This window comes from Nocardioides sp. WG-D5, from assembly GCF_054031175.1.
The window spans coordinates 1,778,248-1,835,918 of record NZ_CM132928.1 but is presented as its reverse complement, the minus strand read 5'-3'; the positions used below and the strand labels follow the sequence as shown (position 1 = coordinate 1,835,918).

At 68.9% G+C, this 57,671-nt stretch carries 51 protein-coding genes (2 of these 51 only partly in view); 37 read left to right on the top strand and 14 right to left on the bottom strand.

Annotated features, from left to right (window positions below; all coding sequences use genetic code 11):
- From ACWZJV_RS08865 to ACWZJV_RS08855, 3 genes are all read right to left on the bottom strand, one after another.
- Nucleotides 1–602, bottom strand: partial view of an ABC transporter permease subunit gene (locus ACWZJV_RS08865; RefSeq protein WP_457181180.1) — the 5' portion only. The gene continues 175 nt to the left of window position 1, outside the view; only the first 602 of its 777 coding nucleotides appear in the window; the start codon lies at nucleotides 600–602; the stop codon falls past the left edge of the window.
- Nucleotides 602–1,324: an ABC transporter ATP-binding protein gene (locus ACWZJV_RS08860; RefSeq protein ID WP_457181179.1), complete on the bottom strand. Its 723-nt coding sequence runs from the start codon at nucleotides 1,322–1,324 to the stop codon at nucleotides 602–604. Before ACWZJV_RS08860 ends, ACWZJV_RS08865 begins: the two co-directional genes overlap by 1 nt.
- Nucleotides 1,325–1,423: 99 nt before the next feature.
- Complete coding sequence (locus tag ACWZJV_RS08855; RefSeq protein ID WP_457181178.1) at nucleotides 1,424–2,785, bottom strand: LCP family protein; 1,362 nt, start codon at nucleotides 2,783–2,785, stop codon at nucleotides 1,424–1,426.
- 113 nt (nucleotides 2,786–2,898) lie between these two features.
- Here ACWZJV_RS08855 and ACWZJV_RS08850 point away from each other — a divergent pair, with 113 nt between their 5' ends.
- The 8 genes from ACWZJV_RS08850 (at nucleotide 2,899) to ACWZJV_RS08815 (ending at nucleotide 13,530) form a co-directional block, all read left to right on the top strand.
- Nucleotides 2,899–4,413 (top strand): LCP family glycopolymer transferase, encoded by a 1,515-nt coding sequence (locus tag ACWZJV_RS08850; protein ID WP_457181177.1) that lies wholly within the window; start codon nucleotides 2,899–2,901, stop codon nucleotides 4,411–4,413.
- A gap of 92 nt (nucleotides 4,414–4,505) precedes the next feature.
- Nucleotides 4,506–5,441: a glycosyltransferase family 2 protein gene (locus ACWZJV_RS08845; RefSeq protein ID WP_457181176.1), complete on the top strand. Its 936-nt coding sequence runs from the start codon at nucleotides 4,506–4,508 to the stop codon at nucleotides 5,439–5,441.
- Entirely contained in the window at nucleotides 5,438–6,343 is a 906-nt protein-coding gene (locus ACWZJV_RS08840; RefSeq protein ID WP_008361223.1) for a glycosyltransferase, read from the top strand. Before ACWZJV_RS08845 ends, ACWZJV_RS08840 begins: the two co-directional genes overlap by 4 nt.
- Nucleotides 6,344–6,380: 37 nt before the next feature.
- Nucleotides 6,381–7,574 (top strand): UDP-galactopyranose mutase, encoded by a 1,194-nt coding sequence (gene glf, locus ACWZJV_RS08835; RefSeq protein WP_008361225.1) that lies wholly within the window; start codon nucleotides 6,381–6,383, stop codon nucleotides 7,572–7,574.
- Nucleotides 7,571–9,586, top strand: a complete 2,016-nt coding sequence (locus ACWZJV_RS08830; RefSeq protein ID WP_457181175.1) for a glycosyltransferase — start codon at nucleotides 7,571–7,573, stop codon at nucleotides 9,584–9,586. Before glf ends, ACWZJV_RS08830 begins: the two co-directional genes overlap by 4 nt.
- Nucleotides 9,570–10,469: an ABC transporter permease gene (locus ACWZJV_RS08825; RefSeq protein WP_008361229.1), complete on the top strand. Its 900-nt coding sequence runs from the start codon at nucleotides 9,570–9,572 to the stop codon at nucleotides 10,467–10,469. Before ACWZJV_RS08830 ends, ACWZJV_RS08825 begins: the two co-directional genes overlap by 17 nt.
- Nucleotides 10,466–11,263 carry an ABC transporter ATP-binding protein gene (locus ACWZJV_RS08820; protein WP_196872895.1) on the top strand — a complete coding sequence of 266 codons (798 nt, stop codon included), beginning with the start codon at nucleotides 10,466–10,468 and terminating at the stop codon, nucleotides 11,261–11,263. The genes ACWZJV_RS08825 and ACWZJV_RS08820 overlap by 4 nt, the downstream gene beginning before the upstream one ends.
- 182 nt (nucleotides 11,264–11,445) lie before the next feature.
- Nucleotides 11,446–13,530: an N-acetylmuramoyl-L-alanine amidase gene (locus ACWZJV_RS08815; protein WP_457181174.1), complete on the top strand. Its 2,085-nt coding sequence runs from the start codon at nucleotides 11,446–11,448 to the stop codon at nucleotides 13,528–13,530.
- A 512-nt stretch (nucleotides 13,531–14,042) separates the two neighbouring features.
- Here ACWZJV_RS08815 and ACWZJV_RS08810 read toward each other — a convergent pair.
- Nucleotides 14,043–14,750: a TIGR03089 family protein gene (locus ACWZJV_RS08810; protein WP_196872897.1), complete on the bottom strand. Its 708-nt coding sequence runs from the start codon at nucleotides 14,748–14,750 to the stop codon at nucleotides 14,043–14,045.
- 106 nt (nucleotides 14,751–14,856) lie between these two features.
- Here ACWZJV_RS08810 and ACWZJV_RS08805 point away from each other — a divergent pair, with 106 nt between their 5' ends.
- Entirely contained in the window at nucleotides 14,857–15,933 is a 1,077-nt protein-coding gene (locus ACWZJV_RS08805; protein ID WP_457181173.1) for a mannose-1-phosphate guanylyltransferase, read from the top strand.
- Between the two features lie 73 nt (nucleotides 15,934–16,006).
- Here the strand turns inward: ACWZJV_RS08805 and ACWZJV_RS08800 are convergent, their stop codons facing one another.
- From ACWZJV_RS08800 to cofD, 3 genes are read right to left on the bottom strand one after another with little or no spacing between them, the layout of a single operon-like run.
- Entirely contained in the window at nucleotides 16,007–16,789 is a 783-nt protein-coding gene (locus ACWZJV_RS08800) for a DUF3105 domain-containing protein (protein WP_008361235.1), read from the bottom strand.
- Between the two features lie 41 nt (nucleotides 16,790–16,830).
- Nucleotides 16,831–17,808: a coenzyme F420-0:L-glutamate ligase gene (gene cofE / locus ACWZJV_RS08795; protein ID WP_457181172.1), complete on the bottom strand. Its 978-nt coding sequence runs from the start codon at nucleotides 17,806–17,808 to the stop codon at nucleotides 16,831–16,833.
- Nucleotides 17,805–18,818: a 2-phospho-L-lactate transferase gene (cofD, locus tag ACWZJV_RS08790; RefSeq protein WP_457181171.1), complete on the bottom strand. Its 1,014-nt coding sequence runs from the start codon at nucleotides 18,816–18,818 to the stop codon at nucleotides 17,805–17,807. Before cofD ends, cofE begins: the two co-directional genes overlap by 4 nt.
- A 351-nt stretch (nucleotides 18,819–19,169) precedes the next feature.
- Between cofD and ACWZJV_RS08785 the strand changes: the two genes are divergently transcribed.
- The 3 genes from ACWZJV_RS08785 to ACWZJV_RS08775 all read left to right on the top strand — a co-directional run bounded on the left by ACWZJV_RS08785 (nucleotide 19,170) and on the right by ACWZJV_RS08775 (nucleotide 24,333).
- Entirely contained in the window at nucleotides 19,170–19,424 is a 255-nt protein-coding gene (locus tag ACWZJV_RS08785; RefSeq protein ID WP_008361238.1) for a WhiB family transcriptional regulator, read from the top strand.
- Nucleotides 19,425–19,573: 149 nt separating this feature from the next.
- Complete coding sequence (locus tag ACWZJV_RS08780; RefSeq protein ID WP_196872899.1) at nucleotides 19,574–22,480, top strand: glycosyltransferase family 2 protein; 2,907 nt, start codon at nucleotides 19,574–19,576, stop codon at nucleotides 22,478–22,480.
- A complete protein-coding gene (locus tag ACWZJV_RS08775; RefSeq protein WP_457181170.1) occupies nucleotides 22,477–24,333 on the top strand; it encodes a DUF5719 family protein in 1,857 nt (618 codons plus the stop codon). Before ACWZJV_RS08780 ends, ACWZJV_RS08775 begins: the two co-directional genes overlap by 4 nt.
- 661 nt (nucleotides 24,334–24,994) lie before the next feature.
- On the opposite strand, the gene ACWZJV_RS08770 is transcribed toward ACWZJV_RS08775, so the two are convergent.
- The gene (locus ACWZJV_RS08770) at nucleotides 24,995–25,366 is read right to left on the bottom strand and encodes a metallopeptidase family protein (protein ID WP_457181169.1); all 372 of its coding nucleotides are present in this window, start codon (nucleotides 25,364–25,366) and stop codon (nucleotides 24,995–24,997) included.
- A gap of 43 nt (nucleotides 25,367–25,409) precedes the next feature.
- Between ACWZJV_RS08770 and ACWZJV_RS08765 the strand changes: the two genes are divergently transcribed.
- The 19 genes from ACWZJV_RS08765 to secA all read left to right on the top strand — a co-directional run bounded on the left by ACWZJV_RS08765 (nucleotide 25,410) and on the right by secA (nucleotide 46,975).
- Nucleotides 25,410–25,862 (top strand): DUF3499 domain-containing protein, encoded by a 453-nt coding sequence (locus ACWZJV_RS08765; protein ID WP_457181168.1) that lies wholly within the window; start codon nucleotides 25,410–25,412, stop codon nucleotides 25,860–25,862.
- Between the two features lie 19 nt (nucleotides 25,863–25,881).
- Entirely contained in the window at nucleotides 25,882–27,270 is a 1,389-nt protein-coding gene (locus tag ACWZJV_RS08760) for a phosphomannomutase/phosphoglucomutase (RefSeq protein WP_457181167.1), read from the top strand.
- Nucleotides 27,267–27,455 carry a Trm112 family protein gene (locus ACWZJV_RS08755; RefSeq protein WP_045552122.1) on the top strand — a complete coding sequence of 63 codons (189 nt, stop codon included), beginning with the start codon at nucleotides 27,267–27,269 and terminating at the stop codon, nucleotides 27,453–27,455. The genes ACWZJV_RS08760 and ACWZJV_RS08755 overlap by 4 nt, the downstream gene beginning before the upstream one ends.
- Before the next feature lie 5 nt (nucleotides 27,456–27,460).
- A complete protein-coding gene (locus tag ACWZJV_RS08750) occupies nucleotides 27,461–28,492 on the top strand; it encodes an SIS domain-containing protein (RefSeq protein WP_457181166.1) in 1,032 nt (343 codons plus the stop codon).
- Between the two features lie 177 nt (nucleotides 28,493–28,669).
- The gene (locus ACWZJV_RS08745) at nucleotides 28,670–29,482 is read left to right on the top strand and encodes a substrate-binding periplasmic protein (protein WP_008364108.1); all 813 of its coding nucleotides are present in this window, start codon (nucleotides 28,670–28,672) and stop codon (nucleotides 29,480–29,482) included.
- A 255-nt stretch (nucleotides 29,483–29,737) separates the two neighbouring features.
- Nucleotides 29,738–30,556, top strand: coding sequence for a substrate-binding periplasmic protein (locus ACWZJV_RS08740; RefSeq protein WP_008364110.1), 819 nt, complete (start codon nucleotides 29,738–29,740; stop codon nucleotides 30,554–30,556).
- Between the two features lie 120 nt (nucleotides 30,557–30,676).
- Nucleotides 30,677–31,495, top strand: a complete 819-nt coding sequence (locus ACWZJV_RS08735) for a substrate-binding periplasmic protein (protein ID WP_008364112.1) — start codon at nucleotides 30,677–30,679, stop codon at nucleotides 31,493–31,495.
- Between the two features lie 107 nt (nucleotides 31,496–31,602).
- Nucleotides 31,603–32,562 (top strand): DUF808 domain-containing protein, encoded by a 960-nt coding sequence (locus ACWZJV_RS08730; RefSeq protein ID WP_008364113.1) that lies wholly within the window; start codon nucleotides 31,603–31,605, stop codon nucleotides 32,560–32,562.
- An 89-nt stretch (nucleotides 32,563–32,651) separates the two neighbouring features.
- Nucleotides 32,652–33,848 (top strand): MFS transporter, encoded by a 1,197-nt coding sequence (locus tag ACWZJV_RS08725; RefSeq protein ID WP_008364115.1) that lies wholly within the window; start codon nucleotides 32,652–32,654, stop codon nucleotides 33,846–33,848.
- Between the two features lie 82 nt (nucleotides 33,849–33,930).
- Entirely contained in the window at nucleotides 33,931–35,370 is a 1,440-nt protein-coding gene (ahcY, locus tag ACWZJV_RS08720) for an adenosylhomocysteinase (protein WP_008364118.1), read from the top strand.
- A gap of 113 nt (nucleotides 35,371–35,483) precedes the next feature.
- Entirely contained in the window at nucleotides 35,484–36,191 is a 708-nt protein-coding gene (mtrA, locus tag ACWZJV_RS08715) for an MtrAB system response regulator MtrA (protein WP_457181165.1), read from the top strand.
- A complete protein-coding gene (gene mtrB / locus ACWZJV_RS08710; protein WP_008364122.1) occupies nucleotides 36,188–37,804 on the top strand; it encodes an MtrAB system histidine kinase MtrB in 1,617 nt (538 codons plus the stop codon). The genes mtrA and mtrB overlap by 4 nt, the downstream gene beginning before the upstream one ends.
- Complete coding sequence (locus ACWZJV_RS08705) at nucleotides 37,801–39,519, top strand: LpqB family beta-propeller domain-containing protein (RefSeq protein ID WP_457181164.1); 1,719 nt, start codon at nucleotides 37,801–37,803, stop codon at nucleotides 39,517–39,519. The genes mtrB and ACWZJV_RS08705 overlap by 4 nt, the downstream gene beginning before the upstream one ends.
- A gap of 72 nt (nucleotides 39,520–39,591) precedes the next feature.
- Nucleotides 39,592–40,338 (top strand): ComF family protein, encoded by a 747-nt coding sequence (locus tag ACWZJV_RS08700; protein WP_457181163.1) that lies wholly within the window; start codon nucleotides 39,592–39,594, stop codon nucleotides 40,336–40,338.
- Nucleotides 40,339–40,729: 391 nt separating this feature from the next.
- On the top strand, nucleotides 40,730–41,371 hold the full coding sequence (gene hpf / locus ACWZJV_RS08695) for a ribosome hibernation-promoting factor, HPF/YfiA family (RefSeq protein WP_008364127.1): 642 nt from the start codon (nucleotides 40,730–40,732) through the stop codon (nucleotides 41,369–41,371).
- A 102-nt stretch (nucleotides 41,372–41,473) separates the two neighbouring features.
- Nucleotides 41,474–42,154: a response regulator gene (locus ACWZJV_RS08690; RefSeq protein ID WP_040757484.1), complete on the top strand. Its 681-nt coding sequence runs from the start codon at nucleotides 41,474–41,476 to the stop codon at nucleotides 42,152–42,154.
- Nucleotides 42,155–42,261: 107 nt separating this feature from the next.
- A complete protein-coding gene (locus tag ACWZJV_RS08685; protein WP_457181162.1) occupies nucleotides 42,262–42,732 on the top strand; it encodes a hemerythrin domain-containing protein in 471 nt (156 codons plus the stop codon).
- 67 nt (nucleotides 42,733–42,799) lie between these two features.
- Nucleotides 42,800–44,011 (top strand): winged helix-turn-helix domain-containing protein, encoded by a 1,212-nt coding sequence (locus tag ACWZJV_RS08680; RefSeq protein WP_008364130.1) that lies wholly within the window; start codon nucleotides 42,800–42,802, stop codon nucleotides 44,009–44,011.
- A 66-nt stretch (nucleotides 44,012–44,077) separates the two neighbouring features.
- Nucleotides 44,078–46,975 (top strand): preprotein translocase subunit SecA, encoded by a 2,898-nt coding sequence (gene secA, locus ACWZJV_RS08675; RefSeq protein ID WP_457181160.1) that lies wholly within the window; start codon nucleotides 44,078–44,080, stop codon nucleotides 46,973–46,975.
- 82 nt (nucleotides 46,976–47,057) lie between these two features.
- Here secA and ACWZJV_RS08670 read toward each other — a convergent pair whose 3' ends face one another.
- The 5 genes from ACWZJV_RS08670 to ACWZJV_RS08650 form a co-directional block, all read right to left on the bottom strand.
- Nucleotides 47,058–47,549 (bottom strand): Rv3235 family protein, encoded by a 492-nt coding sequence (locus ACWZJV_RS08670; protein WP_457181159.1) that lies wholly within the window; start codon nucleotides 47,547–47,549, stop codon nucleotides 47,058–47,060.
- 196 nt (nucleotides 47,550–47,745) lie between these two features.
- Nucleotides 47,746–48,075: a sec-independent translocase gene (locus ACWZJV_RS08665; RefSeq protein ID WP_008364136.1), complete on the bottom strand. Its 330-nt coding sequence runs from the start codon at nucleotides 48,073–48,075 to the stop codon at nucleotides 47,746–47,748.
- 17 nt (nucleotides 48,076–48,092) lie between these two features.
- Nucleotides 48,093–49,238 (bottom strand): Mrp/NBP35 family ATP-binding protein, encoded by a 1,146-nt coding sequence (locus ACWZJV_RS08660; protein WP_008364138.1) that lies wholly within the window; start codon nucleotides 49,236–49,238, stop codon nucleotides 48,093–48,095.
- 11 nt (nucleotides 49,239–49,249) lie between these two features.
- On the bottom strand, nucleotides 49,250–49,798 hold the full coding sequence (locus ACWZJV_RS08655; protein WP_008364145.1) for a DUF1003 domain-containing protein: 549 nt from the start codon (nucleotides 49,796–49,798) through the stop codon (nucleotides 49,250–49,252).
- Nucleotides 49,791–51,119: a magnesium transporter MgtE N-terminal domain-containing protein gene (locus ACWZJV_RS08650; RefSeq protein WP_008364147.1), complete on the bottom strand. Its 1,329-nt coding sequence runs from the start codon at nucleotides 51,117–51,119 to the stop codon at nucleotides 49,791–49,793. Before ACWZJV_RS08650 ends, ACWZJV_RS08655 begins: the two co-directional genes overlap by 8 nt.
- Nucleotides 51,120–51,309: 190 nt before the next feature.
- Between ACWZJV_RS08650 and ACWZJV_RS08645 the strand changes: the two genes are divergently transcribed.
- Nucleotides 51,310–52,707: an endonuclease/exonuclease/phosphatase family protein gene (locus ACWZJV_RS08645; protein ID WP_008364149.1), complete on the top strand. Its 1,398-nt coding sequence runs from the start codon at nucleotides 51,310–51,312 to the stop codon at nucleotides 52,705–52,707.
- Between the two features lie 135 nt (nucleotides 52,708–52,842).
- Nucleotides 52,843–54,036, top strand: a complete 1,194-nt coding sequence (locus ACWZJV_RS08640) for an acyl-CoA dehydrogenase family protein (RefSeq protein WP_008364151.1) — start codon at nucleotides 52,843–52,845, stop codon at nucleotides 54,034–54,036.
- 88 nt (nucleotides 54,037–54,124) lie between these two features.
- On the opposite strand, the gene ACWZJV_RS08635 is transcribed toward ACWZJV_RS08640, so the two are convergent.
- Entirely contained in the window at nucleotides 54,125–54,502 is a 378-nt protein-coding gene (locus ACWZJV_RS08635; protein WP_008364153.1) for a MerR family transcriptional regulator, read from the bottom strand.
- Nucleotides 54,503–54,605: 103 nt separating this feature from the next.
- Between ACWZJV_RS08635 and ACWZJV_RS08630 the strand changes: the two genes are divergently transcribed.
- From ACWZJV_RS08630 to ACWZJV_RS08615, 4 genes are all read left to right on the top strand, one after another.
- Nucleotides 54,606–55,700 (top strand): alkene reductase, encoded by a 1,095-nt coding sequence (locus ACWZJV_RS08630; RefSeq protein ID WP_457181158.1) that lies wholly within the window; start codon nucleotides 54,606–54,608, stop codon nucleotides 55,698–55,700.
- A 176-nt stretch (nucleotides 55,701–55,876) separates the two neighbouring features.
- On the top strand, nucleotides 55,877–56,047 hold the full coding sequence (locus ACWZJV_RS08625; RefSeq protein ID WP_008364156.1) for a DUF5302 domain-containing protein: 171 nt from the start codon (nucleotides 55,877–55,879) through the stop codon (nucleotides 56,045–56,047).
- 89 nt (nucleotides 56,048–56,136) lie between these two features.
- Nucleotides 56,137–57,255 (top strand): hypothetical protein, encoded by a 1,119-nt coding sequence (locus tag ACWZJV_RS08620; RefSeq protein ID WP_457181157.1) that lies wholly within the window; start codon nucleotides 56,137–56,139, stop codon nucleotides 57,253–57,255.
- 26 nt (nucleotides 57,256–57,281) lie between these two features.
- On the top strand, nucleotides 57,282–57,671 hold the start of the coding sequence (locus ACWZJV_RS08615; protein WP_457181156.1) for a glycosyltransferase family 2 protein. The gene runs 546 nt beyond the window's last position; only the first 390 of its 936 coding nucleotides appear in the window; it begins with the start codon at nucleotides 57,282–57,284; its stop codon lies off the right edge, out of view.

The following is a 57,671-nucleotide window of genomic DNA, read 5'->3' as shown; positions in this document are numbered from 1 at the left end:
GACACCTCGGTCATCAGGTCCATCCCGCTCATCATCAGCACCATCGGCAGGAGGAAGAGCACCAGGAAGGCCACGACGAGCGCGCCCGCCGTGCTGCGCAGTGCCACCGCCAGCCCGATGGCGAGGGCGACGACCACGCCCAGGTAGACGCTGACCTTCCCCGCCACCGTGGCCACCGCGGAGGCGTCGAAGACGCCGTAGTCACCCGCCGTCAGGTAGCCGAAGGTCGCGCCCAGGAGCGCGAGGAACGCGCCGGCGACCAGGGCGACCACCTCGACCACGACGAGCTTCGCGACCAGCACCCGGCCGCGCCGGGGCTCGCACTGCAGCGTCGTACGCATGCTGCCGGAGGCGTATTCCGAGGTCACCGTCAACAGGGCCAGCGCGATCAGCGCGAACTGGGTGAACAGCAGCCCCGCGGTGGCGACGTCCTCGACGTGGAGAAGCTGATCCGCGTAGGACATGTCCCGGTTGGGCTCGGCCGCGTCGAGGCCCAGCGGGACCGCGTAGAGCGCCATCAGCGCGGCGGCCCCGATCAGACACCACCAGGTCGAGCGGACCGACCAGAGCTTGGTCCATTCGGACGAGATCGCAGCAAGCATCAGGCCACCTCCCCGGCGTACTCGACGCTTCCCGCGGTCAGCCGGAAGTAGGCCTCTTCCAGCGAGGAGTGCCCGGCGAGGAACGAGGCCATCGAGGCGTCCGCAAGCAGGCGCCCGCGGCCGAGCACGACCAGGTGGTCGGCGGTCTGCTGCATCTCGCTCATCAGGTGGCTGGAGACGAGGACCGTACGCCCCTCCGCGGCGAGCGACCTCAGCAGCTTCCGGATCCACAGCACGCCGTCGGGATCGAGCCCGTTGACCGGCTCGTCGAAGAGCATCACCCGCGGGTCGCCGAGCAGCACGCCGGCGATCCCGAGCCGCTGGCTCATCCCGAGCGAGAGGCTGCCCGCCCGCCGCCGGGCGACGCCTGCCAGGCCGACCCGCTCGAGCACCTCGTCGACCCGGGCCACCGGGATCGAGTTGCTCCGCGCCATCGCCACCATATGCGTACGCACCCGGCGGCCGGGGTGCACCGCCTTGGCGTCCAGCAGCGCACCGACCTCGCGCAGCGGGCGCCGCAGCGAGGCGTAGGGGTGGCCGTCGATCGTGGCCGTCCCCGACGTCGGCCGGTCCAGGCCGAGGATCATCCGCATCGTGGTGGACTTCCCGGCGCCGTTGGGGCCGAGGAAGCCGGTGACCCGGCCGGGCTGTATCCGCAGGGTGAGATCGTCGACCGCGGTGGTCGCGCCGTATCTCTTGGTCAGGTGGTCCAGAGTGATCATGCCTCGAACCTAGGGACGTACGCGGCCGGGGACAGTGGACGAAAAGCAGCCGTCCCTACCGACGAAAGTCAGTAGGGACGGCTGCGGATGGTCCGAGGCTCAGCCGGTGACGCTCTTCGGGAGGCCTGTGGGAGTGCAGATGTCCGCGGGGATGTCGTCCACGGTGTCCTCCTTGATGTGGCCGAACATCGTCAGCGCGTCCTCCTTGCGCCAGTTGACCGCGAAGTCCTTGATCGGGACGCCGCAGGTCATCGCCGAGCCGCCGGCGAGCGCCTTGAACGCCCACAGGAACTTCGCGCCGCCGATGACGCTCATGCCTTCGCCGACCTTGAGGCCTTCGGCACCCTTGCCCATCTCGGCGAGCTTGAAAGGGTTGAGCAGCGTGCCCGGGTTGGTCGCCTTCTTGCCGATCGCCGAGATGACCTCGGTCTGGTTGACGCCGCGCGCCAGGTCGCCGGTGCTCTCGACGTGACGTGAGCGGGCGTAGGCGAGCGCGGTGGCGCCGTTGGCCTCCTGGCAACCCTTCTCGATGTCCAGGCCGGCCAGCGGATCCTTCATGTCGCTCTTGGGACAGATCTCGATGCCGCCGACGCCGTCGACCAGGCGGGCGAGGCCGCCCATGCCGATCTCGACATAGCCGTCGATGCGTACGCCGGTGTTCTGCTCGATCGTCTGGACCAGCAGCTCAGGGCCGCCGTAGGCGAAGGCCGCGTTGATCTTGGTCGTGCCGTGCCCGGGGATCGGCACGAGCGAGTCGCGGGGGAGCGTCACCACGATTGTCTTGCCGGCTCCGGTGTGCAGCAGCTTGATGGTGTCGGTGCGGCTGCCAGCGGCATCGCCGGTGTGCAGCTTCTTCTTCTCCTCGGCGGTCAGGCCCTCCCGCGAGTCGCTGGCGACGACGAGGTAGGTCGTGCCGGGCTGGTCCGCCGGCCGCTCGCCCGCGGTGGGCTCGTAAGGGACCTTGTCGACCTTGTTCCAGGCGCTGATGCCGATCCAGGCGACGGCGCCGACCAGGATCAGCACCGGGATCATCACGATGGCCACGAACTTGCGGAACGGGTGGCGCTTCTTGGGCCTCGGCTGACGGCCCCCGCGACCGCCGCCGTAGCCATCGCCGTAGCCATCGCCCGGCCCGCCATAGCCCCCGTTGCCGCCGTACTCGCTCGGCTGGCTCCAGCCCTGGTTGTAGCCCTGGTTGTAGCCGCCCTGGCCATAGCCCTGGTTGCCGTAGCCGCCCTGCCCAGGGGTGGGCGCGATCTCGCCCGGCTGGGGCAGCGGCCGGTCGTAGCCGCCACGAGGCGGCGCCGGGGGCGGCGAGCCGGCCTGAGGCCGACGGACGGTGGGCATGACGTTGGTCGGCTCCGGACCCGAGTTCTGAGCAGGCTGGCCACCGCCGTACGCCCAGCCGTACTGCTGCGACCGGGGATCGTTCGGGTTGCCAGGGTTGCGGGGGTTTGGCATGGGCTCAAACGTACCGTGCCCGACGACTAGAGTTGGTCGGCGCGTCGCGTCACTCTGTTACCTGTGTGACTAGTGATACTGGCGGTGCAAACTCATCACCCGAGGGACCCGAGATGGCTGACCAGAACTACCGGCCGCAGCGTACGGCCGCCGAGCGCGCCTCCCGCGTGCGGTTCCGCCGCGCGATGGCGCTGCTGCTGATCACGCTGCTCCTGCCGGGGTCGGCCCAGCTCGTCGCCGGCAACCGCCGGGTCGGCCGGATCGCGATCTGGACCGTCATCGGTCTCGCGATCACCGCCGGGCTGGTCTTCGGGATCTCCCTGCTCTGGCACGGCCTGATCTTCCAGCTCGGCACCAGGCCCTGGCTGCTCGGCCTCTTCCGGATCGGGCTCATCGCCGGTGCGATCGCCTGGGCCGCCCTCTTCATCGACGCCTGGCGGCTGGGCCGCCCGCTCGAGCTCGACCTCAAGCAGCGCCGGATCGTGGTCGCGATCAGCAGCGCGCTGGCCTTCTCCGTGGCCGCGACCCTGTTCTTCGGCGCCCACCTGGTCGGCGTCCACAAGGGCATGGTCGAGGCGATCTTCGCCGGCGCGGAGGCCGCCGAGGCCCACAACGGCCGTTTCAACGTGCTGCTCGCCGGAGCCGACTCCGACGGCGGGAAGACCCGCTGGGGCCTGCGGCCCGACTCGCTGACGGTCGCCTCGATCGACGCGGTCACCGGACGTACCGTCCTCATCGGCCTGCCCCGGAACATGCAGAACTTCACCTTCGACGACGGCTCCCCGATGGACAAGGAGTTCCCGCGCGGCTTCGACTGCGACGGCTGCTACCTCAACGGCGTGAGCACCTGGGCAGGGGAGCACAAGGAGCTCTACAAGGGTGAGAAGGACCCCGGCATGGCCGCCACCGTCGACGCCGTCGAGGGCATCACCGACCTGCAGATCAGCTACTACGCGATCGTCGACCTCAACGGCTTCCAGGAGATCGTCGACGCCATCGGGGGCGTCACCCTGAAGGTGCGCCAGCCGATCCCGGTCGGCATCCCCTCCGACAGCTTCTACACCCACATCCAGCCCGGCACGAGGAAGCTCGACGGCTGGGAGACCCTCTGGTACGCCCGGGCCCGCCACGATTCCGACGACTACTCCCGGATGGCCCGCCAGAAGTGCGTCCTGAACGCGATCCTGCAGCAGACCAGCCCGGCCGACGTCGTACGCCACTACCAGGACGTCGCGAAGGCGACCGGCTCCACGATCACCACCTCGGTCCCGCCGAGCGAGATCGAGCGGTTCTCGGCGCTGGCGCTCAAGGCGAAGTCGCAGAAGATCTCGACGCTCTCTCTGGTGCCGCCGCTGGTCAACACCGCCGACCCGGACATGTCCGACATCCACGCCGAGGTGCGCAAGGCGGTGAAGAAGGCGACCCCGAAGATGGAGGAGGCCCTCAAACAGCAGAGCGCCTCGCCCAGCACCGGCGACGACGGCGAGACCAAGGCGCCCGCCCCCAAGAACAAGACGAAGGCCTCCGGCGACTCCGACAAGGGCGGCCCCGTGACCGGCGGTTCGCTGGGTTCGCGCAACAAGGGCTACCAGGCCAACGAGACCGACGACCTCGCCTCGGCGTGCTGAGCGTGCCACGCGTGTTGAACAACGCGTTAACGGGGCGTCACGGCGACTCGCTGATTCCCGGGATACCCCGCGGTCGCGGCTAGTCTGGATCCGTGCCAGGGAGCAATCGCGTCGCCGCCGTCGTGGTGACCTTCAACCGTCTCGAGCTGCTGCAGCGACTGCTGGAGCGGCTCGACGTGGTCGACGGGATCGACGAGGTGATCGTCATCGACAACGCCTCCACCGACGGTACGTCGCAGTGGCTCGCCGAGCTCGACGGTGCCGAGGAGCCCGGTCAGCGCCAGGTCCCGGTGGTCGCGCGCACGCTGCAGCGCAACAGCGGCGGCGCCGGCGGCTTCCACGACGGCCTGGAGCTGGCGATCGAGCGCGGCGCCGACCTGGTCTGGCTGATGGACGACGACGGCCTGCCCGACCCCGACTGCCTGGCCCTCCTCCTCAAGCAGACCGACCTGGACTTCTGGGGGCCGCTCGTCGTCGACGAGGGCGACCCCGGACGCCTGGTCTTCCCGATCCGGCTCCCCGGCCGCTCCAAGGTCGTGCACCAGCTCGCCGACGTCGAGGCCGCGGCCACCGACGGCCTGATCAAGGGCATCGTGATCCCGTTCAACGGGGTCCTGGTCACCCGCGACCTGGTGGAGCGGATCGGCTACCCCCGGGCGGAGTACTTCATCTGGGGAGACGACCACGAATACCGCCTCCGGGCCGAGCAGGCGGGGGCCCGGATCGCGACCGTCGTCGGCGCTCAGGTGCGCCACCCGGCCGTCGGTGATCTCGGCACTCCGATGGCGTGGGGGAGGGCGACGTACAACCACACGCCCAGCGATCTGAAGCACTACTGCATGGCGCGCAACAACCTGCTCAACCTGCGCGACTACCGAGGGTGGCCCTTCGCTTTGGCTTTCGTGGCCAAGACTCTATGGTTCTACCTGCTCACCAAGCCGCAGCCGAAGCGGATCCGGCTCTCTGCGCAGGCTTGGTGGGCGGCTATCCGGGGGGACTTCAGTGGACACGAGAGGTTCCTTCGTTGAGCACCACCCGTGAGACGGTCGCGATCGTCGTCGTCACCTACAACCGCGCCGACATGCTGCGTGGGCTGCTCGACGGGCTCACCAAGCTCGACCAGCCCGCCGACGCCGTGATCGTCGTCAACAACGCTTCCACGGACCACACCGCGCAGGTCCTCGCCGAGGCGGTCACGCCCAACCTCCAGGTCATCGACAGCCCGGAGAACCTCGGTGGCGCCGGTGGGTTCCACCTCGGCACCAAGGCCGCGGTCGAGCAGGGCTGGGACCGGCTCTACCTGATCGACGACGACGTCGTCCCGGCCCACGACTGCCTCGAGGTGCTGCTCGCCCAGGACGAGGACTGCCTCTTCTCGGTGCGCGAGGACCGCAACGGCAACCTGATCGAGCTGGCCGCGCTGAAGTTCGACCTGCGCAACCCGCTCGCGATCAAGCCCAAGACCGCCGCGGTGATGGACACCTACCCGACCCGCGACGCCATGCCCGAGCGTGTCCCGGTGGAGAACGTCGCCTTCGAGGGCTTCATGATCCGCCGCACCGTCCTGGAGGAGATCGGCCTCCCGGACCCGACCTACTTCATCTTCTACGACGACGTGGACCTCGCGATCCGCGCCCGCCGCGCCGGCCGCACCATTTGGGCCGTACGCGACGCGGTGCTCGTGCGTCAGCTCGACTTCAGCCAGCAGCACGACCTGGCCGGCTGGAAGGGCTTCTACATGTACCGCAACCTCTTCGTCGTCCACCTCCGCTACGGCGAGAACGTCCTCGTACGTCTCAAGCCCTGGCTCATCACCGCGGCTGTGGTCCTCCTCAGCCCGCTGCGAGGCGGCAAGCACGAAGCCGTCAACGTGATCAAGGCCCTGCGCGCCGCGCGGGGTATGCGAACCGTCCCGACCACCTCCTCCTGACCGACCCCTTACCCACAGAGACCTAGACTGAGCGATCGTGTCCTCCCCTGAAACCACTCCTGACCTCGTCGTCGTCGGCTCCGGCCTCTTCGGCCTGACCATCGCCGAGCGCGCCGCCTCCGAGCTGGACAAGAAGGTGCTCATCATCGAGCGCCGCCCCCACATCGGTGGCAACGCCTACTCCGAGTTCGACGAGGAGACCGGCATCGAGGTGCACAAGTACGGCACCCACCTCTTCCACACCTCCAACGAGAAGGTGTGGGACTACGTGCGGAAGTTCACCGACTTCACCGACTACAAGCACAAGGTCTTCGGCAAGTACAAGGGACAGGTCTACTCCCTGCCGATGAACCTCGCGCTGATCAACCAGTTCTTCGGGAAGTCGCACACGCCCGACGAGGCGCGCGCGCTGATCGCCGAGCAGGCCAGCGAGTTCAAGACCGAGGAGGCCCAGAACCTCGAGGAGAAGGCGATCTCGCTGATCGGCCGCCCGCTCTACGAGGCGTTCATCAAGGGCTACACCGCCAAGCAGTGGGAGAAGGACCCCAAGGAGCTGTCGCCGGACATCATCACGCGCCTCCCGGTCCGCTACACCTTCGACAACCGCTACTTCAACGACAAGTACGAGGGTCTGCCGGTCGACGGCTACACCGCGTGGCTCGAGCGGATGGCCGACCACCCGAACATCACGGTCCTGCTCGACACCGACTTCTTCACGGTCGTCGACGACTACAAGGGCAAGGTCCCGATCGTCTACACCGGCCCGGTCGACGAGTACTTCGACTTCTCCGCCGGCAAGCTGTCGTGGCGCACCGTGGACCTCGAGTCCGAGATCCTCGACGTCGACGACTACCAGGGCACCGGCGTGGTCAACGCCAACGACCCCGAGGTCCCGTTCACCCGTGAGCTGGAGTTCAAGCACCTCCACCCCGAGCGTGCCGACCGCTACAAGCCGGGCAAGACCATCGTCGTGAAGGAGTACAGCCGCTTCGCCCAGGAGGGCGACGAGCCGTACTACCCGATCAACACCGCCGACAACCGCGAGAAGATCCTGGTCTACCGCGACCTGGCCAAGAAGGAGCCGATGGTGCTCTTCGGTGGCCGCCTCGGCACCTACAAGTACCTGGACATGCACATGGCGATCGCGTCCGCGCTCACCATGTTCGAGAACAAGCTCCGTCCCCACTTCGAGGACGGCACCCCGCTCACCTCCGGAGGCGTTGACGAATGAGCGTGACCCGACTGCTCCAGCGGCAGATCCTGCCGCTGGACCGTGACTCCGACGTACTCCCGCTCTACGTCGACAACCAGGCCGCCATCCTCGACGCCGACAAGTACGAGGTCGGCTCCGACAAGACGGCCCAGGCGCTCAACAACGCCCAGATCCGCCAGTCGATCAACGACGGGACCCAGATCCACCCCGACCAGATCGAGTCGCGTACGGCGCTGCGGATCCTGAAGAGCGAGCGGCTTTCGCTCGGCACCTACTTCAACGCGTTCCCGGCCAGCTACTGGCGCCGGCACACCGTGGTCGACGACGTGAAGCTGACCGTCGCGCTCCAGGGCCGCGGCGCGAGCGTCATCGTCTACAAGTCGATGGCCAACGGCCGCTCCCAGCGCGTCGACGCCGCCGACACCGGCACCAACCCCGAGGGCACCTTCACCTTCGACCTGCCGCTGAAGCCGTTCGTCGACGGCGGCTGGTACTGGTACGACGTCGTCGCCTCCGACGAGGACGCCGTCATCACCTCGGCCGAGTGGACCGCGGAGGTCCCCGACGACCGTGCCGAGCACGGCACCGTCGACATCTGCGTCACCACGATGAACAAGCCCGACTTCTGCGCCAAGCTGCTCGCGCAGATGGGTGAGGACGAGGCGCTGCGCCCCTACCTCGACACCGTCTTCGTGATGGAGCAGGGCACCAAGAAGGTCGTCGACGACGTCGAGTTCCCGGCGGCCGAGAAGGCTCTGGGCGACCTGCTGCACATCATCGAGCAGGGCAACCTGGGCGGCTCCGGCGGCTACGCGCGCGGGCAGCTCGAGTCGGTGCGCAAGGGCACCGCGACGTACGCCCTGATGATGGACGACGACGTCGTCTGCGAGCCCGAGGGCATCATCCGCGCGATCACCTTCGGTGACCTCGCCAAGCGGCCGACCATCGTCGGCGGCCACATGTTCTCGCTCTACGCCAAGTCCCGCCTGCACTCCTACGGCGAGATCGTCCAGCCGTGGCGGTTCTGGTGGCAGTCGGCTCCCGGCGTCTACGGCGACTGGGACTTCGGCGCCCGCAACCTGCGCTCGACCCGCTGGCTGCACAAGCGCGTCGACGTGGACTTCAACGGCTGGTTCATGTGCCTGATCCCGCGCAAGGTGATCGAGGAGATCGGGCTCTCGCTGCCGGTCTTCATCAAGTGGGACGACTCCGAGTACGGCCTGCGCGCCAAGGCGGCCGGCTTCCCGACCGTCTCGTTCCCGGGTGCGGCCGTGTGGCACGTCCCGTGGACCGACAAGAACGACGCGCTCGACTGGCAGTCCTACTTCCACCAGCGCAACCGCTTCGTCGCCGCGCTGCTGCACTCGATCTACGACGACGGCGGCCGGATGGTCACCGAGTCGTTCTCCCACCAGGTCAAGCACCTGGTCTCGATGCAGTACTCGACGGTCCTGCTGCGCCACCAGGCGCTGCTCGACGTGCTCGCCGGCCCCGAGAAGCTCCACGAGACCCTCGCGACCCAGCTTCCGGCCGTACGCGAGATGGTCAAGGACTTCCCGGACGCGCAGCTCAAGGCCGACCGTGACGAGTTCCCGCCGGTGCGCCGCCACAAGCCGCCGCGCAAGGGCAAGGACGACACCGACGTGCCGACCAACCGCGAGGTCAAGCTGGCCGCGCTCAAGGCACCGATCCGGCAGCTGATGAAGCCGCGCAAGCTCTCCACGGAGTTCCCCGAGGCCGAGCTCGCCGCGATGGACAACCAGTGGTACCGGATCACCAAGTACGACAGCGCCATCGTGTCGATGAACGACCAGCAGGGTGCTGCCTTCTACCGCCGCGACAAGAAGCTCTTCAACCAGATGCTGCGCGACACCATCAAGGTGCACCGCCAGCTCAAGCGTCGCTGGCCCAAGCTGGCCGAGGAGTACCGCTCCAAGCTGAGCGAGTTCACCTCGCCGGAGGCGTGGGAGAAGACCTTCGAGCCGTGGATGGTCGCTGAGGAGAAGGGGACCGATGGCAACCGGAGTTGATGAACGTCCCGTACGCATCGTCGACGCGCCGCTGGCACCGCCGGCGGAGAACCTCGGGCTGCTCTCGGTCTTCAAGCGCCGCTACCTGCTCAAGCTGCTCGTGCAGCGGGAGATCAGCGGTCGCTACTCCAACTCGATCCTGGGCGTCTTCTGGTCCTACATCAACCCGCTGACGCAGTTCTGCGTCTACTGGCTGTTCATGGGCAAGATCATGGGCGCGGACAAGGGGATGGACAACTACCCGGTCCACCTGTTCGCCGGGCTCGTCATCGTCCACTTCTTCACCGAGACCTTCGGTGCGGGGACCCGGTCCCTGCTCGGCAACAAGGGTCTGCTGAAGAAGATGGCGATGCCGAAGGAGATGTTCCCGGTCGCCTCGATGCTGGTCTCGCTCTACCACCTCGTGCCGGCGTCGATCATCCTGGTGATCGTCTGCCTGCTCGGTGGGTGGACGCCGACCTGGACGATGATTCCGGCGTTCCTGCTGGCGCTCGGGATCGTGATGGCGCTGGGCACGGCGCTGGCGCTGGTCTTCAGCCTGGCCAACGTCTTCTTCCGTGACTTCGGCAGCGCGGTCAACATCCTGACCAACTACATCCGCTTCGGCGTACCGATGATGTATCCGTTCTCGATGATCGAGGCCTTCCTCGGGGACAGGTCCTGGATCTACCTGCTCAACCCGATCGCGGATGCGGTGCTGCTCTTCCAGCAGGCCTTCTGGGTCGGGGCGACCCCGAATCCCGAGGCGACCGCTGTCAAGCACCTGCCCGAGAACCTATGGCTGTTCGGGCTCGGGGCGTTCGGCGCCTCGCTGGTCCTGCTGGTGATCGCCCAGGTGATCTTCAGCAAGTACGAGAACAAGATTCCGGAGCGTCTGACATGAGCGCCGACTCGATCGTGGTGGACGGGGTGACGAAGAACTTCACGCTCCGCTACCACCGCAGCATCAAGGACATCACCGTCGCGAAGATGAAGGGACGGGCCGTCTCCAACACCTTCAAGGCGCTGGACGACGTCACCTTCACGATCAAGCAGGGCGAGTCGGTCGGTCTCATGGGGCTCAACGGCTCCGGCAAGTCGACGCTGCTCAAGCTGATCAGCGGCGTGATGCGCCCCGACGAGGGTGTCGTGAAGACGCGTGGCCAGATCGCCGGCCTGATCGCGACCGGTGCGGGCTTCCACCCGCAGCTGTCCGGTCGGGAGAACATCTTCCTCAACGCGGCGATCTACGGGCTCTCCGCCGAGGAGACCGCCGAGATCTACGACGATGTGGTGAGGTTCGCCGAGCTCGGCGACCACCTCAACTCGCCGGTCGGCAACTACTCCTCGGGGCAGTACTCCCGGCTGGGGTTCTCCGTCGCCGTCCACATCGACTCCGACATCTTCCTCGCCGACGAGGTTCTCGCCGTCGGTGACAAGCCCTTCAAGAAGAAGTGCATGGAGAAGATGGAGGAGATCCGCGACAGCGGCCGCACCGTGGTCTACGTCAGCCACGCCGCCGGCTCGGTCAAGCGGATGTGCGACCGGGTCATCTGCCTGGAGAAGGGCCGCCTGGTCTTCGACGGCGACGTCGACGAGGGCATCGAGTACCTCCACTACGGTGAGGACGACGCCAAAGGGTCGGCCAAGCTGAAGCAGCTCGAGGCCGCCGACAGCGCTCTCGGCGCGGAGGTCTGAGCCCAGCTCGGTCCGTGAGCCCGCGGGGAATTACAGATATGTAGTTCCCCGCGGGCTCTTCCGTCCCCTGTTGCTGATGTGAAAGATGTTCCCTGGTGTTACGGAACCAGGGGGATCCACGCATGTTTTCGCAGGCCGGACAAGACGAGTCGAACGACACTCAGCGTGCTCGGTCCCGCTACGTGGCCTCGACCCAGCAGCTGCTCGTGCTCGGGGTCGTCCTGGCCGCGCTGGTCCCGGCGAGCACCGTCGTCGACCTGAAGGTGGTCCGTCCCGGCGAGGTGCCGGTCTCGGACAGCCAGGTCGCCGTGCCGTCCGCGGCCGAGGTGCCCGCGGAGCCGGTCGACGCCCACCTCGAGGAGATCTCGCTGACCGCGCCCCTGGCCCAGGGCCGCGCGTCCGGGCGCGGTGTGACGGGCCGGCTCACCGGGGAGGCCCGGAGAGCCGCTTCCGCGGGCGATGCGGTGACCGTCACCAGCCTCCCGCAGCCCGTCAACGGCTTCGGCACGGTCGGGCTCACCTGGGCGCCCGGCGCGGTCGTCCCGGAGGAGGCGGTCGCGGCGGACGTACGCACGCTGGTGGACGGGACGTGGAGCGACTGGCAGGCGTTGGACGTCCACGTCGACGACCACGCTCCTGACCCGACGTCAGCCGAGGCCTCCGGGGCGCGACCGGGCACGATGGAGGCGATCGTCGGCGAGGTCGAGCAGGTGCAGGCGCGGCTGCGGCTGACCGGCGCCGAGGTGCCCGCCGACCTCCGGCTGGCGGTGATCACCCCCGGCGAGGCGAACTCGACGCGCAGCGAGTCGCCCGAGATCGAGACCGGGGCCGACGACGCGCCGGAGCAGGCGGAGGAAGCCGAGGGCGCGGAGAGCGTCGAGAGCGCCGAGGAGGGCGAGGCGACGCTGTCGGCGGCCGCGTACACGCCCAAGCCCAGCATCTACAGCCGTCGCCAGTGGGGCGCCGACGAGAGCGTGCGCGAGGCCGGCCCGCCGGACTACCACGAGGTGCGCGGCGGGTTCGTGCATCACACCGTCAACACCAACTCCTACACCCGGGACCAGGTGCCGGGGATCATCCGGAGCATCTACACCTTCCACGTGCAGAGCCGCGGCTGGCGCGACATCGGCTACAACTTCCTGGTCGACAAGTTCGGCCGGATCTGGGAGGGCCGCTACGGCGGTGTCGACCGCCCCGTCGTGGGCGCCCACACGTCGGGCTACAACAGCTACAGCTTCGGCGCCTCCGCGATCGGCAACTTCGACGACGTCGCGCCCCCGAGCGCGCTGGTGAACGCCTTCGGCACGCTCTTCGCGTGGAAGCTCTCGCTGCACGGCGTACGCGGCAACAAGGGCTCCACCAGGATCGGCGACCGCACCTTCGCGCACGCGATCATGGGCCATCGCGACGCCGGCTCCACCGCGTGCCCCGGCCGCTACCTCTACGCCCAGCTGAGCACGATCCGCTCGCAGGCGGGCTCGAAGCAGGCCGGGTGGGCGGCGCGGGAGCTGCAGTCGCAGATCAGCGGCCGCGGCTACCCCGACCTGGTCGCCCGGCGGGCCTCCGACAAGCGGATCGTCGTGATCCGCACCGACGGCAACGCCCGGTTCGGTACGCCGCGGGCGACCAACCTGGCCGGCGGCAGCTCGGCCACACTCATGAATGCCGGTGACTGGGACCGCGACGGCGACGGCGACATCCTGATCCGCCACACCGACGGCACCATCCGGCTCTACCGGGGCAACGGCACCGAGACCTTCGCCACCGGCGTCATCATCGGGCGCAACTTCGAGTCGCTCGCGGTCATCGACGTGGTCAGCGACATCACCGGCGACGGCTGGCCCGACCTCCTGGGCAAGCACCCCACCGGTGAGATCCGGGTCTGGCCCGGGCACGGCACCGGTGCGTTGCGTCCCTCCTACCGGATGCGCAGCGCGGTCAACGGTTCGACCCAGGTCATCGGAGCCGGCCGCTTCTACGCCGACGACGGCTCGCCCGAGGCGATCTTCAAGGTCTCGGACAAGCTGCTGGTCTTCCGCACCAACGGTCCCGGTGGCCTGACCACCTACTCCGACCCGGGCATCGACACGAGCGCCTTCGACTTCATCCTCGCGACCAAGGACCTGCGCGGCGCCTCGACCGGTGGGGACCTGCTGCTGCGCCGCAGGTCCGACGGGATGTGGTTCGCCTATGAGCACGACCAGAGCGGTGGCTGGGACCGGAAGTCGCGGATGGGCGTCATGCGGGGCTACGACCAGTTCGGATAGCCGTCCGAACCCGCGCGTCACGAATTTTCGTTATCGCGGTAATTCCGAGGATTCATGGACAGGGTCCGTGAAGTATGCCTAACGTGTTTTTCGGCGAGTTTGCGACAGGGGGACGCAACGCGCTTCTCTGCCGGTCACCGGCTCGCATTTCTAGGGTTTCTCGGGAACTTGGAAAGGAGTCTGTTCATGTCTGATCCCGGCATCATCCAGGAGATCATCCAGGCGGTCATCGACTTCCTGAACAGCCTGTGACCCGCCCATGACGCCTCGCGGCGCGGCGGGCGGCGCCTTCGATCGACTACGGACTCCCAGGACAGCCCACCCCTTCCTCGGGTCCGTAGGGCGCCGCACCACCGTGTTTTGTCGGGCGCCCTGTCGGCGCCGGCCCGGATTACGAATCCAAGGCTGGCGCCGATTCATCGTCTATCGGTAGAACCTGAATTCAGCGGACGATATCTCGGTGAGGAACGGGTTTTATCCGGCGGCGATATCCGTGCGGAATGGAGACATCGTCACGAGCGGTCCGGGAATTGCGTTGCGCGCTCGCTCGAGGCGAGAGCCGCCAGGCGCTCCTCGGTCGCGTTGGTGACCAGCACCAGCGAGCCGCCTCCGACCAGCAGGGCGGCCAGGAGCTCGGTGCCGGCCGGTGAGGCCGACGGGACGGTGGAGAGCAGCCGTCCGGTGTTCCCCTCGGCCCCGAACAGCTCGGCGTGGCTCGTCTCGACGCCGGCCCACGAGGTGGCCGCGTCGTCCGCGGTCGGCGGGTCCCACGGAGTGAAGGCGTCCGGCTGCCCCCAGACCTCGATGCCGACGTCGTGCACGCCCGGGGGGAGCGGGTCGGCGAAACGTACGCCGAACGGCAGCAGGGAGCACGCCAGCGTCGGCCGCTTCCCGGCGCCGTCCGCCCAGGCCGACAGGGTCTCGGGACCGCAGACGACGGCATCGGGACTGTCCGAGTCGGTCACCACGAGGCCGGTGTTCCAGGCGGCGCCGAGGAACACCGCGGCCAGCCAGTGGGTGGGCAGGTCGATGCGGATGCTGTCGCCGCGCTCGAGGCCGTGCTCGTCGAGGAGCAGGCCGGAGGCCTTGGCCACCCAGTTGGCGTACGTCGCCGTCGACAGCTCCTGGCGCTCGCCGCTGGCCTCGTCGTAGAAGGTCACCAACGGACCGCCGGGGTTGGTCCGCAGGGCTCGGGCGAGGGTCTCGGGAAAGCTGGTCACGTCGAAACTCTAAGGTGTGCGGCATGAGCGAGCGCCAGCGAGCGACCAGTGGGTCCATCATGCCGCCACTTCCGTATTCTTCGACGTGCCCTACGGAGGTGGCGGCATGACGTTCTGGGCAGTGATCCCCGCCGGCGGCGCAGGCACCCGGCTGTGGCCGCTCTCGCGCTCCTCGGAGCCGAAGTTCCTGCGCGACCTGACCGGCCACGGACGTACGCTCCTGCAGGAGACCTACGACCGTCTCGAGCCGGTCTGCGACGGCATCATGGTGGTGACCGGCGCGGTCCACGAGCGGGCGGTGTGCGAGCAGCTGCCGGAGGTGCCGCACGACGCGATCCTGGCCGAGCCGAGCGGGCGCGACTCGATGGCCGCGATCGGCCTGGCCGCGGCCTTCCTGGAGCGACGCGACCCGGACGCGGTGATGGGCTCCTTCGCCGCCGATCACGTGATCCGCAACGTCGACAACTTCCACGAGACCGTACGCAGCGCCGCGGCGGTCGCCGCGGACGGCTGGCTGGTGACGATCGGCATCTCGCCGACCTTCGCCTCGACCGCGTTCGGCTACATCGCCGAGGGCAAGCCGCTGGACGGCCACCACGGTGCCTACCTGGTCGACGAGTTCGTCGAGAAGCCGTCGGCCGAGGTCGCGGCCGGCTATCTCGCGACCGGCCGCTACCGGTGGAACGCCGGGATGTTCGTGGTCCGCCCCACGGTCCTCCTCGAGCTGCTCGCGGAGTCGGACCCGGGCTTCACCGAACGGCTGCGGGCGATCGCCGCCGAACCGTCCCGGCTCGAGGAGCTGTGGGAGACGCTGCCGAAGATCGCCGTCGACCACGCCGTCGCCGAGCCGGCCGCCGCGGCCGGCAAGGTGGCCACCGTGCCCGCCGACCTCGGCTGGGACGACATCGGCGACTTCGACTCGCTCGCGACGCTGCTCCAGGCCGCCACCACCGCCTCGCCCGAGGGCCCCACGATCCTCGGCGACGACACCCTCGTCCACGCCCTCGACTCCACCGGTCTGGTCGTTCCCCACTCCGGCCGCATGATCGCCCTCATCGGCCTCGAGGACATCGTCGTCGTCGACACCGACGACGCCGTCCTGGTCACCACCCGCGCCCACGCCCAGCAGGTCAAGAAGATCGTCGCGGCCCTCAAGGACTCCGACCGCACCGACCTCACCTGAGTCTGCCCCGGGAACGAGAGACGGCCGCCTCCCCGAAGGGAGACGGCCGTTTCGTACGTCCTGAGGGACCAGGTCACATGGCCTGGGCCTCGGGGCTGGAGGTGTAGGGGTACTTCCGCATGAAGTCCTTGATCGCCTCGCCCGAGACGCTCTCGCAGTACTGGAAGACACCCTTCTGGGTGGACGCCTCGGTCGGGTTGGCCGGGTCGGCGGACCAGTGGGTGAGGGCGATGTGGGTGCCCGAGGGGAACTCGGTCTTCTTGTCGCCGGCGACCGCGGTCTCCTTGGCGTCGGCAGCGGTCCAGGGGGCCGCGATGAACTTGTAGCGGAAGTTGGAGGTGCCGGCGAACTTGTCACCGATCGCCCGGAGCGTGTTCAGCTCGTCCTCGGAGACGGTGTCGTCGTACCACACGATCGTGTAGCCGTGCTCGAGGTTGTGCACCAGCGCCTCGAGCTCGGGACGGTCGGCCGCGGTGTAGAACTTGCGCGACATGTCGGCCGGGGCGACGTTGGCCTCGTTCCAGTGCGGGCCGAACGCCGGGGGAGCGGTCGTGTAGGTCTGCTGGGTGCCGGTGGCGATGTGGTTCTGGTTGCCGTCGGCGGCCATCTCGGTGACCTTCTGGCACCCGGCGGCCTTCGCGCTCTTCCCGATGTCCTGCAGTGCGACGTCGTCGTACTTGCTGGTCTTGAAGAAGTCCGTGATCGGGCCCCACGCGGCGGCACCCACGATCACCAGGGCGATGACGACGCAGACACCGACGATCGCCGCACCACGGACGCGCTCTGCGCGGCCCTGCTTCTTGCGGATGTCGTTGATGACCGCACGGCGGTCTTTGTTGAGCGACTTGTTGGCCACTGTTCGGCGTACCTCGGGTCTTTTGTCGGGACGCGCAGATTCTAGGTGGTCAGTGGTAGCAGAAGGGAAGTTGCCCCGTGATTAATGTCCGCGCGCTCGCATCGCCAGCCGTGCGCGAAGGCCAGCGCGGCGATCACCGCGGGGTCGGCTCCGTCCACGCGGAGCCCGTCCCCGTGCGCCACAGGGGCGGTCCCGATGACCTCGGCGACGGCCGCGGAGAGCTCCTCGACGCTCGCCGGAGCGCCGAACGGAGCCTGGTCCTCGGCGGCACCCTTCAGCGCGCGTACGACGGCCTCCCGGGCCCCGAAGCCGAAGAAGTCCGAGCCCTCCGGGCGGATGAGCGCGGCGGCTCCCGGCCCGTCGTCACCGGGCTCGCGGACCAAGTCGGCCCGGCCGCGCAGCACCGCGAACGGCCGCGCGCCCAGCTTGCCCTGGGAGATCTCGGCCGCCGAGGCGATCTCGTCGACGACGGCGGGGGCGGTGACGACGAGGTCGTTGCCGTAGGCGTCGACCTGGCCGGCGAAGCTCTCCAGCACCTCGAGCCCGGCGGCGCCGATCGCGATGTCGGTCTGGCCGTCGCGCCAGGCCCGCCCGGCGGTGTCGGTGATGATCACGCCGACGTTCGCGCCGGTGCGGTCGCGGAGCGTGGCCCGCAGGGCGCGCGCGGAGGCGTCGGGGTCCAGCGGCAGCAGCACGATGTGGCCGGCCTCGACGTTGGAGGCGTCGATCCCGGCAGCGGCCATCGTCAGCCCGAGCCGGCTGCGCACGATCTGGGTCGGCCCGCGCCGGGCCACCACCCGGGTCGTCTCGCCGGGGAGCGCGTCGTCGCGGATCCCCTCCCGCACCTGTCCCTCGGCCTTGGAGACCACCTTCGAGGTGACCACCACGATGTCGCCGTCGGCCAGGTCGGAGTCGAGAGCGTCGAGGAGCAGCGCGGCGAGGTCGTCGCCCTTCCGCACCTCGGGTACGCCGTCGGGGGCGGTGACGGTGATGCCCCGCCCGGACATGGGGCCCGTCACCGGGCCACCAGCTCGACCGCGGCGGCGGCGATGTCGGCGGTCGCGTCCTCGGACGACATCCACAGCGGCACGGCGGCCGCCTTCAGCCCGGAGTCGGTGAGCGAGGGGACGGCGGCGTCGTCGGCGGTGTCGACCAGCCAGCCGTCGAGGACTCCGCCGGAGCCCCGCGTCCCATAATGCAGACCGACTCCGGCGGCAGTTGCGTCGACTCCGATCGCGGCCAGCATCTGCTCCGCCACGCCGCGTACGTGGTGACCGCTGATGATCGGCGAGATCCCGACGACGGGGGCCGAGGTGGCCACCAGGCCCTCCCGGATCCCGGGCACTCCGAGGATCGTCCCGATCGAGACGACCGGGTTGGACGGGGGCAGGATCACCAGGTCGGACTGCAGCAGCGCGTCCATCACGCCGGGGCCCGGTTTCGACTCGTCCTGCCCCACGAAGATCAGCTTCTCGACGGGCACGCCGGCCCGGAGGCGTACCCAGTATTCCTGGAAGTGAACGACCGAGAGACCGCTGGGTGAATTCTCGTCCTTGACCGCCACATGGGTCTCGACGCGGTCGTCGGTCATCGGCAGCAGCTGCACCCGGTCGCCCCATACAGGCTTCAGCCAGCGATCGCACAACGCGGCGGTGACCTGCGACAACGGGAACCCTGCCTCGAGCATCTGGGTGCGCACGAGGTGGGTGGCGATGTCGCGGTCGCCCAGCCCGAACCAGGTGCCGGGGACCCCGTAGGCCTCGAGCTCCTCCTTGATCGACCAAGTCTCGGCCTTGCGGCCCCAGCCGCGCTCATGGTCGAATCCGTTGCCAAGGGTGTACATCACCGTGTCGAGGTCGGGGCAGACCTTGACACCGTGCATCCACAGATCGTCGGCGGTATTGGCGATCACGGTGACCCGGGCATCTTCCCTAATGCCTGGGAAACGGCCGGCAGAGATGCCGTGGAGGAGCCCGGAGATGAACTTCGAGCCACCATGGCCGCCGGAGAGAACGGTGATGTCACGCATGGTCCTAGCCTCTCAGACGAGGGCCAGCGCCCCTGCTCCAGCCGGTGCAGAAAGCCTGTGTTAGTGCGGCCCTAGCAGATTTGAGGGTTGACTTGTGGCACCGACAGGCATGTAATTTCATCAGTGTGATTCGAAACTGAACCGTGGACCGTCAGCGCTGGAGACAGCGCCAGGAATCTCGGGAAAATTTCGGACTGGAACTGCATCAAAACATCGACCTCGGTCGTAACAGAGGCAGTTCCCGCAAAAAACGGGGGGATCGGTTACCTGCCGATGGCATGAGGTGACTGGCCCGAATTGGGGTCACGGTCCCGAAAACAAGCTGAATAGGGTCGAAAGGTCGGAAAGACGATGAGAGAGCTGTTTCTCCTCGAGCCGGACACCGACGAAGGGGGCTGGCAGGAGCGCGCCCTGTGCGCGCAGACGGATCCGGAGGCGTTCTTCCCAGAGAAGGGTGGATCGACTCGGGAGGCCAAGAAGGTCTGCCAGACCTGCGAGGTGCGCCAGGACTGCCTTGAGTCTGCTCTGGGCAACGACGAGCGCTTCGGAATCTGGGGTGGACTCTCCGAGCGGGAGCGCCGCAAGCTGAAGAAGCGCGCAGTCTGAGGCAATAACCAAGCACGAGCCAGCAAGGCCCGGACCGTCACGGTCCGGGCCTGCTGATCTTTTCGGAGGTAAATACCTGCCGGGGCGTACGCCGATCGCTCGACAGGTCCATTCGGACTATCACCAGTTGGGCACTAGGGTTGCCGATCGTGCAAGCGTCGGTCGCTCTCGTCCTCGTCTCTCATAACGGCGCCGGCTGGCTTCCGACCGTCATCGACGGGATCCGGAACCAGCAGGCTCCGGTGAGCTTTGCCGTCACGATCGACACCGGCTCGACCGACAGGTCGGTCGAGATCCTGGAGGAGACCTTCGCCCAGGTGGTCAAGCTCCCGGCGTCGACGACGTTCGCGGATGCGGCCAACGAGGCGCTCAGGATCCTCCACCAGGCGGCGCAGCCGCCCGAGTGGATCTGGTTCCTCCACGACGACTCCACCCCCGACCCGCACGCGCTCGCGACGCTGCTCAACGCGGCCGAGGAATACCCGGAGGCCGACATCCTCGGCCCCAAGATCCGGGAATGGCCCTCGCTGCGCCGGATGCTCGAGCTGGGTGTCTCGATCTCCGTCACCGGAAACCGCGAGACCGGCCTGGAGCGGGGCGAGTACGACCAGGGCCAGCACGACGAGGTACGCCGCGTCCTGGCCGTCAACACCGCCGGCATGCTGATCCGGCGCGAGGTCCTCGAATACCTCGGTGGCTTCGACAAGCACCTCCCGGTCCTCGGCACCGACATGGACCTCGGCTGGCGGGCCGCCAACGCCGGCTTCACGACCATCGCCGTGCCGGACGCGGTCGTCTTCCACGTGGAGGCGGCCCACCGCGGCGTACGCAAGACGCAGCTGACCGGGCGCCGGATCCACTACCAGGAGCGGCGGGCGGCGCTCTACACGCTGCTCGTCAACGGCCGTCCGGGCACCTTGGCGCTGTGGATGGTCAGGTTCTTCTTCCAGACCCTGTGGCGGATGCTCGGCTTCGTCCTCGTCCGTGACCCCGGGGCGGCGCTCGACGACCTGGCCGCGCTCGGCTGGATCTACGGCCACACCGGCCAGATCATGCTCGCCAAGCGACGCCGCCGGAAGCAGGCCCACGCCGACAAGGACACCGTCAAGGCGCTGCTGCCTCCGCCGTGGCTGCCCTACCGGCATGGTCTCGACTTCGTCTCCGACGTCGCCACCGCGGTCACCCTGCAGGCCTCCGACATCGCCGAACGGCGGCAGATGGCCCAGGCCGAGGCCGACCCTGCCTCCTTCGCCGCGAAGCGGCAGGCCGAGCGGGCCCAGCTCGAGGAGGACGAGATCCCGGCCGAGACCGGCTGGCTGGTGCGTCTGTTCACCAACCCGGTCGCGGTGCTCCTGGTCGTCGTCGGCATCCTCGGCGTCATCGGCGCCCGCGCGGCGCTCGGTGGTGTGGCCGGCAGCGGTCTCGGTCCCACGCCGCAGAACGTGGGCGACTGGTGGCAGCTGCAGTTCGAGTCCTGGCACGCGCTCTCGCAGGGCACGGGCGTGCCCGCTCCGCCGCACGTCTTCCCGCTGGCGGTGCTCGCCACGATCCTCGGTGGCAACCCGAGCCTGGCCGTCACCGCGGTGATGCTGCTCAGCTTCCCGATCGCGCTCGGCGGTGCCTGGCGATTGCTGCGGGTCGCCGGCCGGCTGATCAGCCACCTCGGCGCCCCGCGCTGGCTGCTGCTGTGGGGTGCGACGGCCTACGCCCTGGTTCCCTACGTCAGCGGCGCCTTCGGCGACGGCCGGATCGGCGCGGTCGTGGTGGGCGCGGTGCTGCCCTGGCTGGCGCACGCCGCGCTCGGCTTCAGCGACCCCGTCGCCGACCGCCGTTGGCGGGCCGGCTGGCGCACCGGTCTGCTGCTGACCGTCATCACCGCGTTCGCGCCGATGGCCTTCCTCGTCGCGGCCGTCTTCGCGGCCGTCATCTTCATCGCCGTACGCCGGCTGATGCCCGCCGTGCTCACCGACCGCGACCAGTGGGGCCCGCCGGCCGCGGCCATCGCGACGCCGGTCGCCCTGCTGATCCCGTGGTGGCTGCCGCTGATCTTCTCCGGCGGCTGGGCCGGGCTGCTGCTCGACCCGGGTCGGCTACCGGCCCCGGCCGCCGGCGGCTTCGACCTGCTCGTGGGCCGTCTGACCGGGCTCGACGGTGCCGACCTCGGCGCCCCGTGGTGGCTGGGCCTGGCACTGCCGCTGCTGGCGGTGCTCGCGCTGATCCCGAGCCGCACCCGCATCCCGGTGCTGGTCTGCTGGATCGGCGCGGTCGCGACGGCCGTCGTCACCATGCTGCTGTCCTGGATCCCGGTCCAGCTCGACGCCGGCATCGCCCGGGTCGGTTGGGGCTTCCCGCTGGTCGCCATCCAGGGCTTCGCGGTGGTGGCTGCGGTCCTGGGCGCCCAGGGCGCCATCCTCGACGGGCTGAGCGGGCTGCGGAAGGTCATGGTCGGCGCGGCCGCCGCGGTCGCCGCCGTCGGTGTGGTCGGCAGCCTCGGCTGGTTCGTCTACGCCGGTTCCGGCGACCTCACCGACAACACCCGCGCTCTCGGTCACACCGGGGTGCCGTCCTACATGCTCGACCCGACCTCGACCACGCTCGGACCCGAGGACGGCGTCCTCGTGCTGCGCGGCTCGGTCGACGAGGGCATCCGCTACGCCGTCCTGCGCAACGACGGGATCACCCTCGGTGAGGACGAGATCGCGCAGGTCGCCGGTGGCTCCGACGAGCTCACCGGAGTCGTACGCCGCCTGGCCGCCGACCCCGACGACGCGGTGATCGGTGACCTGGCCGCCCAGGGCGTCGCCTACATCGTGATGCCCGGGCCGGCCGACTCCTCCGTCGCCGAGGGCATCGACGCCTCCGGCTCGGTGACCCAGGCGAGCACCGTCGAGCGCTCGACGCGTGCCTGGCTGCTCGACTCCGAGCCGAGCGACCCGGGCGTGACCGAGTCGCAGTCCATCATCCGTACGATCCTGTTGGTCCTGGCCGGGATCGGGCTGTTCGTGGTCCTGGTCCTGTGCCTGCCGACGCTGATCCAGAGGAGGGAGTCGGCATGAGTCACTCACGTGACCCCTACGACCGCTCGCACGATCCGCAGACCGACGACGTCTACGGCCAGGAGCCGTGGATGCTGGACCCCTACGCCGACCCGTATGCCGCGGGTCAGACGGCGCCGGAGGGTTACACGCCCGAGCAGCTCTATGCCCAGGAGCCCTACGTGCCCGGCCCGGAGACGGGACAGATGCTCGCCCAGACGGGCTACCCGCCGGCGTACGAAGGTGAGTATCAGACCGGTGACTACCAGACCGGCAGCTATCAGACCGGCGGCTATCAGACCGGTGAGTTCCAGGGTGCCTTCGAGCCGCAGTTCGAGGCATGGCCGACCGCCGACGAGATGCGGACGGCGGAGCCGGAGCCCGAGCCGGAGCGCGCCAAGGGCGGCCGGATGGCGGCTGCCGCTGCGGCAGCGGCCGCAGCGCGGCCCCGGCTGCGCCGCGTACGCAGGCAGCGTGGGCGCCGCCTCGACAACACCGCTCTGGTGGCCCTCGGCCTGATCGGGGCGATGGCCGTGGCGCTGCTGCTCAACCGGCCCCACCAGTGGGAGCAGCCGACGCTCGCCGCCGAGAGCAGCGCGCCGAAGGCGGCCACCGTGGTGTGTCCCGGCAAGCCGAAATCCGGTCAGGACCAGCTCGCCGTCACCAACGCGACCGACGGTTCCGGCGAGGTCTCGCTCAGCGGCCCGGGTGCCGGCAAGGGCGCTCAGGCCGCCGCGGCGTCCGGCAAGGTGACCGCCGCATCCGTCAAGCCCGGCTCGGTCGTGGTGAAGGCGGGCAAGGAGGTCGCCCCCGGTCTGGTCGCCGGACGCTCGACGGCCAAGCCGCTCGCGGCCACGGGCTGCGTGGCTCCGCAGGCCGAGGCGTGGTTCCCCGGCGTCGGTGCCGGCGCCACCCACAACTCGGTCCTCGAGCTCACCAATCCCAACAGCGGCGCGGCCACCGTCGACATCTCGCTCTACGACGAGAAGGGTGTGGTGGCGGTCCCCGAGGACCTGCGCGGCGTCGCGATCCCCGGCAACACCACCCGCACCTTCGACCTGCTGCACGTGATCCCGCGCAAGGGTGAGCTGTCCCTGAAGACCACGGTCGTACGTGGCCAGGCCGGCGTGATGGTGCGCGACCGCGCCGTCGCGCTCGAGACCGGGGCCACGAAGGAGGACTACTTCCCGGGCCAGTCGACGCCGGCCGAGACCAACCTGCTGGTCGGCTACCCCAACAACTCCGCGAGCCGCACGCTCACCGTCGTCAACCCGGGCGACGCCCAGGTCAGCGCCGAGCTGCGCCTGCTCACGCCGAAGAACGTGCTCACCCCGGAGGGCGCCCCGGAGATCAGCGTGCCGCCCAACGGCCAGGCGCAGGTCGACCTGACCAAGCTGCTCGGCAAGGACAACGCCGACGACGCCTACGGCGTCGAGATCGTCGCCACCGGCCCGGTCACCACCGCGATGCGCTCGGTCGACCGCGGCGACGTCGCGATCACCACGGCCACCGAGACCATCTCGAAGGCGACCGCCGCGGTCGTCCCGGTCGGTCCCAGCGTCGACAAGAAACGGGTCGTGATCGCCGGCCCGGTCGCCAAGACCGGGAGCAGCGGCACCGTCAAGGTCGTCCCGATGACCGCGAAGGGCAAGGCGCTCAAGGCCAAGTCCGTCGAGGTCGGCCCCGGGCTGGGCGCCGAGATCGACGTGCCCGCGGAGGCCGCGCTGATCCAGCTGGTGCCCGAGGGTGTCGAGGTCAACGCCGCCGTGGTGATGAGCGGGGAGGGCGATGCGGTCGTACCGTTCCGTCCGCTGCGCTCGGAGGTACGCACTGCCGGGGTTGCTCCGGGGTTGCCGTTGCCGTTGAAGCCCTGAGTCCTTCTTTTCGGCGCGCATTGGCTGCTGTGTTTTTGCGGTTGGTGTTTGCCGCCGACCCGTTACGGGAGGGTGTTCTCAGCGGCGTCCGGCGTCAAGGACGGCCTGCGGCCGCCGGCTTCGCCGGCCGCTTCGCGGTCCTTGACACCGGCCGTCGCTGAGAATTTTTGGCTGGTTATCGGGTCGGCGGCAGGGGTGTGGCGCGGTGATGTGGGTTGGGTAGGGGCCTGGGATCCGAGGTGAACGAATTTTCGTTCACTGCTGTCGACCGTGCCCCAGGGTGGCTCGGTCCGTGAAAGAAAATTCTCTTTCACCCGGAGGAGGCTGGGCGGATTGGTGGGGGTGAACGAATTTTCGTTCACCCAGGAGAGCGTCTTCTTCCGCGGGGGTGAATGAATTTTCGTTCACCGTGGAGCGTCTACCTCCCGAGGGGCGACTGTCTCCCGGCCACACTGGGGCCGCCGCCCCTGATAGCCAGCCAAATCTTTCTCGACATGGTCCGGTGTCAAGGACCGCGAAGCGGCCGGCGTAGCCGGCGGCCGCAGGCCGTCCTTGACTCCGGGGCAGGTCGAGAAATACTCGAGGACAGGGTCGGCGGCCCAGACCAGCCCCAAAATCTCAGTACCCAAGGGCAGGTAAGACGGGACGACCCACCAGAGCCTCAGGGCTGATAGCGCGGATCGACATCCTCGGCGTCGATCCCGAGCAGGTCGGCGACCTGCTCCACCACGACCATGAGCACCATCGCCTCGACCTCGGCGCGAGTGTGGCAGCGGTGCTCGATCGGTCGCCGGTAGATCACCAGGCGCGCCGGGTCGGCGCCGGAGCCGCGCTCCAGCGAACCCAGCGGGATGTGGTCGTCGACGGTCCATTCCTTCGGAATGTCGGGCGACTCCTCGACGGCGTACTCGATCAGGCCGAGCCTCGACTGCCAGCGACCGTCGATCTCGGTGACGATCCCGAGCGCGATGTCGTCGAAGCGCTCGCGTCGGGTGCGCAGGACCGGGACCTTCGGGTCGGTCGGGACGGCCATCGGTCCGCGTCGTCCACGGCCATGTCGATCCCTGTGCCTGGTCATGTACGCGAGCCTAACTGCGCGGCTGGCGTCAGGGGAGTACGGTTCACTCGTGACTGCTCGTCGTTGTTCGCGAACCGCCTGCCAGCGCCAAGCCGTCTGCACGCTCACCTATGTGTACGCCGACCAGACGGCCGTCCTCGGCCCGCTGGCGACCTATGCCGAGCCGCATGCCTACGACCTGTGCGAGGAGCACGCCGAGCGCCTCTCCGCGCCCCGGGGCTGGGAGGTCGTCCGGCTGGCCCGTGAGCCCGTCGACCCGCAGCCGAAGGGTGATGACCTGCTCGCGCTGGCCGACGCCGTGCGTGAGGCCGCCCGCCCGCCGGCTCCCGCTCCGCGAGGACCGGCCGGCACCACCGGACCGGACGAGGGCGACGCGCCCGGATCGAGCGACGGCCAGGCTCGTCCCGGGGGCACCCGCCGCGGCCACCTCCGCGTGCTGACGTCCGAGTAGGACGACTAGAGTTCCGGACATGCCGGAGAGAGTCGACCCCGACGTCGCCAACGCCGTGTTCAAGGCGTACGACGTCCGTGGCACCGTCCCTGACCAGATCGACGAGAACCTCGCCCGACTCGCCGGGCGGGCCTTCGTCCACGTCGTCGGCGCCAGCGGCGGCGAGATCGTGGTCGGCCACGACATGCGTCCCAGCTCGCCCGCGCTCTCCGGGGCCTTCGCCGAGGGCGCGACCGAGGCCGGCGCCGACGTGACGATGATCGGGCTGGCCTCGACCGACGAGCTCTACTTCGCCTCCGGCCACCTCGGCCTGCCGGGCGCGATGTTCACCGCCAGCCACAACCCGGCGCAGTACAACGGCATCAAGCTGTGCCGGGCCAACGCGGTCCCGGTCGGCGCCGAGAGCGGGCTCGACGAGATCCGCGACCTGGTCATCTCCGGGGCGGCCCCGCTCGCCCAGGTCGCCGGCAGCATCAGCGAGACCGACGTGCTCGAGGCGTACGCCGCGCACCTGCTCTCCCTGGCTCCTGTCAAGGGCCGCAGGCTCACCGTCGTCGCCGACGCCGGCAACGGCATGGCCGGCCACACCGCGCCGGCGGTCTTCGGCCGTCTGGGCGAGGAGGCGGTCGAGCTGATCCCGATGTACTTCGAGCTCGACGGCACCTTCCCCAACCACGAGGCCAACCCGCTCGACTCGACCACGCTGGTCGACCTGCAGGCCAAGGTGCGCGAGACCGGCGCCGACGCCGGCCTGGCCTTCGACGGTGACGCCGACCGCTGCTTCCTGGTCGACGAGCGGGGCGAGGTGGTCAGCCCGAGCGCGATCACCGCCCTCATCGCCGAACGTGCCCTGGTCCAGGAGCCGGGCGCGACGATCATCCACAACCTGATCACCTCCCGCGCCGTCCCCGAGATCGTCACCGAGCTCGGCGGCACCCCGGTGCGCACCCGTGTCGGCCACTCCTACATCAAGGCCGTGATGGCCGAGTCCGGGGCCGCCTTCGGTGGTGAGCACAGCGGTCACTTCTACTTCCGCGACTTCTGGCGCGCAGACTCCGGCATGCTCGCCGCCCTGCACGTCCTCGGCGCCCTCGCCGAGTCCGACAAGCCGCTGAGCGAGCTGCTGGCCGCGTACGCCCGCTACCCGATGAGCGGCGAGATCAACTCGACCGTGCCCGACCAGGCCGCGACCGTGGCCGAGATCGAGAGGGCGTACGCAGGGCGCGACGGCGTCACCGTCGACAAGCTCGACGGACTGACCCTCTCCCACGCCGACTGGTCCTTCAACGTCCGCGCCTCCAACACCGAGCCGCTGCTGCGGCTCAACGCGGAGGGCAAGGACACACTCACCATGGAGCGCGTGCGCGACGAGGCGCTCGCCATCATCCGAAAGGACAATTCCGCATGAGCGCCTTGGGCCTGAGCGAGAAGCTGCTCGAGATCATCGTCTGCCCGCAGTGCCATGGCGACCTGCTGCCCGTCGAGGCTGACAGCGAGCTGGTCTGCCAGGGGGAGTGCGGCCTGGCCTATCCCGTACGCGACGGCATCCCCGTCCTGCTCATCGACGAGGCCCGTCCGACCAAGGGCGAGTGACTCCGATGACCTGGTTCGACGAGTCGAGGCTGGACGACGAGCGGGCGCTGGCCGGGATCGACCTGCTGCTGCGTTCGTTGGCCGAGTCCGGGGCCCGGGTCCGCCGCGAGGCGGCGGGCGCCGCAGGGCCCCTGCAGGAGGCCGTACGCCGCGCGGCAGAGTCCGGCCGACCCCGGGCCGTCGTCGCCGCGGGTCCCGACTCGCGCCTGCTGCGCGCCGTCCTCGAGCCGTACTGCCCGGTGCCGTTCGTCGCCTGGCCGGCCCCGGGCCTGCCGGGCTGGGCCGGAAGCCTGGATCTCGTGGTCGTGCTGGCCCCGACCGGCGCCGACCCGGGTGAGGCATCGGCCGCCGCCGAGGCCGTGCGCCGCGGCGCCCAGCTGGTCGTGGCAGCTCCGGAGAAGTCGCTGGTCGCCCAGCACGCCGAGGGTCGCGACAGCACCCTGCTCCCGGTCGAGGGCGGCGACACGCTCGCGATGGCGATCCTGATGCTCACCTACCTCAACTCGGTCGGACTCGGTCCGGAGGCCGACGCGGGCAAGGTGGCCGATGCGCTCGACGACGTCGCCACGGCCTGCTCTCCGCATCGCGACATCTCGGTCAACCCCGGCAAGATCCTGGCGATCTCGCTCGCCGACTCGCTCCCGGTCGTGTGGGGTGGCTCCGTCCTGGCCGCCCGCGCCGCCCGCCGGGTCGCGGAGAGCCTGCGCCGGGCCAGCGGCCGCGGTGCGATCGCCGGCGACGCCGACGACCTGCTCCCGGTCCTCGAGGCGGCGCGGCCGCGCAACGTCTTCGACGACCCCTTCGCCGAGGAGCAGTCGTCCGTACGTCCCGTCCTGGTCATCCTCGACGACGGCGCGACCGATCCGATCATGGTCGAGCAGCGACGCTCCCTCACCGAGGCCGCGGACGCCCGCGGCGTACGGGTGGAGGTCGTCGAGGCGAACGCGAGCACGGAGGTCGCCCGCTACGCGTCTCTGCTGCTCCAGGGAACATACTCCGCGGAGTATCTTCGTTTGGGTCTGGTCAACGACGGTTGATTCCGCGTGACGGACAGATCCATGTGATCTGCGTCATGTCGTGCGGTCAGGTTCGTTGGCGGAGCGTCGCCATGATGTGAGACCCCTGGACGCCGGAGAGTGGGCTCCTGTTTGATTTGGCAACAAATCGGTCACATCAAGGCCGCATCCCCCTCCCTGGAACAGGATCCCCCTCCCATGAACCAGACCAAGTTCGTCGTCGCCGGTGCCCTGGCGATCCTCGGCGCCATCGTCTTCAGCGGCCGGCTCTCCGATCCGGCCCCCTCTGCGAGCGACAAGGCGAGCGCCACGGTCGGCGGCACCCTTCGGATCGGTGTCGACAGCGCCGAGCCGGCCTACTACAAGGTCGACGGGGTCGCCAAGGGCTTCGACTACCAGATGGCGCGCAGCGTCGCCGAGGGCATGGGCGCGGAGGCGGAGTTCGTGGAGATGGACTTCAACGAGCTCCACCCGGCCCTTCGGGCGGGCAAGATCGACATGATCGGTGCCCAGGTCACCAAGACCGAGGAGGGGGAGCGGGAGTTCGACTTCAGCGCTCCCTACTTCGTGACGTACGTGTCCTTCCTCGCTCCCAAGGGTTCGACGATCCGGAGCCGCGAGGACGTCGACGGCAAGAACATCGCAGTCGTCGAGGGCACCGTCCACGAGCGCTACCTCCGGGAGCAGTACGAGGACGTGAACATCGTCAAGACCCCGGATGCGGTGGCCGCGGTCACGTCGATGCGGAGGGGTGAGGCCGATGCGTTCTTCTACGGTGCTCCGTACTCCGCGTCGATCATCGAGGATTCGCCCATCCCGTTGACCGAGCCGATCGTCTACCAGGCCCAGGACGCCCCGATCGGGTTCGTCGTCCGCGAGGGCGACGAGCGCAAGCAGCAGATCGACGGCGTCATCGAGGACATGGTCCTCAGCGGGGAGTGGCTGAAGATCAAGACGGACTACTTCGAGGCGGATCCGCTCTCCGAGGTCTTCAAGGAAAAGGGCGTCTGAAGCGCGGAATCCTGTGTTTGAATTCGAAGGGTGACGAATCAACCGATTTGGTGAACGATGCGCGTGATCTGTGTCACGGGCCACGGTGAAGGTTCAGACACGGAACGTAACGATGATCGTCGAAAACCTGGACGTGGGGGACTGGACAGGTGTTTGATGCAACCTCGTCCGGCCACTCGTGGCCAGCACGTCGTGGATTCTCGGCGCCGACGTGACGGGCATGCCCCACCATCCCGGAAAAAACAGGACTTTCGCATGAACCACATCAAGCTCGTCGTCGCCGGCGCCCTGGCCCTCCTGGGGGTCCTCGTCATCGGTGGCTATTTTGCCGACCCGGCACCGAAGGCGACCGAACAGGAGAGTGCCGCAGCTGGCGGCACTCTGCGGATCGGCGTGGACGGCACCGAGCCGGCCTACTACAAGGTCGACGGCGTCACCAAGGGTTTCGACTACGAGATGGCGCTCGGTGTCGCCGAAGGCATGGGTGCCAAGCCGGAGTTCGTCGTGATGGAGTTCAGTGACCTCTTCACCGCGCTCGAGGCCGGCGAGATCGACATGATCGGCGCTCAGGTCACCGAGACGGCGGAGCGGAAGCAGGACTTCGACTTCACCGCTCCCTACTTCGTGACGTACCTGTCCTTCCTCACCCCGGAGGACTCCACGATCAAGACGCGCGCCGACATCGACGGCAAGAACATCGCGGTCGTCGAGGGCACCATCCACGAGCGCTACCTCGACGAGCAGTACGAGAACGTCAACGTCATCAAGGCCAAGGACGAGGACACCGCGATCAAGGCGATCCAGGACGGCAAGGCGGACGCGTTCTTCTACGACGCCCCCTACACAACGCCGATCATCGCTCGCTGGCAGGACAGGTTCCCGCTGAAGGAGGCGATCGTCTACCCGGCCGACGACGCCCCGATCGGCTTCGTCATGCAGAAGGGCGACGGGCGCAAGGACCAGGTCGACGAGGTTCTCGAGCAGATGATCCTCGACGGGGAGTGGCTGAAGATCAAGAAGGAGTACTTCAAGGAGTACCCGCTCTCGGAGGTCTTCAAGGACAAGGGCGCCTGAGCCTGAACCCGCTCGCCCCACTTTGGGGCGCCTGAAGTCCAGTAGCCTACGATGCCCGCTGGCCCGGCTCGCCCCGGGTCGCGTGTCTCGGCGCACCCCTCCCCCACACCAGGACGTCGTATGAAATCCCTGAAGTTCATCCTTGCGGGCGCGGTCACCCTTCTGGTGATCCTGATCGTGGTCTCCAACACGGTGGAGACGACCGGCCCGTCCTCCGCCAGGCGCAGCAGCGCTGCCGACGACGGAGCTCTCAAGATCGGCGTGCTGGACAGCAGGCCGGTGTACTACCACGAAGGATCCTCGGCGAAGGGCTTCGACTACGAGATGGCCCTCGGCGTCACGCAGTCCCTCGGCATCAAGCCGGAGTTCGTCCCGATGGACTTCGCCGATCTGTTCACCGCGCTCGACGCGGGCGACATCGACATGATCGCGTCGCAGGTGAGCGTGACCGAGGAACGCGCGGAGGTCTACGACTTCTCGCACCCCTACTTCGTCACCTACCTGTCCTTCACCACCCCGAAGGACTCACCGATCAAGAAGCTCAAGGACGTCAACGGCACCAGGGTCGCCATCGTGGACGGCACCGCGCAGGAGAGCATCCTCAAGGCGCGGTTCCCGAAGGCCGAGATCGTGAAGCGGAAGAACGAGGCGGCCGCGCTCGAGGCCGTCGCCTCGGGCAAGGCGGACTCGTTCTTCTACGACGCGCCGTTCACCGAGGGGCTGATCAAGAGTGCCCCGATCCCGATGGAGGAGCGGATCGTCTACCCCTCCGACAAGGCTCCGATCGCCTTCGTCTTCCGCAAGGGCGACGGGCTCAAGGACCAGGCCGACGACGCGATCGACGAGATGATCGTCGACGGCACCTGGCTGCGGATCAAGACGGACTACTTCCGTGAGTACCCGCTCTCGGAGCGGTTCCGGGAGCAGGGCGTCGAGTAGCACGCACCACCCGCTAAGGTTCCGAGCATGAGCGAGCGTCAGCGAGCGACAGTAAGCCTCAGGCCGTCGCCTCCGTATTATTCGCCCTTCGCTACGGAGGCGACGGCATGAGCGCCGGACTCTTCGCACTCCTCGACGACGTAGCCGCCATCGCCAAGCTGGCGGCTGCGTCCGTCGACGACGTCGGCGCTGCCGCCGGCAAAGCCTCGGCCAAGGCCGCGGGTGTCGTGATCGACGACACCGCCGTGACGCCGCAGTACGTCCACGGCATCGCCGCCGAGCGCGAGGTGCCGATCATCAAGAAGATCGCCCTCGGCTCGCTGCGCAACAAGCTGCTGATCATCCTTCCGGTGGCGCTGATCCTGGCGCAGTGGGCGCCGTGGGCGATCACCCCGATCCTGATGATCGGTGGTGCCTTCCTCGCCTTCGAGGGTGTCGAGAAGGTGCTGGAGTGGGTCCGGCCGCACGCGGAGACCCACGAGACGCCGGTCGTCCTCGAGGGGCCCGAGGCCGAGAAGACGATGATCGCCGGAGCCGTACGCACCGACCTGATCCTCTCCACCGAGATCATGGTGATCGCGCTCAACGAGGTCATCGACCAGGGCTTCTGGATGCGCCTCGGCGCGCTGGTCGCGGTCGCCTTCCTGATCACGATCGTGGTCTACGGCGTCGTCGCCCTGATCGTGAAGATGGACGATGTCGGCCTCTCGCTCTCCCAGCGCTCCGGCGCCTTCGCCCAGCGGTTCGGTCTGGGCATGGTCTCGGCCATGCCGAAGGTGCTCACCGTGATCTCGATCGTCGGCACCGTCGCGATGCTCTGGGTCGGTGGCCACCTGATCCTGGTCGGTCTCCACGACGTCAACGGCCTCGCCGCCGGCCACCCCGGCTGGTCGTGGCCCTACGACACCGTCCACCACCTCGAGGAAGAGGTCCACCACGCCCTCGGCGCCGTCGGCGCGGCAGCCGGCTGGCTGGTCAACACCTTCTTCTCCGCGGTCGTCGGCCTCATCGTCGGCGCGATCGTGGTCGGCGTGCTCCACCTGCTGCCGTTCAAGAAAAAGCACTGACCATCGGCGGATTCCGGGGCTAGCCTCGGAGCATGCACCCGATCTAACTCTCCGGGCACGACCTCTCCGAGCGCAGCCGTACGCTGCGTGTGCTCGCCTACCACGCCTCGCGTGACGCGATCCCGCTCTATGCGGTCTACGCCCTGCTCTTCGCCGAGCACGGGCTCTCCGCCGGGCAGATCTCGTCGCTGTTCGTGATCTGGTCGGTGACGGCGTTCGTCGCCGAGGTGCCCTCCGGTGCCTGGGCCGACACCGTCGACCGACGCCACCTGCTGGTGGCCTCGGCGCTGATCCATGCCGCCGCGTTCGCGGCCTGGACGTGGTGGCCGTCGTACGCCGGGTTCGCCCTGGGCTTCGTGCTGTGGGGTGTGTCCGGTGCGCTGATGTCGGGAACCTTCGAGGCGCTGCTCTACGACGACCTGGTGGTGCGTGGTGAACGCGCGCGCTACCCGCGCCTGATCGGCTATGCGCGTTCCTCCGCGCTGGTGTTCACCCTGCTCGCGGAGCTGGCGGCGGTGCCGCTGCTGCACGCCGGCGGCTATCAGCTGGTCGGGGTGGCGTCGATCGGGGTGGCGCTCGTCCAGGGCCTCCTGGCCGCGACGCTGCCGGTGTCGCGGTCGGCGCGCCACGGTGGACGTGAGACGGACGGCGAATCGGACGAGGACGCCGCCGGATATCTGGTGATGCTCCGCGCCGGACTCTCCGAGGCATCCCGGACGCCCTCGGTACGCCGCGCGCTGCTGGTGGCGTCCGTGCTGGTCGGGATGACGGCGTACGACGAGTTCTTCCCGCTGGTCGCCGATGCTCATGGGGTCGCGGCGACCACAGTCCCGGTCCTGGTCGCTCTCGCCACGCTCGCCCAGGCGGTCGGCACCGCGCTGGCCGGCCGCACCGCGCGGATGTCACCACGTACGCTCGCGGCGGTCGTCGGGGGAGGAGCGGCACCGATCTCCGCCGGTGCGCTCGTGCACCCTTATGTGGGCTTCCTCGGCATCGCGCTCGGCTACGGCCTGCTCAACAACGCCATGATCGTGGCCGAGACCAGGCTCCAGGACAGCATCCAGGGCCCCGCCCGGGCCACCGTGACCAGCGTGCTCGGGGTGGGGGAGGAGACGGTGGCGCTGGTCACGTACGCCTTCGTCGGTCTCGGGTCCGGTGTCATCGGGGTGCCGGTGGCGGTCGCGCTGGTCGGGCTGCCGCTGGTCGCAGGTGCGGTGATGAGTCACCTGATGATCATGTGGCGTTCGCCGTCCAGGATTACCGCGGACGCCGAGGGCCGCTTGTAGTCTGGGAAGACCCTGCGTGGGAGATCCCGCTGGTGCGCAGATGCGCGACGCAGGCCCGCATGACATTCGGTAAGGAATAACCATGGACTACAAGGTTGCCGACCTGAGCCTGGCCGAGTTCGGCCGCAAGGAGCTCACCCTCGCCGAGCACGAGATGCCGGGCCTGATGGCCATGCGCGAGCGCTACGGCAAGGACCAGCCGCTCAAGGGCGCCCGCATCGCCGGCTCGCTGCACATGACCATCCAGACCGGCGTGCTCATCGAGACGCTGACCGCCCTCGGCGCCGACGTGCGCTGGGCCACCTGCAACATCTTCTCGACCCAGGACCACGCCGCCGCGGCCGTCGTCGTGGGCAAGGGCACCCCGGAGGACCCCCAGGGCACCCCGGTCTTCGCCTGGAAGGGCGAGACCCTGGCGGAGTACTGGGACGAGGCCGAGAAGGTCTTCGACTTCACCGACGAGGCCGGCAACAAGATCGGCCCCAACATGCTCCTCGACGACGGCGGCGACATCACGCTGCTCGTCCACAAGGGTGTCGAGTTCGAGAAGGCCGGCGCCGTGCCGGGCCAGGACTCCACCGACAACGAGGAGTTCAAGGAGGTCCTCCGGGTCCTCGACCGGTCGCTGAAGAACGACCCGCAGCGCTGGACCAACATCGCCAACGGCATCAAGGGCGTCACCGAGGAGACCACCACCGGTGTCCTGCGCCTCTACGACCGGTTCAAGGAGGGCTCGCTCCTCTTCCCGGCGATCAACGTCAACGACTCGGTCACCAAGTCGAAGTTCGACAACAAGTACGGCTGCCGCCACTCGCTCATCGACGGCATCAACCGCGCCACCGACGTGATGATCGGCGGCAAGGTCGCGGTCGTGTGCGGCTACGGCGACGTCGGCAAGGGCTCGGCGGAGTCGCTGCGCGGCCAGGGTGCTCGCGTCATCGTCACCGAGATCGACCCGATCTGCGCGCTGCAGGCTGCGATGGACGGCTACGAGGTCCGCCGCCTGGAGTCGGTCGTCGAGACCGCCGACATCTTCATCACCACGACCGGCAACTTCGACATCATCCGGGTCGAGCACTTCGAGAAGATGAAGAACCAGGCCATCGTCGGCAACATCGGTCACTTCGACAACGAGATCGACATGGCCGGCCTCGCGAAGATCCCGGGCATCGTCAAGGACGAGATCAAGCCGCAGGTCCACCAGTGGATCTTCCCCGACGGCAAGAAGATCATCGTGCTCTCCGAGGGCCGCCTGCTCAACCTGGGCAACGCCACCGGTCACCCGAGCTTCGTGATGTCGAACTCCTTCACCAACCAGACGCTGGCCCAGATCGAGCTCTTCACCAAGACCGACGACTACCCGATCGGCGTCTACGTCCTGCCCAAGGCGCTCGACGAGGAGGTCGCCCGCCTCCACCTCGACGCCCTCGGCGTCGAGCTGACCGAGCTCAACCAGGCTCAGGCCGACTACCTCGGCGTCCCGGTCGAGGGTCCCTACAAGGCGGACCACTACCGCTACTGATCACCGTCCGAGTCGGCGCGTCCGTCCCACAAGACCGGGGCAGACGCGCCGACGCGGCGTTTTCGGGTGGCTCATGTGATGCGTCGCACGCACCGGGTGACAGAATCGGACACATGGCCGATCGCAGCGCTCCCGACCAGCCCGCCAAGGGAAAGGTCCTCGTCGTCGATGATGATGCCTCGCTGAGCGAGATGCTGGCGATCGTGCTGAGACAGGAGGGCTTCGACTCGCAGCTGGTCGCTCGTGGTGACCTGGCGCTGCCCGCCTTCCACAACTACAAGCCCGACGTGGTGCTGCTGGACCTGATGCTTCCCGGGATGGACGGCATCGAGGTGTGCAAGCAGATCCGCAAGGAGTCGGGCGTGCCGATCGTCATGCTCACCGCCAAGGGCGACACGGTCGACGTGGTCGTCGGGCTGGAGTCCGGGGCCGACGACTACGTGGTGAAGCCGTTCAAGCCCAAGGAGCTGATCGCGCGGATCCGGGCCCGGGTCCGCAGGCACGGCGAGTCGCTGCCCGAGATCCTGGAGATCGGCGACCTCACCATCGACGTCGCCGGCCACCAGGTGACCCGTGACGGCGAGCAGATCCAGCTCACCCCGCTGGAGTTCGACCTGCTCGAGTGTCTGGCCCGCAAGCCCCACCAGGTCTTCTCCCGCGAGGTGCTGCTGGAGCAGGTGTGGGGCTACCGCCACGCCGCCGACACCCGGCTGGTCAACGTGCACGTCCAGCGACTTCGCTCCAAGGTCGAGCACGACCCGGAGAATCCCGAGATCGTCGTCACCGTCCGTGGCGTCGGCTACAAGGCAGGGCCCGTGTGACACTCCAGCAGGTCGTCCGCGCAGCCGCCCGGACGCCCAAGAAGCTCCTGACCACCTGGCGCCGGTCCATCCAGACCCGTGTCGTGGTCTACACCGTGCTGCTCACCGCGGCCGCCGTCAGCCTGGTCGGACTGATCCTGCTCGACCAGATCGGCGACGAGCTGGTCCAGGACCGGGTCGCGGCGGCGAAGGCGGAGGCCTCCGAGGAGCTCTCCGCGGCCCGCTCCAGCATCGCGGAGACCTCGGGTGCCAACGGCGGCACGCCGCTGCAGCGCAACGACCTGGGTGACCCGATCATCCAGCGCAGCCTCTCGCGCGGCTACGGCGTGGTCATGGCCGGTCCGGTGACGTCGACGTCGGGCCGGATCAGCGACGACGGTGTCGAGTGGACACCCGGTGTGGACGTACGCAGCGTCCCGCGGGCCCTGGAGGACCGGTTCCAGACGATCCGCGCCGAGCCGGCCTGGACCTACACCCGGATCTCCTACGACGACGGCGAGCGCTCCTCGACACCCGGCATCGTGATCGGGTCGCAGCTGGAGCTGCACGACGACACCTACAACATCTACTTCCTGTTCCCGATGGACCAGGAGCAGGAGACGCTCGGCGTCATCACCCGCGGGCTGCTGGCCGCCGGCGCGATCCTCATCCTGCTGATCGGCGTCGGCAGCTGGATCGTGACCCGCCATGTCGTCACGCCCATCCGGATCGCCCGCCGGACCGCGGAACGGCTCGCCGCCGGCCGCCTCGAGGAGCGGATGGTCGTGCACGGCGAGGACGACCTCACCGGCCTGGCGATCTCGTTCAACCAGATGGCCAGCGGCCTGCAGAACCAGATCCGGCAGCTCGAGCACCTCTCCCGGGTCCAGCGACGGTTCAGCTCGGACGTCTCCCACGAGCTGCGTACGCCGCTGACCACCGTCCGCATGGCCAGCGACGTCCTCCACGAGGCCAGGGACCGGTTCGACGCGCCGACAGCCCGGGCGGCCGAGCTGCTGCAGACCGAGCTGGACCGGTTCGAGACCCTCCTGGGCGACCTGCTCGAGATCAGCCGCTTCGACGCCGGAGCCGCGGTGCTCGACCTCTACGACACCGACCTGACCGCGCTGGCCCAGGCTGTCGTCGAGGCGTACGAACCGCTGGCCGCCAAGCGCGACATCGAGCTGAAGGTGGTCGCCCCCGACCACCCGTGCATCGCCCAGGTCGACCATCGCCGGGTCGAGCGGATCGTACGCAACCTGGTGGCCAACGCCACCGACCATGCGCTCGTGGGCCAGACCGTCACCATCCGGGTCGACAGCGACGAGCACGCCGCCGCGCTGACCGTGCGCGACCACGGTGTCGGGCTCGCCCCGGGAGAGACGGCCCTGGTCTTCAACCGGTTCTGGCGGGCCGATCCCGCCCGTGACCGCTCCAGCGGCGGGACCGGTCTCGGCCTGTCGATCTCGCTCGAGGACGCCCATCTCCACGGTGGCTGGCTGCAGGCCTGGGGTCGCCCGGACCAGGGTGCACAGTTCCGGCTCACGCTCCCACGCTACGCCGGGGCCGCGCTGCGGCACAGCCCGCTCCCGCTCGTTCCCGCGGATGCCCGCGACACCCTGGAGGCATCGTGAGGTCCTTCTTCGCCGTCGTGCTGACCGCGGTCGCGCTCCTCGCCTCGGCGTGCTCGAGCGTGCCCGACTCCGGCTCCGTGCAGCGCGTCGACCTGGCCGCGCCGGACGCCCAGGAGGAGCTCATCCCCTACAACCCCGGCGCGCCACGAGCGGGCGCATCACCGGGGGAGATCGTCGACGGGTTCCTCGACGCGATGAAGGCCACCCCGATGAGCACCGCCTACGCCCGCCGCTACCTCACCAAGGACGCGGCGAAGAACTGGGCGCCGGCCGGCCGCACCCTGGTCTACGGCGAGCTCGGCAGCCACGTCGGCTCCTCACCCCGGGTCTCGGTGGAGCTGGAGGACGCCGGCTGGCTCGACGAGCGCGGCGTGTGGCGCGGTGCACTGGCCGCCTCCCAGGCGATCCTCGACTTCGAGCTGACCCGCACCGAGGGCGAGTGGCGGATCAGCTCGGCCCCGGACGCCCTGGTGGTCGAGGAGGACTGGTTCCTGACCCATTTCGCCCGCAGCAACCTCTACTACGTCGAGCCGACCGGCCACACCCTGGTGCCGGAGCCGATCTTCGCGCCCAAGGGCACCGCCTACGCCACCACCCTCGTCTCCAGCCTGCTGAGCGGCCCGGGTGAGGAGGAGCGAGGCGTGATCCGCAGCGCGCTCCCGGCCGCGGCCGACGAGCCGCGCTCGGTGAACATTCGCGACGGGGTCGCCGAGGTCGACCTGGCCGGTGACCTGGGCGACCTCGACTCCGAGGAGCTCCAGCTCATGGGCGCCCAGCTGGCCTGGACCCTGCGCCAGGACGCCAGCGTGGAACGTATCCGGCTCACGATCGACGGCGAGCCGGTGGTGCTGCCGGGCTACGGCGACACCTTCGACGTCGACAGCAGCGGGGGCTACGACCCCAACGGCACCTCAGCCAGGGTCGATCTCTACGCGTTGCGTGACGGTGCGCTGGTGACCAGCACCGGCGAGAACGGCGACCCGTGGGTCCCGGTGCTCGGCGGCTGGGCCGACTCGCACGGGGTGACCGACGTGGCCGTCGACGCCGCCAACTCGAGCGCGGCCGCGATCACCGCCGACCGCACCGGCGTCCTCGTCGGCAAGCTGGCCAGCGACGGAGAGATCACCCAGGCGCCCGTGAAGGGCACCCGGCTGCTCAGGCCCTCCTGGGACCTCGCCGGCCGGCTGTGGCTGGTGGACAAGGACTCGACCGGCGCCCGGGTGATGTACGTCGACGGCGACCGCCGCGTGCGCGTCGCCATCCCGGGGGTCACCGGCGAGAACGTGACCCGGTTCCTGGTCTCGCGCGACGGCACCCGGTTCGTCGCGGTGATCGACGGCGTGTCCTCGGACCGCATCGTCGTCAGCCGGCTGCAGGCCTCCTCCAAGGGCCAGATCGTGTCCGGTACGTCGGCGGTCCTGCTGCCGCACCCGGATTCCGCGACCATGCGGGTCACCGACATCGCCTGGACCTCGCCGACCACCATCGTCGCGGTCCAGCAGATCAGCTCGACCGCGCTCTTCCAGTCGGTCTCGCTCGACGGCGCGCCCAGCGGCGAGCGCTACACCCTCAGCGACCGGGTCACCGGCGTCGTCGGCTCCCCGGTGGCCTCGGCCCGTCTCTACGCCGTCTCCGGCACCACCCTGCTCGACCCGCTCGACCGGTTCGACCTCGGGATGCCGTCCAACATCTCCGACGTCACCTACCAGGGCTGATTCTCCACAGCTCTATCCACAGGTACGCAGCACCCGGTTGCCCCGCGGCAGCCACCCTGGTCGACTCGACCCATGAGCCCTCGAGCAACCGTGCCTGATCGTCTCGGGCTCCGTTTCGACCTCGCCGACGCCTGGCACGACCTGGTCGTGGGCGGTCGCTGCGTCGGCTGCGACCGAGCCGGCCGCCTGCTCTGTCGTGACTGCCACGCCGCGCTCCCGGACCGTGCCGGGTCGAGCCCGCCGAGCCCGGCGCCGCCGGGCATCGTCCCGGCCTTCGCGGCGGGGCCCTACGAGGGCACCCTCAAGCAGCTCGTCATCGGGCTCAAGGAGCGCCAGCTCCTCGGTCTGCGCCGGCCGCTGGCCGGGCTGCTCGCGCTCTCCGTCCTCGAGGCGATGGCGCAGACAGGCACCGGTCCCACGGTCCTGGTGCCGGTCCCGTCGCGGCCGGCGTCGGTGCGAGAGCGCGGCCTCGACAGCACCGCGGCCGTCACCCGCCGGGCAGCCGCGATGCTGAGGCGGCACGGGCTCGGCGTACGCCACCACCGGCTGCTGCGCACCAGACCGGGCGTCGCGGACCAGGCCGGCCTCGACTCACGGCAGCGGCAGGCCAACCTGGCCGGGTCGATCACCTGCCCGGCGTCCGGCATCCGGACACTTGCCAGAACGATCCCGCGGGCGAGGTTCATCGTCTGCGACGACGTGATCACCACCGGCGCGACCGCGCGGGAGGCTCAACGAGCGCTGGAATCGGTCGGTCTGGAGGTGACGGCGATCGCAACCGTGGCGGCCACCCAGCGTCGGTCTCGCGTTCAAATGTAGGAAACCACCATGTAATTCTGTTGAAGGCCTTTCATGGGGAACATCGGCGAACTACCGTCACTACATGGAGTCCGCCTGGGTCCGTGGTTGCGTCGCAGGGAGGTCCGCACTGCGGGCATCCGAGCGGCAAGCCGATGCCAGTCGCAGGCGAAACGGTCCACGTAACCCTGGAGACAGGGGATCACGGTGCGGCTTAGAGATAAGTCCTGCCCCTGCCCTCCCGTCAGATACGGGAACCAGCAGGGAGAAGGTGGAGTGGCACCAAGCTGCTAAGCCTCTGCAGGCGGTTGTGGGGTCGAAGACCAGGTCGGCCGGGCGGACTCCGTACCCCGGAGGTCACATGCGCTGACCATCCGGGATCCCGCCAACCCCGAAACACCGGGAGGTACCCATGGAAGTTGTCGTCACGGCCCGCAACGCCGAGGTCTCAGACCGCTATCGCGCTCACGTAGCAGAGAAGCTCGCGAAGCTCGAGAAGCACGACCACCGGATCATCAGAATCAACGTGGAGGTCGACAACGAGCCCAACCCGCGCCAGCACAAGGGCGCCGTACACGTCGAGCTCACTGCGTACTCGAAGGGTCCGGTCATCCGGGCCGAGGCGTGTGCCGAGGACAAGATGGGGGCGCTGGACCTGGCTGTCGACAAGATGGCTTCCCAGATGCGCCGCGCCGCTGACCGCCGCAGGGTTCACCGCGGCCGTCGTACGCCGGTTTCCGTGGGACAGGCACTGGCGGGCATCGAGCCCGACGGCCTGGCCACGACGTCCGAGTCGGAGCAGTTCGAGGAGGAGGAGATCCGGGAGCACCAGGTCGGACCGATCACCGTGACGGGGGAGGGGCCCTTGGTGGTCCGGGAGAAGACGCACACCGCGGAGCCGATGACGCTCGACCAGGCGCTCTACGAGATGGAGCTGGTCGGCCACGACTTCTACCTCTACATCGACAAGGACTCGACGCGGCCCTCGGTCGTCTACCGCCGGAGGGGGTACGACTACGGGGTGATCGCGCTCAACCGCGCAGACCTCGTCTGAGGGCTGTCGCCTAAGCACGTCGGCCGGGACTTTTCCATCCCTCAGATGGATGAGTCCCGGCCATTCCCTCATGTGTCATGGGATACGTGCCATGATGCATTCGTGTCATCTACATCTGGTGCCGATCGTGAGCCGGTCCGCGTCTTGGTTGTCGACGACCAGGAGCTTTTCCGAAGGGGTCTGGTCGCGCTGCTGGCGAGCGAGCCCGGGATCGAGGTGATCGGTGAGGCGACCAACGGCATCGAGGGCACCGAGCGAGCCGCGGCTTCGGCTCCGGACGTCGTGCTGCTCGACGTACGCATGCCCAAACAGACCGGCCTGGAGGCCTGCTCCGCGATCAAGGAGGCCGTCCCCTCGGCCAAGATCATCATGCTGACCGTCTCCGACGAGGAGGCCGACCTCTACGACGCGATCAAGGCCGGTGCGATGGGCTACCTCCTCAAGGACTCCTCGATCGACCAGGTCGCCCAGGCGATCCGGGTCGTCGCCGACGGACAGTCCCTGATCAGCCCCTCCATGGCGGCCAAGCTGATGGAGGAGTTCAAGCAGATGGCCCGGCCGGACCGCTCCCCGGTCCCCGGCCCCAAGCTCACCGACCGCGAGCTCGAGGTCCTCGGCCTGGTCGCCAAGGGCCTCAACAACCGCGAGATCGCCAAGCGGCTGTTCATCTCCGAGAACACCGTCAAGAACCACGTACGCAACATCCTGGAGAAGCTCCAGGCCCACTCGCGCATGGAGGCGGTCATGTACGCCGTGCGCCAGAAGCTCCTCAACGTCGACTGAGCTGTTAGGTTGACGCCAGCGTCGCGTGCCGGTGACAGACCGTGTCAGGCATGGAGGCGCCGGACACGAAGGAGCACGACCGATGTCGTCGTCCCCTTCGCCCTCACGTGACTGAGGGCGAGAAGACCAGGCTGATCGCCTGGGCAGATGAGATGCGGCGGGTCCACGACCGGCTGCGCACGGCACTGCGAGTGACGCAGGAGGCCATCGCCGCGGGAGATCCCGCCGAACCCGCGGCCCGCGACCTGCTGCTGTTCTGCCACGGGTTCTGCGCGGCCCTGACCGGCCACCACGAGGGCGAGGACCGGGAGCTCTTCCCGGTGATCGCCCGAGCCCGTCCCGAGCTGCGCGAGACGATCCGCAAGCTGGAGCAGGACCACTCCATGATCGGCCACCTCCTCGGCGGCCTCCAGGCCGCCGTCGACCGGGCCGCCACCCCCGAGGAGGTCGGCAAGCACCTCGACGGCGTCTCGGCGATCATGGAGTCCCACTTCCGCTTCGAGGAGCGCCGGCTCCTGAGCGTGCTCGGCACCCTCGGGCTCGACGCGGACGTCGGCGAGGTCTTCGGCCCGCTCTGACCCGCGATCGGGCGATGGAGCCGGTTCCGGACGGGAGTTGTCCGGAACCGGCTCTAGAGTCGGACTCGTGCCCCGCTCTCAGACACTCAGCCGCTCGCAGGCCCGCCGGATCGCGCTGGCGGCGCAGGGCTTCGCCGACAAGCCCCACACCACCCCCACGATGCGTACGTTCCAGCGCACGCTGGAGCGCACCGGGGTCCTCCAGGTCGACTCGGTCAACGTCCTGCAGCGCGCGCACTACATGCCGCTCTACAGCCGGATGGGGGCGTACGACACCGGGCTCCTGCACCGCGCGAGCAGCGGGCACCGAGACCGGCGGATGGTCGAGTACTGGGCGCACGTGCAGGCGTTCATGCCGGTCGAGCTGTGGCCGCACATGCAGTGGCGGATGGACCACTACCGTGCCCAGAAGGGCTCCAAGTGGTGGGGGAGCGTGCCGGACGGGATGAAGGAGAAGGTGCTCGCGCTGGTGGCCGAGCAGGGGGCGCTCACCGCACGCGAGGCGGCGAAGGCGCTCGACGACGCCGGCCCGCAGACCAAGGACCACTGGGGCTGGAACTGGTCCGACTCGCGCAAGACCCTCGACATCCTCTACATGTTCGGCGAGCTGGCGATCTCGCACCGCAACGACCAGTTCGAGGTCGCCTACGACCTGCCCGAGCGGGTCATCCCGCGGGTCCACCTGGACGCGCCGACGCCGTCGAGGGAGGAGGCCCACCGCGAGCTCGTACGCCGCGCCGCGAGGTCCCACGGCGTCGGCACCGCCAAGGACATCGCCGACTACTTCCGGATGCGCGTGGACGACACGACACGCGCGCTGAACGAGCTCATCGACGCCGGCGAGGTGGAGCCGGTGACGGTCGAGGGCATCCGCAAGCAGGCGTACCTCTTCTCCGGGTCCCGCCTGCCGCGCCGCATCGACGCCCGTGCGCTGCTGAGCCCGTTCGACCCGCTGGTCTGGGAGCGCGAGCGCACCGAGGCCCTCTTCGACTTCTTCTACCGGATCGAGATCTACACGCCGGCGCCGAAACGGATCCACGGCTACTACGTGCTCCCGTTCCTCCTCGGGGAGCACATCGTCGGCCGCGTCGACCTCAAGGCCGACCGCAAGAGCGGAATCCTCCAGGTCAAGGGCGCGTTCACCGAGCCGCACGCCCCCGTGGAGACCGCCGTGGAGCTGGCTGCGGAGCTCGAGCGGCTCGCCGGCTGGCTGGGTCTGGAGGCCATCGCGGTCGATCCGAAGGGCGACCTGGCGCCGCTCCTTGCGCCGTTGGTGTGAGCAGGCGACCGGCAGGTGGGTAGAGTGAGCGTGCTATCTGTCTGCCGCTAGTAGGAGCCCGCCACCGTGGCAATTCTCGACAAGATCCTTCGCCTCGGCGAAGGCAAGATCCTTCGCGAGCTCGAGGCCATCTCGAAGGCCGTCAACGCGATCGAGGACGAGTTCGTCGCGATGAGCGATGACGAGCTGCGCGGGATGACCGACGAGTTCAAGCAACGCCTGGAGAACGGCGAGGACCTCGACGACATCATGGCCGAGGCGTTCGCCACCGTCCGTGAGGTCACCAAGCGCGTCCTGGGCCAGCGTCACTACGACGTGCAGATCCAGGGCGGCGCGGCGCTCCACCTCGGCAACATCGCCGAGATGAAGACCGGTGAGGGCAAGACCCAGACCGCGGTGCTCCCGGCCTACCTCAACGCGCTGGCCGGCAAGGGCGTCCACGTCGTCACGGTCAACGACTACCTGGCCAAGTACCAGTCCGAGGTCATGGGCCGCATCTACGGCTTCCTCGGGCTGAGCGTCGGCGTGATCCTGCCGCAGATGACCCCGGCCCAGCGCCGCGAGGCCTACAACTGCGACATCACCTACGGCACCAACAACGAGCTCGGCTTCGACTACCTGCGCGACAACATGGCCTCCTCGATGGCGGACCTGGTCCAGCGCGGCCACTTCTTCGCGATCGTCGACGAGGTCGACTCGATCCTCATCGACGAGGCGCGTACGCCGCTGATCATCTCGGGTCCCACCGAGGACGACGTGAAGTGGTACGACGAGTTCGCCACGATCGCCAAGAGCATGGTCCGCGACGTCGACTACGAGGTCGACGAGAAGAAGCGCACCATCGCCGTTCTCGAGCGTGGCATCACCAAGGTCGAGGACCACCTCGGCATCGAGAACCTCTACGAGGCGGTCAACACCCCGCTGATCTCGTTCATGAACAACTCGATCAAGGCCAAGGAGCTCTTCCGCCGCGACAAGGAGTACGTCGTGGCCAACGACGAGGTCCTGATCGTCGACGAGCACACCGGACGCATGCTCGCCGGCCGTCGCTACAACGACGGCCTGCACCAGGCGATCGAGGCCAAGGAGGGTGTGAAGGTCCGCGAGGAGTACCAGACCCTCGCCAGCATCACCCTGCAGAACTACTTCCGCCTCTACGAGAAGCTCTCCGGCATGACCGGTACGGCCATGACCGAGGAGTCGGAGTTCGACAAGATCTACAAGCTCGGCGTGGTCCCGATCCCGACCAACAAGCCGATGATCCGCAAGGACCAGCCCGACCTCGTCTACCGGACCGAGGTGGCGAAGTACGAGGCCGTCGCCGACGACATCGTCGAGCGCCACAAGAAGGGTCAGCCGGTCCTGGTCGGCACCGTCTCGGTGGAGAAGTCCGAATACCTCGGCAACATCCTCAAGAAGCGCGGCGTCCCGCACACGGTCCTCAACGCGAAGTACCACGCCGACGAGGCGAAGATCGTCGCGCTGGCCGGTCACAAGGGCGCGGTCACCGTGGCCACCAACATGGCCGGCCGAGGCACCGACATCATGCTCGGTGGCTCCGTCGACTTCCTCGCCGACCAGGAGCTCCGCAAGCAGGGTCTGGAGCCCACCGGCGAGACCGCCGACGAGTACGAGAAGGCCTGGGCGCCGACCGTCGAGCGGATCAAGGCGCAGGTCGCCGCCGAGCACGAGGAGGTCACCAAGCTGGGTGGTCTCTACGTCCTCGGCACCGAGCGTCACGAGTCCCGGCGTATCGACAACCAGCTGCGTGGTCGTTCCGGCCGTCAGGGTGACCCGGGCGAGTCCCGCTTCTACCTGTCGCTGGAGGACGACCTGATGCGCCTGTTCAAGGGCGAGTGGGTCGACCGCATCCTGACCACCCTGAAGATCCCGGACGACGTGCCGATCGAGGCCAAGTCGGTGACCAAGTCGATCGCCAACGCGCAGACCCAGGTCGAGGGCCAGAACTTCGAGTCCCGCAAGAACGTCCTCAAGTACGACGACGTCATGGACCGTCAGCGCAAGGTGATCTACGCCGAGCGCCGCGAGGTGCTCGAGGGCGCCGACCTCGAGGAGCAGATCCGGGGCTTCATCGACGACGTCGTCGAAGGCATGGTCACCGGAGCGACCCAGGACTACGCCGAGGAGTGGGACCTCGACCAGCTGTGGACCGACCTCAAGCAGATCTGGCCGGTCTCGGTCGAGCCGAAGTACCTGATCACGAAGGCCGGCGGCAGCAAGGACGACCTCGACCGCCAGGAGCTCATCGAGTTCCTCAAGAAGGACGCCCAGGAGGCCTACGACCGCCGCGAGGAGGAGATCGGCTCCGAGGGCATGCGCGAGGTCGAGCGCCAGGTCGTCCTCTCGGTGCTGGACCGCAAGTGGCGCGAGCACCTCTACGAGATGGACTACCTGCGCGAGGGCATCGGTCTGCGCGCCTACTCGCAGCGTGACCCCCTGGTGGAGTACCAGCGCGAGGGCTTCGACATGTTCACCGCGATGATGGACGGCATCAAGGAGGCCGCGGTGGGCTACCTGTTCAACCTGGAGGTCCAGGTCGAGCAGGCGGAGCAGGAGTTCCACTACCACCCCGACGGCACCCGTCACGCCGGTCCGATGCACGAGGGCGCGCTCGCCGAGCCGCCGGTCGGTGTCGGGCAGGCAGGCGGCCTCCAGGACATCTCCGCCGCTCTGAGGGCCGAGGCGGCCAAGGCCTCGGCCAGCGCCCCGCAGATCACCGCGAAGGGCCTGCAGAAGCCTGCGGCTCCCAAGCACCTGGCCTTCTCCGGCCCGGACGAGCAGGGCCAGGCCGAGGCGCAGGGCAACACCGTCACCAACGCCGACGACCCCTACGCCAAGGTCGGCCGCAACGAGCAGTGCCCCTGCGGCTCGGGCAAGAAGTTCAAGCAGTGCCACGGCCGCCCCGGCGGCCCGACCGGACTCACCACCCGCGTCAACGGCTGAGGTCGCCTCGGTCGAGTTCCCGTGGAGCGCTGTACGTACCAGGTACGTACAGCGCTCCACGCGTTTCCGGCCCGGTTCGGAACTAGTCGTAGCCCCCGAAGTTGAGCACCGTGCAGATCCAGCTCTCGCCGGTGCGCTCGAAACGGACCGCGAGCGCTCGCAGACCGGCGCCGAAGCGGATCGTGACGGTCGCCTCGACGATGTCGTCGGAGACCTCGTAGACGTGGCAGCGGTGGACGCGGGGGCGGACCGGCTGGTTGCGGCCGGTGCCGGGCTCGTACGCCCCTGAGCGCGCCGTGAGGCTGGCGCGGTACCTCAGCTCGGCGTAGACCTCCTTGGTCGTCCAGCGGACCAGCTGGCTCGCGGGACGGTCACCACCGACGACCTCGGCGGCCTTCTGGGCGAACTGCGGAACCCAGCCGCGCAGATGGCCGTTGGCCGGGACGATCGGGATAGGGGGCGGGAGGTCGCCGTCCTCGATGTCGTCCGCGGGCTCGTCGCCGCGTGGGCGGGGTGGGTCCAGGCGTGGCTGGAGCTCGAAGCCCAGCGTTCCTTGGACGTCGGCAAGAGGCACTGCTTCATGCGGAGGCCGAGACGGTCTCGGCTCCTCTCCGGGATCGGGTTCCCGAGACGGTAGAGCGCTCATAGGAGCAAACTCCTTTCTTCGCAGTCAACCTCCTCTTACCCGAATCCTTCGGTTCTAAACCGACGGGTAACAGAATGGGTCTGCTGTGACGAAAGGAGACAGAAGTGACTGGCTCTGGGGAGACCTACGTCGCCTGGTCGTCGTAGGGCGGCTTCTCGCCGGCCAGGAGGGGCTTGGGCGCCTTGGCGCGGGCCTCTTCCTCCTCGATGTCGGCGAGGGCCTCCTGGATCTGCCTGCTGACGATGCGACGTGGGTCGAGGTCGCGCAGCTCCAGGTCCTGATAGGCGGGCCCGAGCTCTCCGCGCAGGTCGTCGCGCGCGTTGTTGGCCAGGTTGCGCACCTGGTGGAGGAGGCGGGCGATCTGCCGTGCCATGTCGGGGATCTTGTCCGGCCCGAAGACCAGGATCGCGATCACGACGATGACGGCGAGCTCCGCGAAGCCGATGCCGAACACGCGCCGAACCTACAGGGTCAGAGCTTGGAGGTGGGAGTGAGGCCCAGCTGCATGCCCGCGAGCCCGCGTCCGCGGCCCGAGATCGTACGCGCCACCTCGGCCAGGACCTTGGCGGACTCCGCCGTCGGGTCGGACTCGACGATCGGCTTGCCCGCGTCGCCCGCCTCGCGCAGCGTCTGCTCCAGCGGCACCTGGCCGAGCAGTGGCACCTTCGAGCCGAAGCGCTGCGAGAGGGTGTCGGCGACCCGCTGGCCGCCCCCGGAGCCGAAGACCTCCATCTTGGAGCCGTCGGGCAGGACGAGCCAGGACATGTTCTCCACGACGCCGACGACGCGCTGGTGCATCATCTCGGCCATCGTGCCGGCCCGCTCGGCCACCTCGGCGGCGGCCTCCTGCGGGGTGGTGACCACGACGATCTCGGCGTTGGGCAGGTGCTGGCCGAGGGAGATCGCCACGTCGCCGGTGCCCGGGGGCAGGTCGAGCAGCAGCGCGTCGAGGTCGCCCCAGTAGACGTCGGAGAGCATCTGGACCAGGGCCCGGTCGAGCATCGGTCCGCGCCAGGCGACGACCTGGTCGCGGCGCGGCTTGAGCATCCCGATGGAGATCACCGAGACACCGGAGGCGGTCGGGACCGGCATGATCAGGTCGTCGACCTGCGTCGGCCGGGAGTCGGCGACGCCCAGCATCGCGGGCACCGAGTGGCCGTAGATGTCGGCGTCGACGATGCCGACCTTGAGGCCCTGCTGGGCGAGCGCGACGGCCAGGTTGACCGTGACCGACGACTTGCCGACACCGCCCTTGCCCGACGCGATCGCGAAGACCTTGGTCAGCGAGCCCGGCTGGGCGAAGGGGATCTCCCGCTGCGCCTGGCCGCCGGTGAGCCCGTTGCGCATCTCGGTGCGCTGCTCGTTGGTCATCACGCCCAGCTCGAGGTCGACGCCGGTGACGCCGTCGACCTTCTCGAGCGCCGCGGTCGTGTCGCGGTTGATGGTGTCCTTGAGCGGGCAGCCGGCGACGGTCAGCAGCACCTTGACGCTGACGAGACCTGCGTCGTCGATCGATACGGAGTCGACCATCCCCAGCTCGGTGATGGGACGTTTGATCTCCGGGTCCTGAACGGTCGCCAGAGCTGCGTTGACACGGTCGAGAAGCGGGCTACTCACGGTATGCAAGCCTACGTCGTGCGTGGGGACTCTCCCGCATCGCCCGAGGGCTGGTCGATCTGATCACGCTGACGGTCGCGCTCGTCGAGCTCCTCCAGGAGCAGCCGGAGCTCGGAGCGGAGGTAGTCGCGGGTGGCGACCTCGCCGAGGGCCATCCGCAGCGACGCGGTCTCCCGGGCGAGGAACTCCATGTCGGCCTTGGACTGGGAGGCGATGCGGCGGTCCTGCTCGGCGATCGCCCGGTCGCGGTCCTCCTGGCGGTTCTGCGCGAGCAGGATCAGGGGCGCGGCGTAGGAGGCCTGCAGGCTCAGCGCCAGCGTCAGGAAGATGAAGGGGAACTCGTCGAAGCGCCACTCGCGGGGAGCGAGGATGTTCCAGGCGACCCAGATCACCACGACCATCGTCATCCAGGCGATGAACCGGGCCGTGCCCATGTAGCGGGCGAAGGCCTCGGCGAAGGAGCCGAAGGCGTCGGCGCGGAAGGTGGGCCGCCGCACCAGGGGCCGGCGCAGCTCGCGGGGCGTGTCGAGGCGGCCGCGAGCGGCGCGTGCGTCAGCCACGGCGCACCATCTCGGGCGTGATCACCTTGTTCGGACGGGTGTCGGGACGGGTGTCCGGACGAGGCTCGGTGGCCGACTCGTGACGGGCGAGCTTCTCGCGCCAGTTCTCCGGGAGCAAGTGGTCGAGCAGGTCGTCGACGGTCACCGCGCCGGCCAGATGACCGTTCTCGTCCACGACCGGGGCCGCCACCAGGTTGTACGTCGCCAGGTGGGCCGCGACCTGCTCGGTGCTGTCCTCGGGGCGCAGCGGCTCCAGGGACTCGTCGAGAGCGCCCGCGACCAGCGTCGAGGGTGGCTCGCGCAGCAGCCGCTGGATGTGGGCGATGCCGAGGAACTTGCCGGTCGGCGTCTCCAGCGGAGGACGGCACACGTAGACCAGGGCCGCCTGCGCCGGGGTGAGGTCGGGGTTGCGTACGAGAGCGAGGGCGTCGGCGATGGTCGCGTCGGGGCCGACGATGACCGGCTCGGGGGTCATCATCGACCCGGCGGTGTCCTCCTCGTAGGACATCAGCCGGAGGACGTCCTTGGCGTCCTCGGGCTGCATCAGCTCGAGCAGCAGGGTCGCGGTCTCCTCGGGCAGCTCGGCGATGAGGTCGGCGGCGTCGTCGGGCGACATCTCCTCGAGGACGTCGGCGGCACGCTCGGAGTCCAGGGCCCGCACGATCGCGACCTGGTCGTCCTCGGGAAGCTCCTCGAGGACCTCGGCGAGGCGCTCGTCGTCGAGGGCGGCGATGACCTGGCGCTGACGCTCCGGAGGGAGCTCGTGGATCATCGTCGCCGCGTCGGCCGGGCGCATCTCGTGGATCGCCTGGACCAGGTGGGTCGCGGCCTGGGTGGGGGAGCGGCGGGCCAGGCCCTCCACGTGGTCCCACTCGACCACGTGGGTCTGCCCGCGGCGGCGCAGCCCCTTGGACGGCTCCTGCACGGCGACCCGGGAGAGCAGCCAGTCGCGGTTGCGGGCCTGCTCCATGCCGACGTCGTATACGGTCCCGGACACGCCGGTGGGCCGGATCGTGACCTGACGGTCGAACATCTGGCCGATGACCAGGGTCTCGGTGGAGCGCTGCTGGAAGCGGCGCATGTTGAGCAGCCCCGTGGTGTAGATCTGACCGGCGTCGATGCTGGTCACCCGGGTCATCGGCACGAAGATGCGCCGGCGTCCGAACACCTCGACGACCAGGCCCAGGACACGCGGCTGCCGGGCGTCGGATCTGACCGTGACCACGAGATCTCGCACCTTGCCGACCTGCTCACCGAGCGGGTCGAAGATCGGCAGGCCGACCAGGCGTGCCGCGTACACGCGGTTGGGCGAGGTACTCACGGCCCCACGTTATGACATCCGCCCCAGCCGGTCGCCTCGACGCTCACGCCCTGGCCCCGAACATGAATTCGATGATCTATCCGAACCCGCGCCGGAGCGGGGTCGTCGATCTGGCTGAGGCCTGTGTTACAAAAGTTTCCGATGTGACCAGTGTGACCGGTCGCCACCGCAGGGAGAAGGGCCCGGACGGATGCGTACACAACTTCAGGCAACGTCTCGCGGGGGTCGAGCGGCCCGCGCCCTGCTCTCCGCGGGTCTCGTCGTCGCCCTCTTCGGCGGCGCGCTCGTCGCCGTGCGCGACGCGACCACGTCGGCCCCGGCAGACCTCGAGACCGTCGCCTACACGCCGCCGCGCTACCGGATGGTGCAGGCCAACATCAAGGCCAGCATGGGCACGGGGAGGTTCAAGCGGGACGTACGCGAGGTCGTCGGCACCGATCCCGACTTCATCACCTACAACGAGGTGAACGGCCGCCGGAGCGCGGATCTCGAGCCGGGGCGCTACCGGGTGTGGCGCAAGGGCGGCGACCCCTACAGGTCGGCGACGGCGGTCGCCTGGGACAACGACAAGTGGGCCGCCGCGTCGAAGGGCATCCACCAGATCAGCAACAAGCGCGGCAAGGCTGCCGACCAGCGGCTGCACTGGGGGATCAGGTACGCCAACTGGGTCACCCTCGAGAACCGCGCGACCGGCCGCAACGTGTCGGTGGTCGCCGTGCACTTCGCGCCGAAGTCCAAGCACTACGGCGACCTGGTCCGTCCTTCTGCCCGTGCGCTGAACGTGCTCGTCAAGGCCCTCGCCCGACGGGGTCCGGTGGTGGTCGGCGGCGATCTGAACGTGCAGTACGACGGCTCGCGCTACCCGCGCGACATCTTCGCCGAGCAGCACCTGGTCCCGACCTACGACGTCACCCAGCAGGCACCCGCCACCTACCGCCGGTCGTCGACCATCGACTACGTGCTGGCCCGCGGGATCGCACGGTTCGCCACCGGCAACCAGCGCGCCTTCGGTCTCGAGTCGGACCACAACGCGCTCCGGGTCGACTTCTCTCCGCTGCCGGTCACCTCGACCGAGGGCTCCTCCCGGGTCGGGTTCGGGCCGGGTGTCGTGGTCACCGATCCGGGACTGAGCGTCGCCGAGGAGCAGAGCGTGCTGCGTACGGTGCTGAAGTCGGTCAACAGCGCCAGGCGGGGGCAGGTCGTCCACCTGGCCACCCGGTCCCTGACCAACGACAGGGTGGTCCGGGCGCTGAAGCGGGCCAAGTCCCGCGGGGTGCGGGTCCAGGTCGTCACCGCGGAGCGGACCACGACCGACGAGATGCGCTCGCTGCAGCGCGTCCTCGGCAAGGACGTGGACAAGGGCAGCTGGGCCGTCCCGCGTGCGCGCGGCTACGACCGCGCCGATCTCCGTGCGACCGTGCTGCTGATCAGCAGGACGGGTGCGACCCCGGCGTTCGCCTTCAGCTCCAGCACCCAGATGTCCGCCCTGGCCGGGACCGGGAAGCGATCGGGCTACGTGAGCGTCAGCAAGGCGTCGTACGACAAGCTCTTCCGGCCGTTCTTCTCGGCAGTCGGACGGCGGGTCTGAGCGTCGTAGGATCGCGGTGTGGCGGGTGTCACCTGTCACTGATGGTTACCGGTTGGTAACCTGCCGCAGTGACGTCAGCGTGGTCTCGACGGGTCGAAACGTTGTGGCCCCGACCACCCAGATTAGGAGTAGAGCATGGGTCGCCTTGCCGAGACCGAGGGTCTCACCGACATTCAGGAAGAGATCCTGAAGACCGTCCGTCAGTTCGTGGACGAGAAGGTCATCCCGGTGGCCCAGGAGCTGGAGCACGCCGATGAGTATCCGACTGAGATCGTGGAGGGGCTCAAGGAGCTGGGCATCTTCGGTCTGATGATCCCGGAGGAGTACGGCGGCCTGGGTGAGTCGCTGCTGACGTACGCGCTGTGCGTCGAGGAGATCGCGCGCGGCTGGATGTCGGTCTCGGGTGTCATCAACACCCACTTCATCGTGGCCTACATGCTGATGCAGCACGGCACCGAGGAGCAGAAGCAGAAGTACCTGCCGAAGATGGCCACCGGTGAGGTGCGCGGTGCGTTCTCGATGTCCGAGCCGGGTCTCGGCTCCGACGTGTCCGCGGTGTCCACCAAGGCGACCAAGCAGGCCGACGGGTCCTACGAGATCACCGGCCAGAAGATGTGGCTGACCAACGGTGGCTCCTCCACCCTGGTCGCGGTGCTGACCAAGACCGACGAGGGCGCCGAGAGCGTCTACAAGAACATGACCACCTTCCTGGTGGAGAAGACCCCGGGCTTCGGCGAGACCGCCCAGGGCGTCACGGTGCCCGGCAAGATCGACAAGATGGGCTACAAGGGCATCGACACGACCGAGATGATCTTCGAGGGTCACAAGATCTCGGCCGACCAGATCCTCGGTGGCGTGCCCGGCAAGGGCTTCTTCCAGATGATGGACGGCGTCGAGGTCGGCCGCGTCAACGTCGCCGCCCGCGCCTGCGGCCTGGCGATCCGTGGCTTCGAGCTCGGCATCGCCTACTCCCAGCAGCGCCAGACCTTCGGCAAGAAGATCGCCGAGCACCAGGCCATCCTGTTCCGCCTCGCGGAGATGGGCACCAAGGTCGAGGTCTCCCACAACATGATGGTCCGCGCCGCCCGTCTGAAGGACACTGGCAAGCGGATGGACGTCGAGGCCGGCATGGCCAAGATGGTCGCCTCCGAGTACGCCAACGAGGTCGTCGAGGACTCCTTCCGCATCCACGGTGGCTACGGCTACTCCAAGGAGTACGAGATCGAGCGGCTCATGCGCGAGGTCAAGTTCATGCTCATCGGTGAGGGCACCAGCGACATCCAGAAGATGATCATCGGCCGCAGCCTCCTGAAGGACTACAAGTCCTGACCCTCCGCCGACCCTTCCGGCGAATCTGTAGAAGTGGGCGACGAAACTGTGGTTTCGTCGCCCACTTCTGCTGTCTCGGGGCGCGCGGTCAGCCGGCGGTTCCGGCCTCGAGGGTCGCCCTGTGACGGCGGTTCGTGGCGATCAGCTCGTCGAGCATGTCGCGGGTCCGGCGCAGGTCCTCGATGTGCGCGCTGAGCCGGTCGCGCTCGCCGACCATCATCTCGAAGGCCGACTCCGAGGTGTCGGCGCTCGGCCGGTCGACGCAGGGGAGGACCTCGCCGATCGTACGGCTCGAGAGCCCGCCCGCGTAGAGCCGCTGGAGGAGGATCACCCGGTCGACGGCCGCCTCGGGGTAGTGCCGCTGGCCGCTGCTGCTGCGCTCGGACTCGAGCAGCCCCTGCTCCTCGTAGTAGCGCAGCGAGCGGACGCTCACGCCTGCCCGCCTCGCGAGCTCGCCGATCCGCATCGAACTCCTCCTGTGGTGATCTCCGGCACAAGACTTGCCTCTGACGTCAGTGTCAGGTTCTAGCGTACGTGGCGAACCACTGCCACTCCCAAGGAGCTCACCTGTGACCAGCCTCTTCGACCGCCACCACCTGGGCCCGCTGACGCTGCCGAACCGGATCGTGATGGCGCCGATGACCCGCGCCCGAGGCACCGCCGACGGCTTGGCGACGCCGTCGATGGCGACGTACTTCGCGCAGCGGGCGACCGCGGGCCTGCTCATCTCCGACGGCATCGCCCCCAACCGTGTCGGCACCTCCAACCCCAACACCGCGGGACTGCGTACCGAGGTCGAGGCCGCCTCCTGGCGGCAGGTCACCGACGCGGTCCACATCAACGGCGGCCGGATCTTCGCCCAGCTCATGCACGGCGGCCGGATCTCGCACGAGTCGATCTCCGGCCTCCAGCCGGTGGGCCCGTCCGCTGTCGCCGCGGCGGCCGACGTCTTCACCCCGACCGGGCCGCAGCCCGCGCCGGTGCCGCGTGCCCTGGAGACCGCAGAGGTCGCGGAGCAGGCCGGGTCGTACGCCGAAGCCGCCCGCCGTGCCGTGGGCGCCGGGTTCGACGGGGTCGAGCTGCACGGGGCCAACGGCTACCTGATCAGCCAGTTCCTCTCGACCAACGCCAACCTGCGCACCGACCGCTACGGCGGCTCGGTGGCCAACCGGATCCGGTTCGCCGTCGAGGCGGTCGAGGCGACGGTGGACGCCGTCGGCAGCGACCGCACCGGCATCCGGCTCTCGCCCGGCGCCGGGCTCTGGGACGTCGCCGAACCCGATCATGCCGAGCTCTATGCGGCTCTGCTCACCGAGCTCAACCGGCTCGGGCTGGCGTACGTCCACATCGAGGCCACCACCGACGAGGCGACCCTGCTCGACCTGCGCAAGCGGTGGGACGGGACCATGATCGTCAACCCGAGCTCCTGGCTGACCCGCGGTGAGGCGGCGTTCGGGGACAGGCCGACGGATCTGGCCTCCGCGGACCACTGGCTGGGCCTGGGCGCCGACCTGGTGAGCTTCGGCCGGGCGTACCTCGCCAACCCGGACCTCGTCGAGCGTCTTCGTCGCCGGCTTCCCCTCGCCGAGGCCGACCCGGCGACCTACTACACCGGCGGCGACGCCGGCTTCCTGGACCTCCCTGCCCATCACCAGGTCGCCTGACGCCTCGATCGAGTCCGCACGAACGGACGCCGAATCCGTAGTCGTGGGCGACGAAAGTAGATCTTCGTCGCCCACAACTACGGTCTCGTCCGGAAAACTGAGGATTCGTCGGGGTCGTTGTCGTAGGTTGGTCTTTACCCGAGCAACGACTCGGCAATGCCGATGGAGGGGAAGCGATGACCAACGACGATCTCAAGGCCAAGATGCGCGAGGCGCTGGAGAAGAAGAACAACCAGGACCACGCACACGCCGAGAGCGCCGGGGCCAAGGAGAAGGCGCACGGGTCCGAGGTCGTCGGCGGTGCGCCGAAGATGCACCGCCGCAAGGCGGGTGGCGGCGGCTCCTGACGCTACGATGCCCCCTCGGGGGTGTCAGGTCGGGCTGGTCGAGAGGTAACGAGAAGTTGGCGCGCCGGGTAGTGCTCCATGTCGGGGCGATGAAGTCTGGGACGACGTATCTGCAGGGTGCCCTGTACAAGAACAAGGCACTTCTCGAGGAGCGCGGTTTTCTGGTCCCCGGAGCGCGCTGGCGCCACCAGATCGAGGCCGTTCTCGACGTGAAGGGCCGCCGGACGCATCCGCAGGGCGACCCGGTCACCGGTGCCTGGGACCGGCTGGTCGCCGAGGTCGACGAGTGGGACGGCACGGCGCTGATCTCCGTCGAGCTCCTTGCGCCGGTCGGTCCGGAGACGGTCGAGCGGGTGGCGACGAGCTTCAAGGGCGTGACGCCTGAGGTCGTCCTCTCCTTGCGCGACATCAACCGGCAGATCCCGTCGATGTGGCAGGAGCTCATCCAGAACGGCATGGACTGGACCTGGGCGGAGTTCCTCACCGCGGTCAACAAGAGCCGGCCCGGCTCTCCCGAGCGCCGCCGCTCCAAGCCCGGCAAGCGGTTCTGGTCCGAGCAGGACATGGTCGCCATCGCCCGGCGCTGGGGCCAGGCCGGCCCGCTCCACCTGGTCACGGTGCCGCCTCCGGGCAGCCCGGCGACCCTGCTGCTGAAGCGTTTCGGGGCGGCGATGGGCTTCGATCCCGAGGGGATGACGACCCCGCCGCCGAAGAACACCTCCCTCGGCGCCGCGACCGTCGAGGTGCTGCGGGGCCTCAACGCCGAGCTGGACCGGCGAGGGCTGGCCTACCCGGCGGCGATGGGGCTGCGCAAGCACGTCCTCGGCAAGCGCCTGATGCCGGCGCTCACGGTCGATGACCCGCGCATCGGGCTTCCGGCCCCGCGCTGGACGCAGGCGTTCACCCGCGACCAGGACGCGGAGCTGCGCGGCCTGGACGCCACCATCCACGGGGATCTCGACGACCTGGCCCCCGTGGACGTACGCGGCATCGACCCGCGCAAGGTCACCGACACGCAGGTCCGAGACGCCGCCGTGGCTTCGTACACGGCACTGCGTACGGATCTCGACAAGAAGCTCGCCGACCCGACCATTCCTGGTGAGGCCATCGACCCGGGGGAGGGCCGCAAGGCTCCGGCGCGCGCCGTCTCCGCCCTGGCCGACCTCGTCGAGTGGTCCGTCCGGCGAGAGGAGCTGGTCCGCACGTAGGACCTCAACACAATCGGGGGAATTCTTTGTCAAGCAGCTGGAGCCTGCGCCGTCGGCGCAGACTCGCCGAGGAGGCGGGCGACACCATCGTCGCGACGCCGCGGATCGCGGTGCTCACGATCGCCCGCGACGAGGGTGAGATGCTCGCCCGCTGGGTCGACCACTACGGCCGAGCGGCGGGTCACGAGAACCTGATCGTCTTCGACGACGGCTCGACCGACGGTTCCACCGACGACCTGCCGTGCACGGTCCAGCACCTGCCCGGCTTCCGGAAGGGCAACTTCGAGATCGGCCGGATGAGCCTGGCCAGCGGGGTGGCCCAAGGTCTCCTCGGCGTCTACGACGTGGTCATCTTCACCGACGTCGACGAGTTCCTCGTCCCCGACCCGGCGAGGTACGCCGACCTGTCGGACTAC

Excerpts from the sequence above, each read along its gene's own strand:
- ACWZJV_RS08860 (WP_457181179.1), bottom strand. The coding sequence starts at position 1,324 with ATGATCACTCTGGACCACCTGACCAAGAGATACGGCGCGACCACCGCG.
- ACWZJV_RS08855 (WP_457181178.1), bottom strand. The coding sequence starts at position 2,785 with ATGCCAAACCCCCGCAACCCTGGCAACCCGAACGATCCCCGGTCGCAG.
- ACWZJV_RS08850 (WP_457181177.1), top strand. The coding sequence starts at position 2,899 with ATGGCTGACCAGAACTACCGGCCGCAGCGTACGGCCGCCGAGCGCGCC.
- ACWZJV_RS08830 (WP_457181175.1), top strand. The coding sequence starts at position 7,571 with ATGAGCGTGACCCGACTGCTCCAGCGGCAGATCCTGCCGCTGGACCGT.
- ACWZJV_RS08825 (WP_008361229.1), top strand. The coding sequence starts at position 9,570 with ATGGCAACCGGAGTTGATGAACGTCCCGTACGCATCGTCGACGCGCCG.
- ACWZJV_RS08820 (WP_196872895.1), top strand. The coding sequence starts at position 10,466 with ATGAGCGCCGACTCGATCGTGGTGGACGGGGTGACGAAGAACTTCACG.
- ACWZJV_RS08805 (WP_457181173.1), top strand. The coding sequence starts at position 14,857 with ATGACGTTCTGGGCAGTGATCCCCGCCGGCGGCGCAGGCACCCGGCTG.
- cofD (WP_457181171.1), bottom strand. The coding sequence starts at position 18,818 with ATGCGTGACATCACCGTTCTCTCCGGCGGCCATGGTGGCTCGAAGTTC.
- ACWZJV_RS08785 (WP_008361238.1), top strand. The coding sequence starts at position 19,170 with ATGAGAGAGCTGTTTCTCCTCGAGCCGGACACCGACGAAGGGGGCTGG.
- ACWZJV_RS08775 (WP_457181170.1), top strand. The coding sequence starts at position 22,477 with ATGAGTCACTCACGTGACCCCTACGACCGCTCGCACGATCCGCAGACC.
- ACWZJV_RS08770 (WP_457181169.1), bottom strand. The coding sequence starts at position 25,366 with ATGGCCGTCCCGACCGACCCGAAGGTCCCGGTCCTGCGCACCCGACGC.
- ACWZJV_RS08765 (WP_457181168.1), top strand. The coding sequence starts at position 25,410 with ATGTACGCGAGCCTAACTGCGCGGCTGGCGTCAGGGGAGTACGGTTCA.
- ACWZJV_RS08760 (WP_457181167.1), top strand. The coding sequence starts at position 25,882 with ATGCCGGAGAGAGTCGACCCCGACGTCGCCAACGCCGTGTTCAAGGCG.
- ACWZJV_RS08755 (WP_045552122.1), top strand. The coding sequence starts at position 27,267 with ATGAGCGCCTTGGGCCTGAGCGAGAAGCTGCTCGAGATCATCGTCTGC.
- ACWZJV_RS08750 (WP_457181166.1), top strand. The coding sequence starts at position 27,461 with ATGACCTGGTTCGACGAGTCGAGGCTGGACGACGAGCGGGCGCTGGCC.
- ACWZJV_RS08745 (WP_008364108.1), top strand. The coding sequence starts at position 28,670 with ATGAACCAGACCAAGTTCGTCGTCGCCGGTGCCCTGGCGATCCTCGGC.
- ACWZJV_RS08740 (WP_008364110.1), top strand. The coding sequence starts at position 29,738 with ATGAACCACATCAAGCTCGTCGTCGCCGGCGCCCTGGCCCTCCTGGGG.
- ACWZJV_RS08735 (WP_008364112.1), top strand. The coding sequence starts at position 30,677 with ATGAAATCCCTGAAGTTCATCCTTGCGGGCGCGGTCACCCTTCTGGTG.
- ACWZJV_RS08730 (WP_008364113.1), top strand. The coding sequence starts at position 31,603 with ATGAGCGCCGGACTCTTCGCACTCCTCGACGACGTAGCCGCCATCGCC.
- ahcY (WP_008364118.1), top strand. The coding sequence starts at position 33,931 with ATGGACTACAAGGTTGCCGACCTGAGCCTGGCCGAGTTCGGCCGCAAG.
- mtrA (WP_457181165.1), top strand. The coding sequence starts at position 35,484 with ATGGCCGATCGCAGCGCTCCCGACCAGCCCGCCAAGGGAAAGGTCCTC.
- ACWZJV_RS08700 (WP_457181163.1), top strand. The coding sequence starts at position 39,592 with ATGAGCCCTCGAGCAACCGTGCCTGATCGTCTCGGGCTCCGTTTCGAC.
- hpf (WP_008364127.1), top strand. The coding sequence starts at position 40,730 with ATGGAAGTTGTCGTCACGGCCCGCAACGCCGAGGTCTCAGACCGCTAT.
- ACWZJV_RS08645 (WP_008364149.1), top strand. The coding sequence starts at position 51,310 with ATGCGTACACAACTTCAGGCAACGTCTCGCGGGGGTCGAGCGGCCCGC.
- ACWZJV_RS08640 (WP_008364151.1), top strand. The coding sequence starts at position 52,843 with ATGGGTCGCCTTGCCGAGACCGAGGGTCTCACCGACATTCAGGAAGAG.
- ACWZJV_RS08635 (WP_008364153.1), bottom strand. The coding sequence starts at position 54,502 with ATGCGGATCGGCGAGCTCGCGAGGCGGGCAGGCGTGAGCGTCCGCTCG.
- ACWZJV_RS08625 (WP_008364156.1), top strand. The coding sequence starts at position 55,877 with ATGACCAACGACGATCTCAAGGCCAAGATGCGCGAGGCGCTGGAGAAG.
- ACWZJV_RS08620 (WP_457181157.1), top strand. The coding sequence starts at position 56,137 with ATGAAGTCTGGGACGACGTATCTGCAGGGTGCCCTGTACAAGAACAAG.